Consider the following 57,671-nt stretch of genomic DNA (forward strand, 5'->3'; position numbering starts at 1 on the left):
ATTCTTTTTTCCCTATCCTTTCTCCCGCAAAAGATACAGCGGACAGCACGGCCCGTAGGGAAACGCCATAAGGATCTGCAGTCTTGAGCCTATAAGTGTTAAATTATAGTCAATTGTATAAGGTTAAATATTGATACCTTAGAGTTTTTGGATTTGAATGAGTATTTTTGTGTTTCAATTATTTTATTTAAACATGAAGAAAAATATTTTATTGTTAGCGCTTCTTGCTGTTACAGGTTTAAGTGCACAACAACGTCCAAAGTTAGTGGTGGGTATAGTTGTCGATCAAATGAAAATGGAGTATTTATATCGTTTTTCAGATGATTTTTCTCCAAACGGCTTTAAAAGATTAATGAATGATGGGTTTACTTTCCAGAATATGCATTACAATTATATGCCAACTTATACCGCTCCGGGACATGCTTCAATCTACACAGGTACAACTCCAGCTACTCACGGAATTGTAGGTAACGAATGGTTTAGTAGAACGCTTGGTAAAGAAACGTACTGTACTGATGATGCTGGTGTTAAAACAGTAGGAGACGGTACAGTAGAAGAAGGCGCTATGTCTCCAAAAAATCTTCAAAGTACTACCATTACTGACGAAGTAAGAATGGCTACCAATTTTACTGGAAAAGTTATTGGGATGAGTTTAAAGGATAGAGGCGCTATATTGCCAGCTGGTCATTTTGCTAACTGGGCATTTTGGTATAGTAAAACAGGTTCTTTTATTTCTAGTACTTTTTACGGTGAAAAATTACCTGAATGGGTTACAGAATTCAATAATGAAAAAAACTATTTAAAATATATTAATAAAGGTTGGGATTTGTATAAGCCTGCTTCAGTTTACAATGAAAGTCTTCCTGATAATAATCCTTATGAAGGGAAATTATACGGAAGTGCAGCTCCTGTTTTTCCATACGATTTGAAATCAATGTATGAGAAAAATGATGCTGGAGTTATAAGAGCTACTCCTTTTGGGAATGATCTTTTAGCTGAGTTTGCAAAAAGAGCTATTGAGAAAGAAGAATTGGGCAAAGATAATGTTACAGATTTCTTAACGGTTAGTTTTTCTTCTACAGACTATGTAGGTCATTTATTAGGGCCTAGATCGATGGAACTTCAAGATACTTATTTAAGATTGGATCAAACAATTGCTGATTTCTTGGCTTATTTGGATAAAACTGTTGGAAAAGGAAATTATTTACTTTTCTTAACTGCTGACCATGCTGGAGCTGAGAATGTAATTTATTTGAAAGATCGTAAGTATAATGTAGATAATTATCCTTCAAAAGAGGTTAAGAAAAGTCTACAAGATTTTTCATTTAAAACCTTTGGTGTAGATTTAGTTCAAAATTACTCTAACTTTAATGTTTTCTTCAATAAACAAATTATTAAAGACAAGAAATTAGACCTTGATAAAATTAAAGATGCTTTTAAAAAGTTTTTAATTACTCAACCGCAAGTTAAGAAGGTTTACACAGAAGAAGAAATTTTAGCTAATGCTGGAAATGATTATGCTCTTAATTTTGTAGCGAAAGGATATGATGTTACACAAAATGGTGATTTAGTTATTGTAGATAAGCCTGGAATGATAGAATATACACCTACAGGAACATCGCATGGTACAATTTATAGTTATGATACGCATGTTCCAGCTATTTTCTATGGTTGGCACATCAAAAAAGGGGAATCTTATGATAAAAAAGCGATTACAGAAATTGCTCCAACAATAGCTCAAAAAATTAAAGTTACTTTTCCAAATGGAACCGAAGCTAAAGTTATGACTGAAGTTCTAGACAATAAAAAATAAGAAAATATAATATTTAAAACCTGTCTTCATGACAGGTTTTTTTATGCCATAAAAAAAAGGCTTTTCAATTAAGAAAAGCCTTCTTGTAATAGTGACTTAGTAAGCACTTAATAAGTATTAGCACTATGCGTTTGCTAATACTATTTCTTCGTTAAAAGGTAAATTCCAAGCTTCTGCAACTCCTTTGTAAAGGATTTTTCCATTCGCTACGTTTAATCCTTTTTTCAATTCTTCATTTTCTGCACAAGCTTTTTCCCATCCTTTGTTTGCTAATTGTACAGCATATGGTAAAGTTGCATTTGTTAAAGCTAAAGTAGAAGTGTAAGGAACAGCCCCTGGCATATTAGCTACACAGTAATGAACGATATCGTCAATAATGAAAGTTGGATTTTCGTGAGTTGTTGGAGTACAAGTTTCAATACATCCTCCTTGGTCTACCGCTACGTCAACAACAACAGTTCCCGGACGCATTAATTTAAGCATATCGCGAGTGATTAAGTGAGGTGCTTTTGCTCCTGGAATTAAAACTGCTCCAACAATTAAGTCAGCATCTTTAATCGCTCTTGTGATATTGTAGTGGTTAGACATTTCTGTATTTACGTTTGCTGGCATAATATCATCCAATTGACGTAAACGTGGTAAGCTTAAGTCCATGATAGTAACTTGAGCACCTAAACCAGCAGCCATTTTAGCAGCTTGAGTTCCTACGATTCCTCCACCTAAAACCAATACTTTTGCAGGCGGAACACCTGGAACACCTCCTAAAAGAATTCCTCTTCCTTTTAATGGTTTTTCAAGGTATTTTGCCCCTTGTTGAATTGCCATACGACCTGCAACTTCAGACATTGGAACTAATAATGGTAAGCTTCTGTCAGTTTTCTCAACAGTTTCATAAGCTAAACATACAGCTCCTTTTTCTAACATTGCATGCGTTAATTCTTCAGAAGAAGCAAAGTGGAAGTATGTGAATAATAATTGATCTTTTTTGATCAATGGGTATTCAGAAGCAATTGGCTCTTTTACTTTGATAATCATTTCTGCAATAGCATAAACTTCTTCAATTGTTGGTAAAACAATTGCACCAGCTTCTGCATATTCTGCGTCAGAGAAACCACTTCCTAAACCAGCAGTAGATTGAACATAAACTGTATGTCCGTGCTTTTTCATTTCAGAAACACCTGCAGGAGTTAAAGCAACTCTGTTCTCGTTATTTTTTATTTCTTTAGGAACACCTATTATCATTTTGTTATATTTTTTTGTTTTTATTGAATTTGTTTTACAAATCTACAGATAGAGAATAAATTATGGTTTAAGGCTTAATAAATAAGAAAATATTATTTTATTTTTTAATTTTACAGAAAAATATTCTGTTTTGGAACAAAATTTATTCTTCAAAAAGAAAAAATGACTAAATCGAACTAATTTTAATAAAACGTTTTCGTTATGGCTTTAGATGAAATTGACAAAAAAATCTTACGTCTTTTGCAAGAAGACGCTCACTATACTTTAAAAGACATTGCAAACAAAATAAATTTGTCTTTGACACCTGTTCATGATCGTGTGAAACGTCTTGAAAAAGATGGGATTATAGAAAAATATGTGACACTTTTAGATAAGAAAAAACTTGGAAATAATTTGACAGTTTATTGCCAAGTTACACTGACAAAACAGACTTATGATACGTCGGAAGGGTTTAATCAATCGATTTTGAATTTGCCAGAAGTAGTAGAGTGTAATTACGTTTCAGGAAACTTCGATTATATGCTGAAAATCATAATTCCAGATATGGAAAGCTATCATCACTTTCATCAGAAAAAATTATCGGTTCTGCCTGAAGTTTCTTTAATAAATACCGTTTTTGTAATTTCAGAAGTAAAGAGTACTACTGTTCTTCCTATTTAAACTAAAACAAAAAACCATCAAGAAAATCCTGATGGCTTTAAGAAAAAAAGTTAGTTTGGTTGAATTAATAATAGGTATAACGTCTTACTTTGGCAATATATTTTGCTAAACGAATAACTTGATGGCTATATCCATATTCATTGTCATACCAAATATATAGCACTATATTTTTTCCATCCTTTGAAACAATGGTAGCATTGCTGTCATAAATAGATGGAGCAGAAGTTCCAACTATATCAGACGAAACCAATTCGTTGTTTAAAGAATATTTGATTTGCTCTACAAGTTCTCCTTCAAGAGCATATTTCTTCATAATTTTATTGATTGCAGTAATCGATGTCGCTTTCTTAACTTCTAAATTTAAAACAACAAGAGAGCCATTAGGAACAGGAACTCGAATAGCATTTGAAGTTAATTTTCCTTCCAATGATGGTAAAGCTTTTGCAACAGCACTTCCTGCGCCAGTTTCAGTAATTACCATATTTAAAGCAGCAGCTCTTCCGCGACGGTATTTTTTATGCATATTATCAACCAAATTTTGGTCGTTGGTATAGGCATGAATTGTTTCTAAATGACCTTTTACAACTCCAAGAGTTTCTTCAACAACCTTTAAAATTGGAGTAATGGCATTTGTTGTACAAGATGCGGCAGAGAAAATATTTACTTCATCAGGATTAAATTCATTGTGATTTACACCATGAACAATGTTTGGAACACCTTTTCCGGGAGCAGTCAGCAAAACTTTACTAGCTCCGTTTGAGGTTAAATGTCTTTTTAATGCTTCTTCGGTTGTAAAGGCTCCAGTGTTATCAATTACTAAGGCATCATTAATTCCGTATGCCGTATAATCAATTTCTTCAGGAGAATTTGCTGTAATGATATGAACAGTTGTTCCGTTAATAATTAAGGCATTATTTTTAGCATCGGCTATTACAGATCCTTGAAAATCTCCGTGAATGGAGTCATATCGCAATAGAGAAGCTCGTTTCTCTAAGATTGTTGCATCATTTTTATCACGAGTTACAATCGCTCTTAGACGCAATTGATCTCCTTTCCCAGTTTTAGACATTAGCTCTCTCGCCAATAAACGTCCAATTCTTCCAAAGCCATATAAAACGATATCCTTTGGTTTGATTTCTTTTGAAGATTTTGCTTTTTTCAATTTTTCAATAACAAAATATCTTGCATCAGGATATTTCTCATCTTCTAAACGGTATTCGTAAGTTAGTTTTCCTAAATCTATTTTTGCTGGCGGAAGATCTAAGGATAAAACTACTTTTGCAATTTCAACCGAATCAAAAATACTGATTGGTTTGCCTACGAATTCACCAGCATATTGATGAAGATTTATAATATCGCTAACGTTTTTATCCAATAATTGATTCTTGAATAAAACCATCTCGATAGACTTGTCATACCATAAATCGCTTATGACTTTAATTAATTCGACACCTGCTTTTCTTCGGTCGACTTGTAAGGATACCTCTTTTTGGTACAATGATTTGTTACTCATAATTGAAAAAATAAAATGCTCACTATTTTAAAATTTGGCGCAAAAGTATCTATTTCAATCGATTTCGTAAACTATTTTAGCATTTATTTTTGAAAATAAAAAAGCCACCTTAATTTTCTTAAGATGGCATTTTTTGAAGTTTTCAGTCACAGTCACAGTTTTCAGTTTTAGTAACTGAAAACTGTGACCGAAAACTGCGACTTAAATTATAATTCTGAAAATTTCTCCATTTCTGTTGATCATTTCAATTCGTACGCTTTGGCCTTCGTCTTTTTTACTTAAAAGTTTTGAAACCGTTTCAACATTTGTTGCTTTTATATTATCAATACTAAGGATAATATTTCCTAATAATTCGTTTTGATATTGCATTAAATTCTCGTTGGTGATGTTTTTAATTTTTACACCATAATCAATTCTGAATTTTTTCTTGTCGGCAGCATCGATGTTTTCCAATTCGATTCCTTTAAATTCAGCGCTGTAAAATTCGTTTTTACTTAAAGTTACAGGAACTGTTTTGGTTTTTCCGTCTTTAATGTAAGTTACTTTTACAACATCGTTCGGACGTTTTGTATTGATATAGCCAGATAAATCTGCATAAGTAGCAATGTTCTGATCATCCAATTTTACAATGATGTCTCCTTTAGTTAAACCAGCTTTTTCTGCACCTGAATTTTTAGAAACTCTATTAATATAGAATCCTTGTGTTTCTGTCACTCCCAATTCTTTAGAAGCTGTTGCATTCAATTCGCCTCCTTCAACTCCAAGAATACCTCTTTGAACATTTCCATATTCCATAATATCCTCAATAATTTTGCGGGCAATATTAGAAGGGACAGCAAAAGAATATCCAACATAAGAACCAGTCATAGAAGAAATCATGGTATTAATTCCGATTAATTCACCTCTCGCATTTACTAACGCTCCACCGCTATTACCTGGGTTTACTGCAGCATCAGTTTGTATGAAAGATTGGATTCCGCTTTGGTCTAAATTTCTCGCTTTCGCAGAAACAATTCCCGCAGTTACAGTAGAAGTCAAATTATATGGATTTCCAACTGCCAATACCCATTCACCAACTTTTACATTATCAGAATTTGCAAAAGCAGTGTAAGGAAGTTTCTCATCGGCATTAATTTTTAAAAGGGCAATGTCCATTTTAGAATCAGTACCAATTAACTTCGCTTTGTATGATTTTTTATTGTTTAAAGTAATTTCAATTTCTGTAGCGTCTTTAATTACGTGATTATTAGTCACAATGTATCCGTCTTCAGAAATAATTACGCCAGAACCAGTTCCTACTTGTTCTTGCTGCTGCTGTCCGCCATATCCGTAGAAAAACTCAAGCATCGGATTGCTTACAGTTCTTCTCGAAACATTTTTTACGTGAACAACAGTATGCACAGTTTTGTCTGCGGCTTCGGTAAAATCTAATGTTTCAGCACCTAATCCAACATTTTTTCCATAAGAATTAGGGGCAAGAGTTACAACAGAATTTCCTTTTCCAAAAAAAGAATTGTTGCTTTCAAATAATAACTTGTAAGCACCAAGAGTAATAGCACCACTTAATAATGACACTAAAAATAAGGCTGAAAATCTTTTCATATTAGAATTTGTAATTAAGTTATTAGAATTTAAGTTTCATGTTTTATTTAACGTAAAATTACTTCAAAAAATTATTTGTAAAAACGGTTTAACGCTCTTTAACAATGATTAACATTTCATTAATTAATAGTTCGTACTTTTGTATTTCTAACAACTAAAAAATGCAAATAGAATTTTATAAATATCAAGGTACCGGAAACGATTTTGTAATGATTGATAACCGTTCAAATTTTTTTCCGAAAGAGGATGTAAAACTTATTGAACGTCTGTGCGACAGACGTTTCGGAATTGGAGCAGACGGATTAATTTTACTTGAAAATGATTCTGAAACTGACTTCAGAATGGTTTATTACAACTCTGACGGAAACCAAAGTTCGATGTGCGGAAATGGTGGACGTTGTCTTGTCGCTTTCGCCAATCAATTGGGAGTTATCGATGATAAAACGACTTTTATCGCAACTGACGGATTGCATCATGCTTCTGTAAATGCCGATTCAATTGTTTCTTTGCAAATGATTGATGTAAACGAAATTCAGAAAAAAGATTCTTATACTTTCCTAAATACAGGTTCTCCGCATCATGTTCAGATTGTAGATGATTTGGAACATTATAATGTAAAAGAAAATGGAGCCGCAATTCGTTACGGTGAATTGTATGGAGAAAAAGGAAGCAATGTCAATTTTGTTAAAAAAGTAGACAACGACACTTTTTCTTTAAGAACATACGAAAGAGGTGTTGAAGATGAAACTTTGGCATGTGGAACTGGAGCGACAGCAGTTGCGATTGCGATGAATGCGATTGGAGAAACAGATAAAACTTCGATAAACTTAAATGTTGAAGGAGGAAAACTGGTAGTTTCTTTTGATAAAGATAATGATGGTTATACAAATGTTTTTTTGACAGGTCCTGCGAAATTTGTTTTTAAAGGAACAATCGAGATTTAAATCTAAAATCTGCAATCAAAAATCTAAAATATCCAGATGATTACATTAAAAGGCGATTCGATTTATTTGCGTGCACTTGAACCTCAAGATCTAGAGTTCATTTATTCTATAGAAAATGACGAAAATATTTGGGAAGTTAGTAATACGCAAACTCCTTATAGCCGTTTTTTGATTAAACAATATTTAGAAAATGCCCATCAAGATATTTATGAAGCAAAACAGCTTCGTTTGGCAATCTGTCAAGACGAAGATTTCCCTGCTATTGGATTAATTGATTTATTTGAATTTGATCCTAGAAATAATAGGGCAGGAATTGGCATTGTCATTCAGAAAGAAGAAAATCAAAGGAAAAACATTGGTTCTGAGGCTTTAGAACTTTTAATAAATTATTCTTTTACTAATTTAAATCTGCATCAATTATATGCAAATATTGGAGTGCAAAATGTAGCGAGTATTGCACTTTTTACTAAATTTGGTTTCAAGAAAATCGGAATAAAAAAAGACTGGATTTTGTATCACAACCGCTATCATGATGAAGCAATTTTTCAGCTAATTAATAAACAAATTTAAATTTTAAGCTTTGAGTCTAAAAAAAATAATCACAATAAGTGCCGTAGCCATAATTTCAGTTTTATTGATTTATGGTTTTATATTAATCAGTAAAATTTTTAGTTCTAATACTAAATTTGAGGAAAAAGAAGTGTACGTCTATGTGCCGACGGATGCAAATTATGCCGATGTAAAGAAGATTTTAGCGCCTTACATAAAGAATTTTGACAACTTTGAAATGGTTGCCGAAAAGAGAGATTATCCGCAAAATGTAAAATCGGGTCGTTTTCTTTTAAAGAAAGACATGAACAATATTGACTTAGTACGTGCAATGAGATCTAATATTCCGGTTAAATTGGTTTTTAATAATCAGGAAAGATTAGAAAATTTTGCTGGACGAATTGGAAAAGAAATTGAGGCTGACAGTTTATCATTATTGAAAGCTATAAAAGATTCTACTTTCTTAGCAGCAAATGGGTTTAATGAAGAAAACGTTTTTGCAATGTTTATTCCAAATACTTATGAAATTTATTGGAACACTTCGGCTGAGAAGTTCCGTGATAAAATGATTAAAGAATACCACAATTTCTGGACAGCTGACAGAATCGCTAAAGCAAAAGCGCAGGGTTTAACTCCAGTTCAAGCTACAATTTTAGCTTCGATTGTGCATAAAGAATCAGTTAAAAAAGATGAAAGACCTCGTATTGCGGGAGTTTATTTAAACCGTTTGCGTTTAGAAATGCCTTTGCAAGCAGATCCGACTGTTATTTATGCTTTAAAATTGAGAGACAACGATTTTGATCAAGTTATAAAAAGAGTTTTTTATAATGATTTGGTAATGAGATCTCCATACAATACTTATGTAAACAAAGGACTTCCTCCAGGACCAATTGCAATGCCTGATATTACAGCTTTAGAAGCAGTTTTAAACCCAGAGAAGAATGATTATATTTATTTCTGTGCAAGTGTAGATCGTTTCGGATACCATGAATTTGCTGCGACATTGGCAGAACACAACGTAAATGCAAAAAAATATTCAGACTGGATCGCAAGTCAAGGTGTGACAAGATAATCTGATTTGTCTAAATAATATTTTAAAACCGAAGTTAATTCTACTTCGGTTTTTTTATTTCTTTTTAATGCAAAATTGTTTTTGAAATCGAATAATTACGAATTTACTATTTGGGATATTTTTTAGATTGAAGTAATAAAAAAATAAACATTTTTTAATGTTGATTTTTATAAAATTAAAAAACTAGTTTTCAAGATTTGCATTAAAAAACAAGATTTTATTATAAGAAAATTCTTTCTTTTTGATGAAATTTGCTTAAAATTTATATAAAATACGATTTTTTTTGACTCTAATTTTCAATTTTTGGGAGTAAAAAGATAGAGCAAAAATCTCTCGGAATCCATTACTATACCTGGGATGAAAGCAGTTTACGTTTTTACGTAAAAAATGCTAAAGTGTTGGTTTTTAGTATATTTTGGAAATGACTTATCTTTGCACCGTAGAAATTTCAAGAGAGTGACAGTGTCTTGAAGAAAAACAATTTATGATAAAGAAATGGTATTTTTATGCGAGTTTAGTCGTTATTATTACATTTTTAAGTTTGGGATTTATTCCCTCAAATCACGAAACCAAACCTTGGTTTTTAATTGAAAAAACAGATGGATCAGAATACATTTTTCCATCAAAAGAAAAGGATGATTATCCAAACACCAACGTCCCATACACAGGAAATCATCTAATAGGATTTAAAGAAGCAGTCGCTTTTAAAGAATCGCAAGGGCAATACAGATTAGTAAATTCTCTTGGTTATATGGGTAAATATCAATTTGGTTCTAAAGCTTTAAGAGCAATCGGAATTAATGATAATAAAGCCTTTTTAAAAGATCCTGCTCTACAAGAAAAAGCTTTCATGGCTTTATTAGCCAAAAACAAATGGATTTTACGTAACGAAATCGAAAAGTACGAAGGCAAAATCATCAGTGGTATTGAAATTACCGAATCTGGAATTTTAGCTGCAGCGCATTTAGGTGGTGCAGGTTCTGTAAAGAATTTTTTCAAAAACAAAGGAAGCAGGCATTTTAGAGATGCTTTCGGAACTTCTTTGAAAAGCTACATGAGAGATTTTGCAGGTTATGATCTTTCTTTTATCGAAGCAGATAGTAACGCAACAGTAAACGACTAAATTAAAAGAGGTTGTTTCACATTTGTGAAACAACCTCTTTTTCTATTGATTTTCCCATATCGGTAATACTGAAAACCGAGACCGAGACTGTAAACTCTAATCTATTAAAGCTTCTAAGATTTTTATAGCCGCTTCACTTATTTTAGTTCCAGGTCCAAAAACGGCTGATGCACCCGCATCAAATAGGAATTGATAGTCCTGAGACGGAATAACACCGCCCACAATTACCATAATATCTTCTCGTCCGTGTTTTTTTAATTCTTCTATAACTTGCGGAACCAAAGTTTTGTGACCAGCAGCTAGAGATGAAACACCTAAAATATGAACATCATTTTCCACAGCTTGTTTTGCTGCTTCTGCTGGAGTTTGAAATAACGGACCTATATCAACATCAAAGCCTACATCTGCATAACCTGTAGCAACTACTTTTGCGCCTCGATCATGACCGTCTTGTCCCATTTTGGCAATCATAATTCTAGGACGTCTTCCTTCTTGTTTGGCAAAAACATCTGCTAGTTGTTTTGCCTTCTCAAAATTCTCGTCATTTTTTATTGCTGCACTATACACTCCGCTAAAAGATTTAATTTGTGCTTTAAAACGGCCAAAAACAGTTTCCAATGCATTACTGATTTCGCCTAATGTTGCTCTGTTTCTAGCGGCTTCAACTGCATTTTCTAACAAGTTTCCTTGTCCTGTCTGAGCACAATGGATTAATTTTTCTAGTGACTTATTTACTTTTTCAGAATCTCTGGTTCGTTTTATTTCTTCAAGACGCTCGACTTGCTGTTTACGTACCAATTGATTGTCGACATCCAAAATATCCAACGGATCTTCTTTTTCTAAACGATATTTGTTTACGCCGACAATAATATCTTGTCCGCTGTCAATTCTTGCTTGTTTTCTAGCCGCAGCTTCTTCGATTCGAAGTTTCGGAATTCCAGCTTCAATTGCTTTTGTCATTCCGCCCAATTCTTCCACTTCTTCAATTAGTTTCCAAGTTTTTTCAACAATTTCGTTAGTCAAACTTTCAACATAATAACTTCCTGCCCAAGGATCTACCGTTTTAGTGATTTTGGTCTCTTCTTGAAGAAAGATCTGAGTATTTCTAGCAATTCTTGCAGAGAAATCTGTTGGAAGCGCGATTGCCTCGTCTAAAGCATTGGTATGAAGCGATTGTGTTCCGCCAAAAGCGGCCGCTGCTGCTTCAATGCAAGTTCTTGCCACATTGTTAAACGGATCTTGTTCTGTTAAACTCCAACCGCTGGTTTGGCAGTGTGTTCTCAATGCCAAAGATTTATCGCTTTTAGGATTAAACTGCTGTAATAATTTCGCCCAAATCATTCGCCCAGCTCTCATTTTGGCAATTTCCATAAAATGATTCATGCCGATTGCCCAAAAGAAAGATAATCTTGGAGCAAAATCGTCAATGGTCATTCCTGTAGATAATCCAGTTCTGATGTATTCTAAACCATCTGCTAAAGTGTAAGCTAATTCAATATCGGCCGTCGCTCCAGCTTCTTGCATGTGATAACCGGAAATAGATATCGAATTAAATTTTGGCATTTTTTTGCTCGTAAATTCAAAAATATCAGCGATTATTTTCATTGAAGGAGTAGGCGGATAGATATAAGTATTTCTAACCATAAACTCCTTTAAAATATCATTTTGGATTGTTCCTGCTAATTTTTCTGGACTAACGCCTTGTTCTTCAGCTGCAACAATATAAAAAGCCATAATAGGTAAAACGGCTCCATTCATGGTCATAGAAACCGACATTTCATCTAGCGGAATCTGATCGAAAAGTACTTTCATGTCTTCGACAGAATCAATGGCAACTCCAGCTTTTCCAACATCACCAACCACTCTTTCGTGATCAGAATCGTAACCGCGATGTGTTGGAAGATCAAAAGCGATCGAAAGTCCTTTTTGGCCTGCAGCTAAATTTTTTCTATAAAAAGCATTGCTTTCTTCAGCAGTAGAAAATCCGGCATATTGGCGAATAGTCCACGGACGTCTCACATACATCGTTGCATATGGTCCGCGTAAATTTGGTGCAAAACCAGCTCCGAAATCAAGAAAATCTAATTCTTCGATATCTTTCTCAGAATAGTTTTTTTTAATTTCGATTCCTTCAGCAGTCGTAAAGTTATCTGCCAAGTTTTCTTGACTTTCAGCTTTCGGCTTTTGACTTTGAAGAGTAATATGTTTAAGGTCTTTTCTCAATGTAAATATTGTTGTTTAAAAGAATAACTACTTTATAGTTCATTTTCAATTTCTTTTAAAAAATCCTCTATGTCAGTAACAACGCTAGGATCTTTTAAATAGTTTTCTGTCCTCTTTCTAACTTCATCAATTTGCCATTGTTCAATCTCTGATTTGACATTTTGAAGTGATAAAATAGTTTTCATTATAAATTTAAGATCATTTATTTCTATTCTAATTCCAATCGTTCTTGCTCCATTTTCTCTGCCAATCTCTTTTCGATAATGGGGGTAATTAATGTCTTTCTTGGTTTTATTTTTACAAAAGGAAACAATTCTAAATCATGTTTCATTCTGTCTTCTTTGTTTGGATATTTATTTGTGCCTAATAAGATTTCTTTCTTAGAATCGAATAATTCCTGTTCTTTATTGGCACTTTCCTGAATTTTCTTTTTGATTGTGCCTTCATTTAGAAGTTTTAGAAAACCTCCGTTGGCTTCGATTTCCTTAAATAAATTCAAACTTTTTTCTGCCAATTGCATCGTTAAGCTTTCAATATAATAACTTCCGTCAGCTGGATTATCGACTTTATCAAAATAACTTTCGTGCTTTAAAATCAAAAGTTGGTTTCGAGAAATTCGATCTCCAAATTCATTGTCTTTATGATATAAAGCATCGTAAGACAAATTCGCAATTGCATCTGCGCCACCTAAAATTGCCGACATACATTCAGTCGTGGTACGAAGCATATTGACATTATAATCGTAAATTGTTTTGTTTCGTTTTGTTGGAGTTGCCAATAAATGGCATTTTATTTTAGAATTATATTCTGCAGTAATTAAATCAAAAAGCATTCTTAATGCGCGCAGTTTTGCAATTTCAAAAAAATAATTGGTTCCAACTGAAATTTGAAAAACAATAGATTTTGCAGTATCAGAGAAACGATTTAAATATTCGTTTGCATGCGCTAAACTATAAGCGATTTGCTGAGTGATGTTAGCTCCAGAATTTTGATACAATCCCAAATCTACGCTAAGCAGATTTAAATGGGTTGTATTTTTAAAAAGTAAATCTACGGTTTCAAAATTATTTTTCTCAGAAGTTGTAAACCAATTTCCTTCTCTTGCTAATTGTCCGATTGGATCAAAATTGCAGTAAAAATTAGCTTTTTTCTGAATTGAAATCGTATCTAATTTTTTAACGAAATCGATTGAAATGAAATTGAAATTAAAGTAAACAGTTTTGTTTTCTAAAGGAAGATTTTCCAATAGTTTTTGAACGTCAATTTTATCATTTTCGATTGTAAAACGAAGACTTTCTGCACCTCTTTCTAAAGTGTTTAAAGCGCGTTCGATAGATTTTTCTACATCAAAAACAAAGATATTTTGGCAGATTTTAAAATCTGATGCTTGAGTATTTACGGTTGCTGTTTTTGTAAATTCATCGCTATGATAAAAAGGTTTTACCTGAATATCTTCTGGAGAATTCCAAATAACAGTTTGATTGTAATCGGCTCCATCTAATTCAAACTGAATTTTTTGTTTCCATTGTTTGGATGAAATCGGATTAAAATCGTCGAATAGGTTAGTGGCCATTGTAGTTTTTTTGATTATTCTTTTTCTTGAATTGTGTCTCCTTCAAATTGAATGATATAAATATCTTCGCTGTCTTTCTTCATAAAATACTTTTCGCGAGCGTATTTTTCAATTTGTTCTGGATTTTTGAGCAACTTAATCTGCTCTTGGTCTTTTTTGATCTCGTCCTGATAATACTTTTTATTATCCTCAAGTTCATGTATCTGCTGATCTAGAAAGCGATGATCAAAATAGGAGTAATTGTCTAAAAATAACATCCAAACTATGAAAAATAGCAAAACCCAAACGTATTTGTTTCCAAGGTATTTAAACCATTTTTTGTCTTTGTATGGATTTTTAAATTTCATTTTAAACGAATATTTCTTTTGAATTTGTTATCTCTAGCCCCGATAGAGCCGGTATCTCCTGATTTAGAAAAACAAGGCCCTTTTGCCGTAGTTTTTCTTTATCGGGAATAAAGGCGAAAGCGGGAAATAGCTCCTAATTATTATGGTTTAAATTTACGATAAAAATTATGAAATACGCTGATTAATTACAGCCCGAACTACATCAATTGCTACCGTATTGTATTTGTCATTCGGAATAATAATATCGGCAAATGCTTTAGTTGGCTCTATAAATTGCTCATGCATAGGTTTTAAGGTAGTTTGATAACGGTTTAAAACCTCGTCAATATCACGTCCGCGTTCAGAAATATCTCTTTTTAAACGACGGATTAATCTTTCGTCAGAATCGGCATGAACATAGATTTTTATATCGAAAAGCTCTCTTAATTCTGGGTTTGTCAAAATTAAAATTCCTTCAACAATCATTACTTTTCTAGGATGAGTAGTAATTGTATCATCTGTTCTGTTATGCTGAATAAATGAATATACTGGCTGATCGATGGTTTCTCCAGCTTTTAAAGCTTTAAGGTGTTTTACCAATAATTCGAAATCGATGGCACGAGGGTGATCAAAATTGATTAATGCTCTCTCGTCAAAAGACAAGTTATGGTTTTCTTTATAATACGAATCTTGAGAAATTACGCCAACTTCAGTGTCTGGTAATTCGTTCATGATTTGGTGTACAACTGTTGTTTTTCCGCTTCCAGTTCCTCCTGCAATTCCAATAATGAGCATAAATTTGATGTTATAATTTGTTTCGCAAAAATAATAATTTAACTGAATCGCTAAACATTTAATATAATTTAACCATATAAGTAATGTAAGTAAATTTAAGCTAGAAAATATTTAAACAAAATGTTACTTAACTGAAATTATTGCTGTTATATTGATAAAAGACCGAATTATTTATTTTGAACCATATAAGTAAATATAAATAGTTCGATTTTTGTGCTTAAATGAACTAGTATTTACAAGAAAAGAAAAAATACCCAATCAGCTTATAATCTCTTACATGAGCTTATATGGTGAAAAAAATAAAAAAAATCCCGAAAGTAAACCTTCGGGATTTCGTGCAATCAGTATAGATTTAATAAAATATTCTGAATTTAGTAAGCACTTGTAATTATTTATTCTTTTTTGCTTTAATCATCATTTCAAGCTGATCCCAAAGCTCTTCTGGAATTGCTTCTAATAAATTGAATTGTCCAGCGCCTTTTAACCACTCGCCACCGTCAATTGTGATTACATCTCCATTAATGTATGAAGAGAAATCAGAAACCAGATAAGCAGCTAAATTGGCTAATTCTTGATGATCTCCAACTCTTTTTAATGGCACTTTTTTAGCCATGTCAAATTTCTCTGAAAGATCTCCAGGCAATAATCTGTCCCAAGCGCCTTTTGTAGGAAATGGACCAGGAGCAATTGCGTTAGAACGAATTCCGTATTTTGCCCATTCTACAGCAAGACTTCTTGTCATTGCCAAAACTCCCGCTTTTGCCGTAGCACTAGGAACAACATAAGCAGATCCTGTCCAAGCGTAAGTTGTTACTATATTTAAAATCGTTGCCGAAGTTTGTTTGGTGTCAATCCAGTGTTTTCCAAAAGCAAGCGTACAGTTTTTAGAACCTTTCAGTACGATATCGATCACAGTATCAAATGCATTGGCTGATAATCTTTCTGTTGGCGAAATGAAATTTCCTGCAGCATTATTTAAAAGAATATCTACTTTTCCGAAAACTTTTAAAGTTTCTTGGAGCATATTTTCTACTTCTTCGTAATGACGAACATCACATTGAAGGGGAAGACATTTGCCTCCAGTCTGACTTTCTAATTCGGTAGCTGTAGTTTTTAACTTTTCTAAATCTCTAGAAGTTATGGCTACTTGAGCTCCTAATTCGAGAAAATATTTGGTCATAGCTTTGCCTAAACCGCTTCCGCCGCCTGTAACGACAATGACTTTGCCTTTTAAAGCATCATCACGTAACATTTTATCTGTGTAGCTCATATTTTTTCTTTTTTTTACAATATTAATTAAATAAAATAGGATGCACGCATAATAATGTTATAAAATTTCAATAAATTTTATATATCACATAATTTTTTCGCTGCAGACTCAAGCGTGAAGTTGTCTTTGGCGAAGCAAAAACGAATTAATTTTTGATCTTTATGGTCTGAATAGAAGGTTGAAATTGGAATTGCAGCAACACCATGATCGATAATTAGATTTTTGCAGAAAGTAACATCGTCATCATTTGAAATATTGGCATAAGAAGCGACTTGAAAATAAGTTCCTTCACAAGGTTTTAGTTCGAAACGGCTATTTTGGAGTAGTTTCTGAAAATAATCTCGTTTTTCCTGATAAAATTTTCCAAGAATATTGACATCGACAACATCAAGATATTCGTTAATTGCAAACTGAGAAATACTGTTTACACTGAAAACCAAAAACTGATGCACTTTTTTGATTTCTTTCATTAAATGTTCTGGAGCACTGGTATAGCCAATTTTCCAGCCCGTTATGTGAAATGATTTTCCAAAAGAAGAAACCATTACACAGCGGTCTAAAAGAAAATCTTTTGTATGTGCCGAAATGTGCTTTTCTTCAAAAGTAATGTATTCGTATACTTCATCAGACAAAACGATAATGTCTGGATATTTTTCAAGAAGATTTTTTAACTGTACAAAATCATTTTCAGTTAAAATTTTTCCTGTCGGATTATGTGGATTATTGATAATCATCATTCTGGTTTTGGCAGAACAAGCTTTTTCAATTCTATCCCAATTTGGAGTATAATCGTCGTTCAGTGCTACTCGAACTGGTTTCGCTTTGCAAAGTAAAACTGGTGACTCATAAGAATCATAACTAGGATCAAGGATAATTACTTCGTCATTTTCTTTTACTAAAGCTAAAATTGTGGTGAAAATTCCTTGTGTCGCTCCAGCTGTAACCAAAAGTTCTGTATCTGGATTTATTGTTCTGTTATAAGAATCCTGAGTTAATTTCGCAATTTTATTCATCAACGGAGGATAACCTGCCATTGGTGTGTATTGATGCACATTTTCTTTAGCTAATCTCGCAACAATATCGGTCAATCTTTCATCTACAGAAAAATTTGGAAATCCTTGCGAAAGATTGATTGCATTATATTCAGCTGCCATTTTTGACATTACCGTAAAAATGCTTGTGATTACGTTTGGGAGTTTGCTCATGATAAAGTTTGGTTAGGGAAAAACTTATGAGTGTTGCACTTGCTAATTTATTGTTAGTGCTATTGAGTATAAAGCTCTAACTTTTTTGCCTTTAAGTTCTCCGGGAATCCATTTTGGACACTTTTTTAAAACTCGAATTGCTTCGGCTCCTGTGTTATAGCCAGCATCTTTAATGATTTTTATATCTGTTAATGCTCCATCTTGTTCAACCACAAACGTTGCGTAAATTTTTTTTCCTTTCAAAGAGGTATATTCTTCATCGGAATAATGAAAATTGTTGTAAAAAAATTTGTTGAATTTCTCTATTCCTCCAGGAAAATCTGGTTTTACATCTAAGCCTACGGTATTATAAATTGTTTTGTCGTCATTTTTTATATCCAATGAAGAGGGATTCGGTTCATCTACTATTAAATCTGCATCAGAGTAATTACTTGTATTAACTTTAACAATTGGTGTTTCTGAGTTTTTTGTTTGTGAAGTTTTTGTTGCAGAATTCTTTTTGGTGCTTTGTGAAAAAGTATTTTGTACAAAGCAAATCAAAACTAGAAGAATGAATTTTTTCATTATGACGGTTTTATGGTTAGCTTACATTTTATGAATAATAAAAATCGCAGGGCGTTTATCAATGTCAATTTTTAATTTTTTCCAATCAGAAACCTTCATCGTTTTTATGAATTCTGTTGGCAAAGTAATATCTGCCGCAATGCAAAGATGAGTTGCAGGACTTAAAATCTGCAAAAGATCTTCAATCAGTTTATTGTTTCTGTATGGCGTCTCAATGAAAAGTTGCGATTGATTTTTATCATAAGATAATTTTTCGAAATGACGAATTGCTGATTTTTTTTCGTCTTTGTCAATTGGCAAATATCCGTTGAAGGTAAAGCTTTGTCCGTTCATTCCAGAAGCCATCATGGCTAGTAGGATAGAAGAAGGACCGACTAAAGGTACAACTTGAATTCCTTTCTCGTGAGCTAACTTTACAATTGCAGCACCTGGATCTGCAACTCCGGGACAGCCCGCTTCGCTCATTAATCCCATATTTTTTCCTTCTAGTAAAGGTTTAATGAAATCATTGTGTTCGCTGGTTTCTGTTCTTTTGTTTAAAGTAAAAAGAACCAGTTCAGATTGTTTCTTTTCAGGATAAACTGCTTTTATAGATTTTCTTGCAGTTTTGTCGTTTTCAACAATATAATGGTCGATAACTTCTATCGTTCTTCTAACGGTTTGAGGTAAAACATCCATCGGATCGCTTTCGCCCATTGTGGTTGGAATTAAATATAATTTTCCGAAAGATTTCATAATGTGTTTTGTTTAAAATTAAAAAATTCAATTATCTCTTTTTTAGAAACAATTGAATCGAATTAGGAGTGTTTTTTAAGAAGCTGATCTGCAATTAGATCAGTTACTTCGTCCAGCATTTGGTAAACGTTGTCAAAACCGTTTGCAGAGCCATAATAAGGGTCAGGAACGTCTACGTTTTCGTCTGGGAATAAATCGTTTAAAATTAAACGGACTTTATTTTTATGTTCAGGAGTTTTAGCTAAATGGACAACATCGCGAAAATTCGAATTATCCATTACATAGATATAATCGAATTCATCAAAATCAGAAACTTGAATTTGTCTACCTTTTTGTGCGCTGATGTTAATTCCGTTTTTTCTAGCAACTTCAATAGAGCGTTTGTCAGGACAATGTCCAATATGCCAAGAACCTGTTCCGGCCGAATCGACCAAAAATTTATCTTCGGGTAGTTTAGAAGCTAAAATCCCTTCTGCTAAAGGAGATCTGCAAATATTTCCTAAACAAACCATTAAGATTTTTATAGGCATGGCACGTCTTAAAGCGTTAGTTTTTTATTGATGTCTTCGACAAATTTTTTAAATTGTTTGTCTGTAGAAACTAAATTATCGACTGTTTTACAAGCGTGAAGAACAGTTGCGTGATCACGATCTCCAATTTGTGAACCAATATTTGCCAAAGAAGCTTTAGTGAATTTTTTAGCAAAGAACATTGCTAGTTGTCTAGCTTGCACAACGTGCCTCTTTCTGGTTTTAGATTGAAGTGTTTCAATATCCAATTGGAAATAGTCTGAAACAATTTTTTGGATATAATCGATTGAGATTTCTCTCTTTACGTTTTTAACAAATTTCTCTACAACACTTTTTGCGAGTTCGATCGTAACTTCTTTTTTATTGAAAGAAGATTGAGCGATTAACGAAATAATAGCGCCTTCAAGTTCTCTTACATTAGATTTAATGTTTCTTGCAACATATTCTAAAATATCTTCTGGCATTTCTACACCATCACGGTATAAAATGTTTTTTAAGATTGAGATGCGAGTTTCGTAATCAGGCTGATGCAATTCTGCAGATAATCCCCATTTAAAACGAGATAATAATCTTTGCTCAATATCCTGCATATCAACAGGAGCTTTATCTGAAGTTAAGATTACTTGTTTTCCGTTTTGGTGCAAATAGTTGAAAATGTGGAAGAATACATCCTGTGTTCCTGATTTTCCAGATAAGAATTGAACATCGTCAATAATCAAAACATCGATTAACTGATAAAAATGAATAAAATCATTACGATTATTCTTTTTAACAGAATCAATGTATTGTTGCGTGAAAATCTCAGCAGAAATATATAAAACGGTCTTTTCTGGATATTTATCTTTTACTTCTACACCTATAGCATGCGCTAAGTGCGTTTTTCCTAAACCAACTCCTCCAAAAATCAATAACGGGTTAAATGAAGTTCCTCCTGGTTTGTTGGCAACTGCCATACCAGCAGAACGAGCTAATCTATTTGAATCTCCTTCTAAGAAATTGTCAAAACTGTAGTTCGGATTTAACTGAGACTCAATTTTTAAATTTCTAATCCCAGGAATTACAAAAGGATTTTTAAGTTCAGGATTTAAGTTTTTAAACGGAGCGTCAACCTCTTGCGGTTTCATTGGCACTCTGTTGGCACTTGGCAGCTGCTCGGTAAACGGCTGTTTATTGCCATAAGTGTTCTCCATTTTAATTTTATAGAGTAACTTTGCGTTTTTTCCCAGTTCTTTGGTAAGCGCAACTTTCAATAATTTTACGTAATGCTCTTCGAGCCATTCGTAGAAAAATTTACTTGGAACCTGAATGTATAATGCGTTATCGGTTAGCTCAACTGATTTGATTGGTTCGAACCAAGTTTTATATGCTTGGTCTTGAATATTATCCTTTATAAAGGACAAACAGTTTTCCCATACCGATTGAGCAGTTTTAGTCATAGATTCAGATAAATTTTTATTATTGTTATAAAGATTCTCCTAATAAAAATGGAGCAATTTTATTCCGTATTTCGGGATAACAAATATGTGAACAAATTTCTGTAAAAAAAAATATTTCGGCATCTAATTTTATAAAAAAAAGTTGTAAAGAGCCTTTTTAAATTCGAATTTTTTTAATATTTTATAAATGAAAAATCACCAGACTCAAGTACGAGTTCGTTACTCAGAAACTGACCAAATGGGAGTTGTTTATCACGGAAATTATGTGCCTTATTTTGAGATCGGACGCGTGGAATGGCTTAGAAATAAAGGGGTTTCGTATAAAAGTATGGAAGAAAGCGGTATTGGTCTTCCAATTGTCAATATGAATATCAACTACAAAAAATCGGCGCGATACGACGAACTTTTGACAATTCATACGACATTCAAAAGTCACTCTTCTGTGAAGATCGAATTTGACTGCGCAATCTATAATGAGGCAAATGAGTTATTAACAACTGCGACGTTTATTTTAGTATTTGTTGCGTTAAAAACGGGTCGTCCAACAGCTCCTCCAGAATACATTTTAGACATATTCAAATCACTTGATGAAAAGTGTTAAAACAACCCTCTTTTTGATGTTAAATTATATAATTTTAATATCAATTTCGAACATTAAATCAAAAATGCTGAACACCGTTTCGGCATTTTTTTTTCTCGTTTTTGTCACAATTTTGCCAATTGGCAGTCCAGAAACTTCATCCATTTCCATTTCCTGAGACACAATTTCTAATTTCTTTTCTTTGATCACTCGCATTACTTTATTCATGTTTTTGTAATCAAACGAAATTAAAAATTCGACATCAATAGTTTTTTCAACAATTTCGCAAATTTCCAAAGTCTGTTGTGCAGTTGTTCGATATGCCGAAATTAAACCGCCAACGCCTAATTTTACTCCGCCAAAAATACGAACGACTACAACTAGAACGTTAGTTAATCCAAAAGATTGTATCTGTCCGTAAATTGGTGCTCCGGCTGTGTTGCTTGGTTCACCATCATCATTAGCACGATACGAAATTTTATTTCCCACACCCAATTGGTACGCATAACAATAATGCACCGCGTGCGGATGCTGTTTTTTGAGGTCTTCAATAATCGGTTTTACTTCGTCTTCATGATCTATCGGAAATGCATAACCAAAGAATTTACTGCCTTTTTCCTTAAACAGTATTTCTTCAGATGCAGTTGCAATAGTTTGATAAGTATCGTTAATTTCCAAAAGTTAAGCTTTAAGTTTTTTAGCCACAGATTAAAAGGATTGAAAGGATTTTTCTTTTGCTTACATAAAAAATCTGTGAAAATCCTTTTAATCTGTGGCAAAATATTTTTTCGACGAGAAATAAATGTTTTATAATAATCCTTTGTTAAATAAATCTACAACATCTTCTTTTCCAACTTGAAGATTCCAGACTCTAATTCCTAAAGTTGCAGCGCTATCGGTATTTTCTGTCTTGTCGTCAATAAATAAGGTGTTTTCGGCAATTAGATTATTTTCTTCAAGAACAAACTGATAAATTTTCGGATCAGGTTTTCTCATTCCGATATCAAAAGAAAAATAAACTTTTTCAAAACAAGCATAAAAATCTTTGTAAAAAGAAACGCCACTTTTTGTTTCAAATGTATTAATGTGAATAGAATCGGTATTGCTTAGAAGAAACAAGCGGTATTTTTTTGATAATTCTTGAAGAAATTCCAAACGATAAAAAGGAAAATCTGCTAAAACGGCATTCCAAGCTTTTAAGATTTCTTCTTTCGAAGCATTGGGCAATTGTTTTTGAAAACCACCAACAAAATCTTCTGGAGAAATAGCACCTACTTCAAAAGAAAGATTTAATTGATCAAATTCGTTATTCCATTCCGTCATTCCTAATTTTTGTAAACCAGAAATCGTGGCAGGTTTGTCTAAATTGATAAAAATGTCTCCGAAGTCAAAAATTATCGCATTAATCATGATTTTTAATCTGTTTTAGTTCGTCGCTTAAAATGTTGGTTTTGATGCTGTTTTTTCTTGAAATCTCTGGAGCTTTCGTTCCTTTTTCAAAACTTGTTTTTCCAATAAAAATTCGTGCTTCGTCCCAAAGATTTTCATCAATAAAAGATTGAAGAGTTTGTCTTCCCCCTTCAATAATTACAGATTGAATTTGATTTTGGTATAAAACATCTAAAATCTGAGGGACAATATTTTTGCTAAAATCAATTGCCTCAAACTGCGTATTTTCTTTTGATGACTTTTCTTTTTCACTAGAAAAAATAATAGTTTTCACAGTATCATCAAAAACAAAACTATTTGGATCAATTCTATTATTTCGATCTATAACAATTCTTGTCGGATTGTTTCCGTCCCAATCTCGGGCATTTAATTTCGGATTATCATCAACTACAGTTTGTGTTCCAACTAAAATTGCCTGTTCTTCTGTTCTCCATTTGTGCACCAATTGTCTCGAATATTGATTTGTAATCCAAATTGGCTTGCGTTCTTGATCGATTTCTTTTTCTGGAGCCAGAAAACCATCCTGACTTTCTGCCCATTTTAAAATTATGTAAGGTCTTTTTTTCTGATGAAAAGTAAAAAAGCGCTTATTCAATTCGTTGCATTCATCTTCTAAAACACCAACCGTAACATTGGCTCCAGCTTCAATTAATTTTAAAATGCCTTTTCCAGCTACTTTTTCGTTAGGGTCAACCGTGCCGACAACCACATTCGGAATTTCATTTGCAATTATTAAATCACAGCAAGGAGGAGTTTTTCCAAAATGACTGCAAGGCTCCAAGCTTACATAAATTGTAGCCTTTTTCAACAGCGTTTTATCTTTTACAGAATTTACGGCATTTACCTCTGCATGAGGCTCACCAGCCTTCTTATGCCAGCCTTCACCGATAATCTGACCTTCATAAACAATAACGCTACCAACCATTGGATTCGGATAGGTTGTTCCAAGTCCATTTTGTGCCAGTTCGATGCAACGTTTTATATATTTTTCATGTATATTCACAGTGCAAAAGTAGTTAATTTTAAGATTATCATTAACTGAAAAGAGTTAAGTTGTGAAACAATCCCGATAGTAATAATAGTATTCAAAACTATCTTTACTTTTGTGTTTATAATGATTTAGAATAGAAAAAATGGTAAATTGGCTTATACGGGCAATTAAAAAAGAAGACAATCAGGCAGTTGCAGGTTTGATACGATCTGTTTTTGATGAAATGGAAATTCCAAAAGTAGGAACCGCATACGAAGATCCTTATCTCGATTTGATGTTTGAAGAATATAATAAGCCTAAATCGATATATTTCGTTGTTGAAAGTGATGGGGAAATTGTGGGTTGTGCTGGAATCGCGCCTTTAGAAAATGGAGACCCTGAAATTTGCGAATTACAGAAAATGTATTTCCTCCCAAAAACAAGAGGTTTAGGGATTGGAACGCAAATGATGGGAAAATGTCTGGAACAAGCTAGAGCTTTTGGTTTTAAAAAATGTTACATAGAAACCATGCCATTTATGCACGCCGCACAAAAGCTTTATAAAAAATCTGGTTTTGAATATTTAGATGCTCCAATGGGTTGCACTGGTCACAATTCTTGTCCTGTATGGATGCTGAAAGTTTTGTAGTTTTAATGTAACAAATTTAAATCGGTAAGACTTATTGAGATTTAAAATGTCAGTTTTTGACTGATGAAATGCCAAAAAATAAAAATGAAAATTAAACAATATCGTACTCATTTTATTCAAGAATTATCTCCTTTTTACGATGCGTACGAAGCGGAAAGCTTTTTTTATTTGATTCTAGAAGATAAGCATCAGCTTCGCCAGATTGATTTGGCTCTAAATCATGAACTTGTATTTGATGAGAATGACTTTATAATATGGGACGAATTGCTGCAACACCTTAAAAAAGAAGTTCCCATTCAGTATTTGCTTGGGAAAACTAATTTTTACGGTTTGGATTTTGAAGTAAATGAAAATGTTTTAATTCCAAGGCCTGAAACGGAAGAATTGGTAGAATGGATTATTAATGAAAATATAAGTACAGAAAAGTCAAAAAAAATACGAATTCTGGATATAGGAACGGGCAGTGGCTGTATTGCTATTTCTTTGGCGAAAAACATTCCAAATGCAGAAGTTGTGGCGATTGATGTTTCTAAAAAAGCAATTGAAACGGCTAAAAGAAACGCTGTGAGAAATAATGTCGAAGTGACTTTTGCATTATTGGATATTTTAAAAGAAGAAGAATTAAGATGCCAGTTTGATATCATTGTTTCTAATCCGCCGTATGTTCGAAATTTAGAAAAAGAAGAAATCAAAAAAAATGTTTTGGACTATGAGCCGCATTTAGCTCTTTTTGTGGAAGACAACGACGCTTTGATTTTTTATAGAAAAATTGCTTCATTGGCAAAAAATGCTCTTCTAGAAAAAGGAAAATTATATTTTGAAATCAACCAATACCTTGGGAAAGAAATGATTGATTTGCTCGAAAGTATGAGTTTCGAAAACGTCGAGCTTAGAAAAGATATTTATGACAATGATCGCATGATTTCCTGCAAGGTTTCAAAAACCTTGTAGGTCTTTTTTTTAGAATATTTATAGTTTAAACCTACAAGGTTTTTGAAACCTTGCAGGAAAGTGAGTATGAAGTTATTCGTAACGCAACGCCTCAATAGGATCTAATTTTGAGGCTTTAATGGCAGGATACAAGCCTGAAACTAGAGCAACACAGAAACTGGTTGCAAATGCGGCAAAAATCGCCATCCACGGAATCACAAAAACGAAACTCATGGCGGTTGCAATAGCGAAACCAAGCAGAATTCCCAAAACGATTCCAACCAAACCTCCAATTTGTCCGATCAATAAAGTTTCGATAAAAAACTGAAAAGCAACGGTCGATCTTTTTGCTCCCAATGCTTTACGTACGCCAATTTCGCGCGTACGCTCTGTAACCGAAACAATCATAATATTCATTAAAGCTATAGAAGATCCTAAAATGGTAATAACGGATATAATCCAAGCGGCCCAGCCCAGATATTTGGTAATTCCTAAAATTCGGTTTATTAAATCGTCACTGCGTCCAATTGCGAAATTATTGTCTCTTACAGGGCTCAGTTTACGAACCCTTCTCATGGTGCTTGTAGCATTGTCGACAGCTTCGTCTAAAAGTTCTTTTTTAGAAACCATCACACTGATTGTATAGTTGATGTTTGGCGCGGAAAACAAAGACCTCGCAACTTGAATCGGAATCAAAACACGTAAATCTTGACTATTTCCAAAAGTAGAACCTTTTTCTTTTAGAACACCAATAACTTTAAATCGTGCTCCGCGAATCGAGATGATTTTATCTATCGGATTTACATCCTTTAAAAGCCCTTTTTCAAAATCAGAACCAACAATACACGAATAGGTATTATTGTCAATGTCAAATTGGTTAAAAGAACGACCTAAAGTAGTTTCTAAACCTGAATTGGAAATGAAATGTTCGTCAACACCAACCACTGTAATTTCAGGATCTGTTTTGGTGTCTAAATATTTTACTTCAGCTTTTGAGGTTGCGGTAAAAGAAAGAGATGTTTCTGTAAAAGGATATTTGTATTTATTTTTAAAAGCAACAGCTTCAGGATAAGAAATAATTGGATTGATGATTTCGCGCTCCTTTCCGCCACGATTTCGAACCGTATTTTCGTATTGGTTAATGTTGAAAGTATTAGCTCCCATTGATGCAAAATTGGTAGAAATTGTATTTTCTAATGCAGAAACTACAGTAAGGATGCCTACCAGAGCGGTAATACCGATAGCAATAATTAAAACGGTAAGAATAGTACGCAGAATTTGGGTTTTGATGGAACCAAAAGCAATTCGGATATTTTCTTTAAATAATTTTAGCATCATGACCAATTTGTCACGAAAATACGGTTTTTGTTACAAGTTTGTTTTCGAAGTGTTATTATTTATTTTAAAAAGTAAGATATTTGCATTCGCTTAAAAATTAAAAGAAATAATGTCAAAGAATTTTAGGCTTTTAGTTTTCAAAGGAAATCTAAAATCTAAAATCAATAATCTAAAATAAAGAAGATGGCTTCAAAACCAAGTATACCAAAAGGGACAAGAGATTTTTCACCAGCAGAGGTGTCAAAACGTCAATATATTATTCAAACCATAAAAGCTAATTTCGAGAAATTTGGTTTTCAGCCAATCGAAACGCCTTCGTTTGAAAATTCAGATACCTTAATGGGGAAATATGGAGAAGAAGGAGACCGTCTGATTTTTAAAATTTTAAATTCTGGGAACTTTTTCTACAATAAAAGTAAAATCGAATTGCCAGAATCTATTGAAGAATTACAATTAAATTCTGCTGAAAAAATAAGTCTTGAACAAAGAATCGAACTGAATAAATTCACAGGAAAAATTTCTGAAAAAGCGTTGCGCTATGATTTGACAGTTCCTTTTGCAAGATACGTTGTTCAACACCAAAGTGAAATTGAATTTCCTTTTAAAAGATACCAAATCCAACCAGTTTGGAGAGCTGATAATCCGCAGAAAGGCCGTTTTAGAGAATTTTTTCAGTGTGACGCCGATGTTGTTGGTTCAAAATCACTTTGGCAGGAAGTGGAATTAGTTCAATTGTACGATACGGTTTTTACTTCTTTAGGTTTAGAAGGTGTTACAATTAAAATCAATAACAGAAAAATTTTATCCGGAATCGCTGAGGTTATTGGTGCTTCTGATAAATTAATTGATTTTACAGTTGCTCTTGATAAATTGGATAAAATTGGAGAAGACGGCGTTAAAAAAGAAATGATCGAAAAAGGTATTTCTAAAGAAGCGTTGGTAAAAGTGCAGCCGCTTTTTAGTTTCTCAGGAACTTTTGCAGACAAAATTGCACAACTTTCGGACTTATTGTCTTCTTCTGAAGAAGGAATGAAAGGTGTTGAAGAGCTTAAATTTATTTGTGATAATGTTGCCGATTTAGGTTTGTCAACAGCAACTTTAGATTTAGATGTGACTTTGGCACGTGGTTTAAATTATTACACCGGAGCAATTTTTGAAGTTGCAGCACCAAAAACAGTTGCAATGGGCTCTATTGGCGGTGGTGGAAGATACGACGATTTGACGGGTATTTTCGGATTGAAAAATATGAGCGGTGTTGGAATCTCTTTTGGATTGGATAGAATCTATCTAGTTTTAGAAGAATTGCAATTGTTTCCAGAAACCGTTGCAGCGACTTCAAAAGCAATATTCTTAAATTTTGGAGACAAAGAAGCTTTATATGCTTCAAAAGCGATTCAGAAATTGAGACAAGAAAATATAAAAGTAGAATTATATCCAGACAATGTAAAAGTTGGAAAACAATTTCAATATGCGGATAAACGTTTGATTCCATTTGCAGTATTGGTTGGTGATCAGGAAATTAATTCAAATTCATATACGCTTAAAAATTTAGTGACAGGAGAACAGGTTTCTGTAGATTTCGAAGGATTGAAAAAAACTTTGTTAGGCTAACTGTCTGGGATAAAAGTTTTTGCTTTATATCCCGCAGATTTAAAGGGTTTTCTTTTAAAATCTCTTCTTAAAATAGTTGCTGGTGAAGAAAAAAAGCTCTTAATTTGCCAACCTTAAGTTACGGGCGTAGTTCAAGGGTAGAATAGCGGTCTCCAAAACCGTTGATGGGGGTTCGAATCCCTCCGCCCGTGCAATAAAATATTTTTACCGCAAAGAACGCTAAGTTTTTTATCTAAGAATACTTTAAAAAAATAAAGTTCGCAAAGCTAAATCAAGACAAAGCTTTGCGAACTTTTGTCTTTTTTATAAGGTTTAAGAGTGAAAAAAACCTTGCGTTCTTTGCGATAATTTTTTAGATCTCAGGTATTGCCATTAAGACATTAAAGATGAAGAAAGCATAAAAAAAAGCTTCGTCTCTATAGGCGAAGCTTTTTTTAATATAAGGTAAACTTGAATTAATAATTATTTAGAGGCCGAAGCCAACCCTTAAATTCAATTTTTGGTGGTAATAATTTGTTTTTTATTGGTCTCAAAGATAAGATAAACTAAAACGTAATAGTCTTAAAATTATAATAAATTTTTTCTGGGCAAATGCGTTTTTTAAATGGCTCATAATTAATAAAGTGACAATTTGACATTTTATAAGATTTGGCAGTACTTTTGCAATCCAACAGAAAGAAATAAAAATGAAGTTTAAAAATATTTTTAAAAATAAAAGTAATATGACTACGGAAAATACAGAATTCGATCAGGAATTAGACGATGTAACGTTAGAGAACAATGCCAACGGAGAGCAGTTAATTGTTGAAGAATTAAGTGTTGAGGAGCAATTAGCTAAAGACTTGGCTCACGAAAAAGATAAGTTTTTGCGATTATTTGCTGAATTTGAAAATTACAAAAAAAGAACTTCAAAAGAGCGTCTTGAATTGTTTAAAACAGCAAACCAAGAAGTTTTATTGGCTATGCTTCCAGTTTTAGATGATTTTGACAGAGCGACAGTAGAGATCAACAAATCTGAGGATGAGAATTTGAAAAAAGGTGTTGAGTTGATTCACGAAAAATTGAAAAGCACTTTAGTTTCTAAAGGATTAGAGCAAGTTGAAATTCAAGTAGGAGATGCTTTCAATGCTGATATCGCTGAAGCAATTACCCAAATTCCAGCTCCGTCTGACAAATTAAAAGGGAAAATTGTTGATGTTATTGAAAAAGGATACAAATTAGGAGACAAAATTATTCGTTACCCTAAAGTTGTAGTTGGAAACTAAAAGCAATTAAGATTCTGAAATTCAGTTTTTAAACATTGAAGTTTGGAATTTTAGATTTAGAATTTAACCTAAATTATGAAAAAAGATTTTTACGAAATACTAGGCATTTCAAAAAATGCTGATGCTGCCGAAATAAAAAAAGCGTACAGAAAAAGTGCTTTAAAATACCATCCTGATAAAAACCCAGGCGACAAAGAGGCAGAAGAAAACTTCAAATTGGCGGCAGAAGCTTATGAAGTTTTAAGTGATCCGCAGAAAAAAGCGAAATACGATCAATACGGACATCAAGCATTTGATGGTTCTGGCGGATTTGGCGGTCATGGAGGCATGAATATGGATGACATTTTCAGCCAGTTTGGTGATATTTTTGGTGGTGGATTTGGCGGTTTCGGAGGCGGAGGCGGAGGCCCTCGTCGTGCGAAAGGAAGCAATCTTCGAATTAAAGTAAAACTGACTTTGGAAGAAATTGCAAATGGAGTTGAGAAAAAAGTAAAAGTAAAACGTAAAGTTCAGGCAAAAGGTGTAACGTATAAAACTTGTACGACTTGTAACGGTCAAGGACAAGTAATGCGTGTAACCAATACCATTTTAGGAAGAATGCAATCTGCATCAACTTGTCCTACTTGTGGTGGTTCTGGTCAGATTTTAGATAAAAAACCTTCTGAGGCAGATGCTCAAGGAATGGTTCAAGAAGACGAAACAGTATCAATCAAAATTCCTGCGGGAGTTGTTGACGGAATGCAGTTAAAAGTTGCTAACAAAGGTAACGATGCGCCAGGAAACAGTATTCCAGGAGATTTAATTGTTGCTATTGAAGAAATTGAGCACGAATTCTTGAAGCGTGAAGGTGAAAACGTTCACTTCGATTTGTATATCAGTTTCCCAGAAGCAGTTTTAGGAGCTTCAAAAGATATTGAAGCAATCAACGGAAAAGTGCGTATTAAACTGGAAGAAGGAATTCAATCTGGAAAAATCTTAAGATTGAAAGGAAAAGGAATTCCAAGTTTAAATGGTTACGGAAGCGGAGATTTATTGGTTCACGTAAATGTTTGGACTCCAAAAACTTTAAATAAAGAACAAAAACAATTCTTTGAAAATGCTTTAACAGACGAGCACTTTGCTCCAAGTCCAGAGAAATCAGAGAAATCATTCTTTGAAAAAGTAAAAGATATGTTCTCATAATCTGAACTTTTTTAAAATACTATAAATATCAAAAACCCATTCTAGCATAAAATAGAATGGGTTTTTTGCGTAATATGGCGCAGATTCGCTAGTAATTATTTACTTTTACAGTCGCTGAACCGTAATGGCAGAAGCAACGCAGTAAATCCTTAAAAACAACATGAGTAACTTACTAGAAGTACATAAAGTCATAAAAAAATATGGCGATTATGTAGCACTTAACGAAGTTTCATTAAATGTGCCAAAAGGCAGTATATATGGACTATTAGGTCCGAATGGAGCAGGAAAAACTTCCCTTATCAGAATCATAAACCAGATTACAATGCCAGATAGTGGAAAAGTAATTTTGGATGGAGAAAAATTACAGCCAAAGCATGTGCAGACAATTGGTTATCTTCCGGAAGAAAGAGGTTTGTACAGTTCAATGAAAGTAGGGGAACAATGTCTATATTTGGCGCAAATGAAAGGGCTTTCTAAAGCCGAAGCCAAAAAACAACTGGATTATTGGTTTGACCGCTTAGGAATTCAAGGATGGTGGAACAAGAAAATCCAAGAGCTTTCTAAAGGAATGGCACAAAAAATTCAGTTTGTAGTTTGTGTGTTGCATAAACCAAAATTGCTGATTTTAGATGAGCCATTTTCAGGATTTGATCCAGTAAATGCAAATATTATTAAAGACGAAATTTTAGCTTTAAAAGAACAAGGTTCTACGATTATTTTTTCTACTCACAGAATGGAAAGCGTAGAGGAACTTTGTGAAAATATTGCTTTAATTCATAAGTCTAATAAACTGATAGAAGGAAAAGTGGTCGATGTAAAGCGTCAGTTTAGAACCAACAGTTTCGAAGTTGGAATTCTGACCAATAATGTTGAAGGATTAATGTATGATATCACTCAGAAGTTTACTGTTTCGCCTGCTAGTTTTAAATCTTTAAATGATGATTTAAAATTAAATATTCAGATCGGAAATGCTTCTCCAAACGAATTGTTGAATGTCTTAACGCAACGTGGACAAGTAACGCACTTTGTTGAGAAAATTCCGAGTATAAACGATATTTTTATCCAAACGGTTACTGAAAACAAAATTTAAAAATTCCAATATAGAAATTCCAGATTCCAAGCTTATAAATGGAATGTGGGATTTAAAATTTGAAAATTAATTATTTATGAGTATCATCTCGTTGATTATAAAAAGAGAATTTATTGCTAAAGTCCGCAATAAATCTTTTGTTGTCATGACATTTTTGAGTCCGCTTTTGTTTGTGGCTATTGCTGTTTTTATTGGGTATTTGAGTACTATGAAAGCAGAAACGAAAAGAATTGCAATTCATGATGAAACTGGAATTTTTGTTTCAGATTTTTTAAAAGAAAACAAAAAAGGAGCTGAATTTAAATATCTCAATTTATCTGAAATTGATGTAAATGCTTTAAAAGACAGTATTACAAAAGAAAATTTCAGCGGATTAATTGTTATTCCGAAAACAGAAAACAGAAAAGATTTAGAAAGTAAAATTGAATTTATTTCCAATAACAGCCCTAGTATTTCTTTTATTGAAAACACTCAGGATATTATCGGAAATAAAATCACAAAACTAAATCTGGAAGAAGCAAAATTGGATACACTTGCTATTCAAAAAGCGCAGTCAGATGTAAATATTCATTTGGTTAAAGCTTCTGGAGAAGAAAGTTTAAAAGGTTTAAACGAAATTAAAATTGGAATCGGAGGTGCGTTTGGCTATTTGATTATGATGTTCATTATCATTTACGGAAATATGGTAATGCGAAGCGTAATCGAAGAAAAAACAAATCGTATTATCGAAATCATTATTTCATCAGTAAAACCATTTCAGTTAATGATTGGTAAAATTGTAGGGACTTCTTTAGCAGGAATTCTGCAATTTATAATTTGGGCAATTATTGGTTTAGGATTAATGTTTGCCGCTTCGGCATTCTTCGGCGTAAATGTTGGCCCAACAGCTAGAATTTCTCCAGAAATGATGCAAACGGCTCAGCATGAGTTTTCAGGTTCAGCGCAAATGTATATTGCCGAATTATGGAATCTGCCCATCGCAAGTATTATAATCGGATTTGTGATTTATTTTATTGGTGGATATTTTTTATATAGCTCATTTTACGCAGCAATTGGTGCAGCAGTTGACAATCAGACCGATTCTCAGCAGTTTTTGCTTCCCATTTTAATGCCTCTGATTTTGAGTGTTTATATTGGGTTTTTTACTGTAGTAAATGATCCTCACGGAAGTGTTGCGGTTATCTTTTCAATGATTCCGTTAACGTCGCCAATTGTAATGTTAATGCGTATTCCGTTTGGCGTTCCGTGGTGGCAAATCGCAATTTCGGTATCATTATTGTTTGCTACATTTTTCCTTGTTGTCTGGTTCGCTGCCAAAATCTACCGAATCGGTATTTTAATGTACGGCAAAAAACCGACTTGGAAGGAATTGTATAAGTGGCTGAAATATTAATTTTTTAAGGGACAAAGGTTCAGAGTGACAAAGTGACAAAGGGACAAAGGTTTTTACTTTGTAACTAGTAACCTCTGATATTTAAACCCTAAAAAAAGATTGTATAACAGTTGTAAGGTGTGAAATGGTGACAAAGATTTTTTAAACTTTGTACCTCTGCCTCTTTGCAACTTTGAACCTTAAAAAAAAAATGAGTAAAATACTAATTGTCGAAGACGAAGCAGCAATCAGAAGAGTTTTGGTAAAAATATTATCAGAAGAAAATGATTCGTATCAAGTTGATGAAGCTGAAGATGGTGTTGCGGGACTTGAAAAAATAAAAAACAACGATTACGATTTGGTTTTGTGCGATATCAAAATGCCAAAAATGGACGGTGTTGAGGTTTTAGAAGAAGTAAAAAAGATAAAACCAGAAATTCCGATGGTCATGATTTCGGGACACGGAGACATGGAAACTGCGATTCAGACCATGCGTTTAGGAGCTTTTGATTATATCTCGAAACCGCCAGATTTGAACCGTTTGCTGAATACAGTTCGTAATGCTTTGGATAAAAAACAATTAGTAGTTGAAAATAAGATTCTAAAGAAAAAAGTCAGCAAAAACTACGAAATGATTGGTGACAGCGAATCGATTAATCATATTAAAGTGATGATTGATAAAGTTGCTCCAACAGAAGCCAGAGTTTTAATTACAGGTCCAAACGGAACTGGAAAAGAATTAGTGGCGCATCAATTGCACGAAAAAAGTGAGCGTTCTGGATTTCCTTTAATCGAAGTAAACTGTGCGGCGATTCCGAGCGAATTAATCGAAAGCGAATTGTTCGGACACGTAAAAGGCGCTTTTACATCGGCAGTTAAAGATCGCGCAGGAAAATTTGAAGCGGCAGACAAAGGAACTATTTTCTTAGATGAAATTGGCGATATGAGTCTTTCGGCGCAAGCCAAAGTTTTGCGTGCTCTTCAGGAAAATATGATTACGAGAGTTGGTGCTGATAAAGATATTAAAGTTGATGTTCGCGTCGTTGCGGCAACCAATAAAGATTTAAAAACAGAAATTGCAGAAGGACGTTTCCGTGAAGATTTATACCATCGTTTGGCTGTAATTTTAATTAAAGTTCCGCCATTGAATGAAAGACGTGATGATATCCCAGCTTTAATTTCTCATTTTACAGAGAAAATAGCTTCAGAACAAGGAAATGCAGTGAAGTCATTTTCAGCGCAAGCCATAAAATTGTTGCAGGAATATGATTGGACAGGTAACATTCGCGAGCTTCGAAATGTGGTGGAAAGATTAATCATTTTGGGAGGAAGCGAAATTTCTGAAACAGATGTAAAAATGTTCGCAAGCAAGTAAGATGCTTCGCGCAATAAGCTATAAGCTTTATGCTTTAAGCTAAAAAACACACAATAATTTTGGCCTAAAGCTTATTGCCAAATGCCTAAAGCTTAAAAAAAAATGAAACTAAAAAAGATAAACGAGAAATTACAAGATGGTCTAATTGAAAATGGTTTAACAGAAGCCAATGCTTTGCAGATGGAAACCTTTTCGACCATAAAAAGTGGCGCTGATTGTGTGATTATTTCTCCAAAAGGAAGTGGAAAAACAACGACAATTGTTTTAAATGTAATTCAGCAATTGGCAGGAAAAAACGAAGAATCGCCACGCGCTTTGATTATTGTTGAAGATAAAGCTAAGGTTTTAGAAATGGTTGCTCTTTTTGAGAAATATGGGAAATATACCAATCTAGAAGTTTATGGTGTAAATGAAAAAGGCGATATGGATTACGATAAAAACTATGTTTCTACAGGAATTGATGTTTTAATTGGTACTCCAACCAAATTAAACGACATGTTTAGTACGGCGGGTTACAACGTAAATCGCTTAAAAATGTTTATTCTAGATGATGCAGATGAAATTTTGAAATTGCGTCATGAACCAAAAATAACCCGTATTTCAAATAGTATTGCTAAAGTACAGCGAATTATTTTTGGTGAAGCTTTGACAGAAAGAATCGAGTTTTTGGCAGATAAAATTATGGTTGAGCCTTATTTGTTTGATATGGATGAAGAAGGAGAGGAGCTTGATGAAGAGGAAGAGGATATTGAAGAGGAATAATTTACGATAAAGTTTTCAGTCCCGGTTTTCAGTCTAAGTAATTGAAAAACGGGATTTTTTATAAGTCACAGTTTTCGGTCGCAGTTTACAGTTGTAATACTGAAAACTAAATTAAAAATATAATTAGAATAAATTATAAGTCTCAGTTGCTGTTTACAGTTTAGATACTGAAAACTGCGACTGAGACTGAGAACTTAACAAAATGGATTATCATGGGATTAATGAAAGTATTTTCGGGAAGTGAAGTTTTAGCAATTGCTTTGCAAGAAAGATTAGAAGAAGCAGGTGTAGAAACCGTAAAAAAAGATAATATTCAATCAGCTCGTTTAGGAGGTTTTGGTCAGACAGATTTGGCAGTTGAGGTTTTTATTCAGGAAACCGATTTTGCAAAAGCAAATCCAGTTATTGAAAATTTCAGAATGAGTCTTTAAGAGTTTTCAGTCTCAGTTTTCAGTCACAATATAAACTGAAAACTGAGACTGAGACTGCAAACTATAAAAAAATGCAATACAAAATGTTAGTGCTCGACATGGATGATACCTTGTTGACAGACGATCACAGAATTTCAGATTTAAATAAAAAAGTAATATTAGAAGCTCAGGCAAAAGGTGTTTATGTGGTTTTGGCTTCTGGAAGACCGACTACTGCAATGACGGCTTATGCAAAAGAGTTGGAATTAGATAAAAACGATTCTTATATCATTTCTTTTAATGGAGCAATAATTAGCCGTGTTAAAGACGATTTAGTTTTGTTTGAACAGAAATTGACTGTAGAACAAATTCACGCGCTTTACGATTATAGCGTAAAGAAAAATGCACATATTATCACGTATTTGGATGACGAAATTATCAGCGAAACGGATTCGGAATTTATCGAAGTCGAAAAAGAAATTACAGGAATGGCGCATCATAAAGTTTCAAGCTTTAAAGATTATGTAGACAGACCAGCGGTTAAATGTATCTTGCTTCAAGATCCAGCGTATTTAAAAACGTTAGAAAACGATTTAAAAGATGCTATGCCGCATTTAAGTGTTTCGATGTCAAAGCCATTTTTCTTAGAAGCTGCGCAGCAAGGAATTGATAAAGCGGCTAGCTTAAAGTATTTGGCTGATAAATTAGGAATTCATCAAAGTGAAATTATCGCGGTTGGAAATGCAGGAAATGATTTAACGATGATCGAATATGCGGGTTTAGGAGTTTGGGTTGATAATGTGACTCCCGAGCTACGTGACAAAGCCGATTTAATCGTAGCTTCAAATAATAATGATGGTGTTGCTGAAGTAGTAACACGTTATATTTTAAACTAAACTAAAATGAAAAATCAAATAGAAACGGAACGTCTTATTTTACGGCCACTTGAGCTTTCAGACGCTGAAGGAATGTTCGAATTAGATTCTAATCCGAATGTGCATCTGTATGTTGGAAATAGACCTGTAAAACATATTGACGAAAGCATTGAGTACATCAAGTTTGTTCATAAACAATACAAAGATCTTGGAACAGGCCGATGGGCAGTTGTTCTCAAAGATACAAACGAATTTATTGGCTGGTCTGGAATAAAGTTTATTACAGACGAAATCAATAATCACAAAAACTTTTACGAGCTAGGATACCGATTTATTGAAAAACATTGGGGAAAAGGCTACGCAACCGAAGCGGGAAGAGCTTTTATTGATCGTGCTTTTAACGAAATGAAAGTAGAAATGCTTTATGCTTACGCAGATGCAGGAAACGAAAACTCAAGAAAAATTTTAGAAAAACTAGGTTTCCATTTTGTGAATTCTTTCGAATATCAAGAAGAATTAGAAGTTTGGTACGAACTTAAAAATCCAAACTCAAACTAAGAAATGTGTTCCAAATCTTTACATACTTAAAAGTCAGTAAAGATTTGGAAACAAATCAGAGTTATAATTATTTTTTAGCTACAGAAACAAAGTATTTATTTCCGTCACCCATAGTTAATTTTACACGTTCGTCGCAAAGATCGATTGCAAAATTAGCACTTTCGTAACAGCTGCAAGTTGTGTTTTTGTCTTTAGACATTTCAGTTTTACAGTTGTTGTTTTTAAAACTTGCTAATTGCGGTGTGTATAAACTAACCAAATCAGTAGAAGCAGTTACTAAAGAAATGATACTTGCAGAATTATTATTGGTAATTCTGTATACAATTCTATCCGTATAGTTTACATCATTAACAGTTACTTTACGAATGTAGGTATAAGCTGTAGATCCTTCACCTGGTTCTTTAACTTCAAACTTAAACCCAACTGCACGAATAGCAACATCAAATTGCTGTTGTGAGTTAAAGCTTGCCCAAGTCGTCAATGTGCTAATAGTAGGAAATGGATTTGCATTTGCGGCTGGTGCATTAGTTTGCGCTTGCGAACTAAATAGGGTTAAGAACATCAAGCAGATCGTGGGTAAAAATGCTTTCATAAAGCGTGGTATTTGTTATTATAATTTTGCCTACTCTCTTTGGTTTTCGGCTTTCCCATTTCATTTTGTAACACAAAACAACAACATAACGAGTAAAATTCAAAATTGTTATGACTGAATTATTATTAAATTAATTAGAGGGTATTAAAATTCTCTAATATGAATTTATTGGCAACTTGATTCATAACAATGGTAAATGTAAGAAATTTTGAATTTAAAACCGAAAAAAATGTATTTAATCGATAAAAATTGCATTTAGTCGATTATTTTGTCATTTTATTCTTATCCGAATGTTAAAATTTGAAAAATTGAATGCTTTACTTTTTTTCAATTAAAGATAAAAAAGATTAGCTTTTGAATGTTTCTAAATTAACATTACCGCAAATTATTGACTGGAAGTGTATTAATCGCTTTCTTTTGATGAATATTGTTTGTAAATTTGCAGCCTTAAATTTTTTGACAACGATTTCATTAATTTAAGACAAATTATGGAAAATAGAAAGAAAGTTGCCTTTTATACGCTGGGTTGTAAACTGAATTTTTCAGAAACCTCTACAATTGCCAGAAGTTTTAATGACGAAGGTTTTGACCGCGTCGATTTTGAAGATGTTGCAGATATCTATGTAATCAATACCTGCTCTGTAACAGAAAATGCCGATAAACAATTTAAGCAAGTCGTAAAGAAAGCAATGAAGCTGAATGAGAAAGCTTTTGTTGCTGCTGTTGGCTGTTATGCTCAATTGAAGCCGGAAGAATTGGCTGCAGTTGATGGAGTTGATTTGGTTTTGGGCGCTACAGAAAAATTCAAAATCACAGACTATATCCATGATTTGAGCAAAAATGATATGGGTGAAGTGCACTCGTGCGAAATTGCAGAAGCTGATTTCTACGTAGGAAGTTATTCTATTGGTGATCGTACAAGAGCATTTTTGAAAGTTCAAGACGGTTGCGATTATAAATGTACGTATTGTACAATTCCGTTGGCAAGAGGAATTTCTAGAAGTGATGCTTTAGAAAATGTTCTTAAAAATGCTAAAGAAATTTCAGCTCAAAATATTCGTGAAATTGTTTTAACTGGTGTTAACATAGGTGATTACGGAAAAGGCGAGTTCGGAAATAAAAAACACGAACATACTTTTCTAGATTTAGTTCAAGCTTTGGATAAAGTAGAAGGAATTGAGCGTTTACGAATTTCGTCAATCGAACCAAATCTTTTGAAAAACGAAACAATTGAATTCGTATCAAAAAGCCGAACTTTTGTACCGCACTTTCATATTCCGCTGCAATCAGGAAGCAATGATATTTTGAAATTAATGAAACGACGTTATTTGCGAGAAGTATACACAGAGCGTGTTGCTAAAATTCGTGAAGTAATGCCTCATGCTTGTATTGGTGTTGATGTAATTGTTGGTTTTCCAGGAGAAACAGATGAACATTTCTTAGAAACGTATCATTTCTTAAATGATTTAGATATTTCGTATTTACACGTTTTTACTTATTCAGAAAGAGATAATACAGAAGCGGCAGATATGGAAGGCGTAGTTCCTTCAAATGTTCGTGCTAAACGCAGTAAAATGCTTCGTGGTTTATCAGTTAAAAAGCGCCGTGCTTTTTACGAAAGTCAGTTAGGTACAAACAGGACAGTTCTTTTTGAAAGTGAAAATAAAGAAGGATACATTCACGGATTTACTGAAAATTACGTAAAAGTAAAAACGCCTTGGAATCCAGAATTGGTAAATACTTTACAAGAAATCAATTTAACTAAAATTGATGAAGATGGAAGTGTGCGAATTGAGTTTTTGAATAAACTGGCAGAAGCTTAATTAATGGTTTTAAGAACTTTGTCAAAGTTTCAAACTTTGACAAAGTTTACACATAACAAATAAAAAAGCCCTTTTGATTAAAAGGGCTTTTCTGTTTTATATATTATTCATTATCCTGAACAACCAATTTCAAAGAATTAATATAATCTGTATCAAACTCTATAACCCGAATTTTTTCTGGATTAAAGTCTAATTCTCCGCCAAATTGACCTCTTGTATCTAAGAAATCTATGGTTAGCTCTTCATCAGTTAATGCTATTAGTTTTCCTAAATAAGCAGATTTTGATGATTTTTTGGCGATTTGAAAAATGCCGTATTTCTCTGAAACGTAATTAATAATTGAAGCCAAATCCTTGATAGGAATAATATCATCAGAATTGATTTTTAATCCTTTCAAGCGAATTACTTTTTCTGTAAAAGCTAAATCATGATCTCTATTTACGGTTTCAATATTTTTGTTTCTTAGGATAACAAAACCATCCAAAACAAAATCGACTGGATTATTTCGAAGCAAAATCCAATCATCAGAATAATCAATAAGAAATCCAGAGTAAATCTGTTTTTTATCTTGAAATTCTATTTCAACCAATTGTCTTAAATATTGTTCCATCGTATTTGTTTAAAATTCCAATACTTAAATTCCAAATTCCAATTGCAGTTGAAATTTAAATTTTAAGTTTAGGATTGGTTAGAACTTTGTCAAAGTTTTAAACTTTGACAAAGTTGGTCAGAATTTTTTTGAAGGCTTTAATATTTTAAATACCAATACTTAAATTCCAAATTCCAATCTCAAAGCAATTGGAATTTAGTTTTAAGGATTAGTAGACCAAATACTGCTGTTTTTGATAAACACTCTTCGGTTTAGTTTTAGTTGAGCAATAATTAAATCTGCCATATCTTCAGACTGCATTACTTTTTCTGGGTTACCGTCAGTTAAATTTAAATCTTTTGCCATGTCAGTTGCAACTGTACTTGGCGTTAGCGCAGTAACACGAATATTGTGTTTTCTCATTTCCTGCATTAAAGAATCAGTTAAACCTAAAACAGCAAATTTAGAAGCGCTATAAGCACTTGTCAATGCGTTTCCGTTTAATCCCGCAGTTGACGAAATATTGATGATATCTCCAGTTTGTCTTTCGATCATGTTTGGGATAATCGCACGAGTTGTATAATACGTTCCCATTAAATTCACCTGAATAATTCTTTCCCAAGCTTCAGGCTCCAATTCTAAGAATTTTCCAAAAGAAGCAATTCCGGCGCTGTTGATTAAAATATCGATGTGTTTAAATTCAGCAATAGCTTTTTCAACGGCAGAATTGATAGAATTGATATCAGAAACATCAGCAGATAAAGCCAAAGTTTTTACGCCCAATTTCGAAGTTTCTTCTGCCAATTGATCAATATCACTTTTGGTTCTAGAAACCAAAATCAGGTTTACACCCTCTTTTGCCAAAGCAATTGCTACAGCTTTTCCTATTCCTTTTCCTGCGCCAGTAATAAAGGCGTTTTTATTTTTTAAGTCGGTCATGATTGTGTTTTTAGAAATGCAGAAAGCATCATTTTAAGTCTTACAAAAATAAGGTTTTGAAAACTAAAATGATGCTTTAAAAGGTATTCTTAATCTAAGTTTAACAACTTTTTGCTATTCTTTTAGAACCATGTCAATACACATGACAGCTCCTAAAATCAATTGTCTCAACGGACTATCAGCTGCAACTGTGTCTTCAATTTGAAGAACATAATTATCGGCACTTGTAAAAAACTCTTTTCCTAATCCTGCCCATTTTTTACTTACTTGAGCCAATTGTTTATTTTCATGTGAGAATTTAAAATCCCAGCCAGTCCATTTTCCTTGAAGCGTTGCAACAGGTTTTTCGTTTTTATCTAAAATTTCAAATCGTCCTCCGATGGAGAAAAATTTTTGTTTGAAAGTTCCAACCAAACGATCTTTTTCATCCAATACTTCAACAGTTGATCTGAATATCGCAACACCTCTTCTTACTGTAATTAACTTTTCTCCAGAAGCGGTTGTAATTTCAACATTAAATGGAGTTGCTCTTTTATAATCTGTAAAACGAAATACTTTTGTGAAGAAACCAAGATTGTTTTCTCGGCAGTTCATAATGATTTGATTGGTTTCTGGATGATAGATATCGTAATTGTTTGCGGCTTTGAACATTCCAATATGTTCTTTTACTAAAAATAGATTTTGGCTTAAAATAGGATTCATACGTGTGTAAAATAAGTTTGAAAAATAAAGCCGCAAATGTAATAAAATATGGACTAATTATATGTTTTGTGAAAGATTGGCTTAAAATCTTATTTTTTGCGAGTTATAATAATTGCGCCATTTGCTCCCTGATCTCCATAAAGTAATTTAGCTTCTGGTCCGTGCAATAGTTTTAAAGACTCAATGTCATTAGGATTGATTTTAGAAACTTTTAAGCTATCGGCTATTTTCCCGTCTAAAACATAAAGAGGTTTAATGAAAGCAGATTTAGACGGGGCACATATTCTGATTTTAGAAGATTGAACTTGTGGCGCAAGAACAGTGTCTTTTGTTTTTCTTGAAACTGTTTTCTCTTGCGCCATTGCTCCATAACTAATTAGCATTAAAAAAGTGAATGAAAGAAATTTTATGGTTTTCATACTTACTTTCTAATTGTACTGCTTAGAAGTTTCTACCAAACGAATAAACTCAGCTTTATAACCTTCGCCATCGTTTGAATTTCCTTGCTTCGCTAGTTTTACAATTTCTTCAGAAGACTTGACAGCGATTAATTTTGAATCTCTCAATTTCAAACCGAACCAAGCTACAGCAGAACTAAATTTCATATCATCGCTCGCTTTATCCAAAGCAACTGATTTGTTTTCGATTACCTGAATCATTTCAATGCTTTTATTTCCATCAGGTTTTTTGTAACGGAATTTGATTGTAGCCAATTCGTTGCTATAATTGTTTGAACTGGTTTCGGTTTTAGTATATTTTAAAGGATCTGGCTGTTCAGCTAAATAATCACTTTTTACACCAGCTGGAATAATTTCATACAAAGCCGTAACGGTATGATTACTTCCTAATTCTCCAGCATCGATCGCGTCATTTTTGAAATCTTCTGGACGCAATTTTCTGTTTTCATAACCTATCAAACGATACGCCTGAACTTGTTTCGGGTTGAATTCGATTTGAATTTTTACATCTTTCGCGATTGCAAACATTGAACCTTTGAATTCTTTTCCTAAGAAACGATTTGCTTCTTGAATGTTATCGATGTAAGCATAATTCCCGTTTCCTTTATCGGCCAAGATTTCCATTTTGCTGTCTTTGTAATTTCCCATTCCGTATCCCAAACAAGTCAAGAAAACGCCTGTTTTTCTTTTTTCTTCGATTAGTTTTTCCATATCAGAATTAGAAGAACTTCCGACATTAAAATCACCGTCGGTTGCTAGAATTACACGATTGTTTCCGCCTTTAATGAAATTTTCAGTTGCTGTTTTATAAGCCAACTCAATTCCTGCGCCACCTGCTGTGCTTCCTCCAGATTGTAATTTATCCAAAGCATCTATAATCGTTTTTTTCTCGTCTCCAGAAGTTGGAGGTAAAACCATTCCTGCAGCGCCTGCGTAAACCACGATCGCAACTTTGTCTTTTGCACGTAATTCGTTTACCAATATTTTTAAAGATTGTTTCAATAAAGGCAATTTATTCATGTCGCTCATGGAACCCGAAACATCAATTAGGAAAACAAGGTTTGACGCTGGTAAATCATTGGTTGGAATGTTTTTTCCTTGTAAACCAATTTTCAAAATTTTATTATTCTTATTCCAAGGCGAATCGCTCACTTCTGTGTTGATAGAAAACGGATGTTCATTTTTTGGTTGCGGATAAGTGTATTTAAAGAAATTAACCATTTCTTCTACACGAACTGCATCTTTAGGAACTTCCTGTCCGTTGTTTAAAAAACGTCTGATATTGGTATAAGAAGCATTATCAACATCTATAGAAAATGTAGAAAGCGGAGCTGTTTTTGGACTTTCGAAAGCATTTTCAACAAAAGCGTCATAATCTTCCTGAGTTGGTTCAGTCGGAATTGGTATAATATTTAATTTTTTATCCAATTCTTTTTCTGAAAGGTTTTTATAGATTTCATTTTTAGTTGAAATAACTACAACGCCGTTTAAAGCTTTGCTTCCATAAATTGAAGTCGCATCTTTATCTTTTAAAACAGAAACATTATCAATATCATTCGGATTTATTTTTGCCATTTGATTGGCTTTTGCTGGAACTCCGTCAATAATATACATTGGTTCATTTTTAGGAGAAACTGATGCAGTGCCACGAATAGCAACAGTTGGGCTTGGCATAGCAGAATAACCCATAGAATTTTGAACTTGAATTCCTGCAACTTTTCCTTTAAGAGCCTGTGCATCTTTTTTCTCTCTTCTTCTTTCAGCACGAGCATAGCTTCGGTCTTCATATTCTGAACTGCTTACGCCATAACCAACCACTACAACTTCGTTTAATGTCTGATTATCTGCAAGGAGTTTTATATTAATTATATTTGAATTTTGAACCTTTTGGCTTTGACTTTTGTATCCAATGAAGCTGATAACCAACATGTCACCTGTTTTTGCTTGAATACTGTATTGGCCATCAAAATTTGTATAAACACTGGTTTTTGTGTTCTGATTTAAAACGGTTACACCTGGAAGTGGCTGTTTCGTTTCATCTGAAATAATTCCAGAAATCGTTCTTTCTTGTGCCAAGCTTACGAAACATATAAGCATAGCAATGGCTGATGAAATAAGTTTTAGACTTTTCATGATAATAAGTTTTAGAATTAATGTTGAGATTTAACTTTGTCAAAGTTTCAAACTTTGACAAAGTTTTGTTGTGGCCTGATTATTTTTTCGAAGCCGGTTTTCCGTTTTTTGTAGTAATTATAACAACTCCTTTTTTGCCTCTTTCGCCATATTTTTCGGTTGCTTCAAGGTCTTGTAAAATCGTTATGGTTTTAATGTCTTGTTTGTCCAAAGGCGCATAAGGACTTGTTGGATTTTTACCGAATAAATCATTTTCTGAATAATAAATTCCGTCAATGATATATAAAGGTTCGTCAAGAACTACAAGCGAATCTAAATTTTCTGGTTGTAGATTCGGAAGTTCGTTTTGAATCATTTTATCTTTTTTTGCATCATCACTGTGTGCTAACGCATTTCCGTTAAGAACTACCAAAGGACTACTTTTTTTAGCTTTTTGTGTTGGCGCTGCTGAATAAGCCACTTTTGCAGACTCTCTTTGAGGATAACTCGAATAGCCCATTTCTGGTATTACTTCTTTTTTTGAAAGGATGTTATTCTCTTCCTCATAAGATTCACCTTTAATAGGTGCATTTGCAGAAACAACTGCTTCTGCAGCAATACTTGGCGCTGGCGCAGATTGAACAGGTCCTGCTTGAGGAGCCGTTATTTCTTGAACCGTAACTCGTTCTTTATTTTTAGTTTGATTGTCTAAAATTTTAACAGCCTCTTCACTTGAAACTATTCCAGAAGAAGTGGCATCATTTTGATTTAAAATAGGTTCTTCGGTTTGTGGCTGTTTGATTTGTTTTTCTTCCAAAACTACTTTTGGAGTTTCTGTTACAATTTCTTCATTAGAATGCAAAAACTGAAAACCTAAAGAAAGCAATAATAGAAGAGAAGCGGCAACCGCGATTTTTTTCCATAATGCAATTGTTTTTTTATCTTCTTTTTTGTCCAGTTTTTCTTCTACGCGCGCCCAGACTTTTTCCATTCCTGGAAAGTCTTGAAACTCGGCTTTTTGCGAAGCTTCTTTTATTTTATCGAATAATTTATCTTGATTGTCCATGACTATTTTGCTTTTTGATAATACAGTTTATTAACCAGTTCTTTCAGTTTGGTCTTAGCGGCATTCAATTGTGATTTTGAGGTACCTTCAGAAATCTTCAGCATTTCGGCTATTTCTTTGTGTGAGAAACCTTCAATGACAAAAAGGTTAAACACAGTTTTACAGCCGTCAGGAATATGGTTTAATAAATTAAGTAAATCTTCTTCTTCCAATGTATTCAGTTCGTCGACAGAAGGCTGCGAAAGCAGTTTCACATCATCTAAATACATATTAAAGTTGGTTTCTTTACGAATCGTCGCCAAACAATGATTTACAGTTATACGTCTTGCCCAAGCTTCAAAAGCATAAGCTTCTTTTAACTGTTCTAGTTTGGTGAAAATTGTAAAGAAAGAATCGGCCAAAGCTTCTTCGATTTCCTCTTCCTTTTTTAAATATCTTTTGCAAAGGCGGTACAACTTTGGCGCCATGTATTCGTACACCTGACGCTGGGCATCGCGGTGCATTTTTTTACAGTTTGCTATTTGAGTCTCGTTTATCACAATTGTTGTCTTTCTTGTATAGAGAGTAAAAGAGATAAAAAGGTTGGGACAGGGGTGAAAAAAATATTAAAATATTTTTTTTAGGTTCAGAGTTGCAAAGGTTCAAAGGTACAAAGGTTTTTGTAGAGACGTACTGCAGTGCGTCTTATCGTAATTATTCTCCTAAGCAAACATCATTGTAAAATTCTACGATTTCTTTAATGTCTTCGAAAATCCATTTGTCGCCTTTTAGTTTTTTGACGATAAAATCGCAGTCAGCAAAAACTTTTGAAGTGTTTTTTCTCCATGAGTTTACAACACCGCAGTTTATACAAGTGGGATATTTGTCTTTTGCTTTTTTTATATAATAAAATTCAGAAGGTTCAGTTGGTTGAGAAAAAGAATTGGTTTGAGGATTGTAAGTTGCTGGTCGTTCCTCATGAGGATTATAAATTTGATCGAGAAGACTAAAATCTGAACCAAATTTTTTATATAAGGTAGCTTCTCCTTCAATAATGATCTCGACCAGTTTTGGCTTGTCTAATGAATTTAATTTCACATATTCAAAAGTCCGTCTAGCATTAAAATTAAGAAACGTGATTTTTTTAACAAACTCTTCATTCCAAGTATCAGGCTTGTCTTCGGGCGCAACCTTAAATTTTATTTTGTTGAAATTTAAAGAAGCAAATCCTTCAATAGAATCTCCATCTTTAAAGTAAATTATTGCTTCTTCTGTTTGAGAATAAATTTTAAGGCTGATAAAAAATAGAATGAATATGATTTTGTAGAGTTGTTTCATTAACAAGAATATGTTTTTTTATGATTTAGAGAATCTATATAAAAAACTTTGCGAATCTTTGTGTTGTAGTTTTATCACAAAGATTCGCAAATATTATTATTTCGCAATTTGAAATTTAGTATTTCCAACCTGCCATAATGCAAAAGCAAACATGTCGGCTTCGTCTCCAAATGTAACATCTAAATCATTGGAATGGTGGCCGCTTGCATAGTTAACATGTAACAAAATTGGATTTTCTGAGCTGTTATAGTTTTGTAAAATAGCGGCAAATTTTCCTGGTTCCCAAGGAGTAACTCTAGGGTCGTTTATACCTGTTCTAATAAAAACTGCTGGATATTTTTCGCCTTTCTTTACTTTACTCTGCGAATCCATTTCTATTATATGTTTTACATCTTCGTCATTTTTTAATGAACCAACTTCAGGTATTTGGTTTGGACCATTTGGAGTCGTTTCCATTCTTAAGGTGTTTGTGCAACCTACTTCTACAAGTGCAACTTTGTAAAGATCAGGACGTTCTGTGATTGCTCGTCCAATCAATACACCTCCCATACTAACTCCATTTCCAATAAGTTTCTCTTTAGACGTATATTTTTCTTTTATTAGATATTCTGAACAGGCAATAAAGTCCTTCCATGTATTTGGTTTTTTAGCTTTCATTCCGTCTACATGCCATTGGTTGCCTTTTTCACCTCCTCCTCTTACGTGGGCAAAAGCTACGATAGTGTTCTGTTCTAATAAAGTCATTAAACTAGGCCCGACAAAATACGGATATTCGCTAATTCCGTAGCCACCGTATCCTGTAATATAACAAGGTGTCGAACCAGCCATTTTAATACTTTTAGGATAAATTATAGATAAAGGTACCATTACACCGTCATGACTTGGAACCTCTATCTCTTTTACAACGTAATCTTTGCTAAAGTCAGGAAAAGCGCCATTTGAAGTTAATTCCTTGCTTTTTTCTAGTTTACCTGTTAAGCTATTATAATCATAATCTGTCGAAGGTGTAACCCAACCATTGTTAAATAATAACATATCGTCGTTTTCATGTGCACTTAATGGATAACCGCCATTAGAACCGACTGGTAATGGAATCTTTTTGGTTTTTAAAGTTTTGGCGTTAACTTGAAAAATTTCCTGATTGATTCCGTCGCTCAAATTATAATAGATGAAGTTTTTAGACTTTCTTAATCTACGTATTACTTTGTCGTTTTCTGGAACAAGGACTGTGGCATTATTAAAATTTGGGTTTTTTATACTTGTATAGGCAAGTTTATAATTTGGCGCATTTTTGTGAGTAAGAAAAAATAGTTTGTCACCAATAATGTGACTTCCTGTTATTTCATCCTCATATTTAATTAATGGTTTCCAATTAATTTTTGATTTTCCAAGTTCTGAAAATGGCACGTAAAAAGAGAATTCTTCATTTTTTGTAGACCCAATATTTAAAATTATATACGCATAATCATTAGAAAACGTAACATAAGGGAATTGTTCAGACAGAATGCCTAATTCAGGATTGTTTTCTTTTGAAGCCAGTATTTTATCTGTTTTAGAATCAGTGCCAATAATGTGAAGGAAAGATTTCATATTCTTCAAAAAATCTTCACTTGTATTATCTCGGGTAACCATTTGTGTATATGTTATGGCTTTACTATCTGGAGTAAATTCAAAAGGGAATTCGCTCCAAACAGGTGTAAGTTTATCCGAAAGGAACTTTTTCGATTCAAGATCCATAATTTGGAGATCACAAACTTCTGCACCGTCTTGAGATATAGTTACCGCTAATTTTTTATTGTCAGGACTAATAATAAAACTTGTAATAGTTGCCCCTTTTTTGATCGTACTAGGATCTATCAATAAAATGTCGGCTCCGTTTTTACCTTTACGGAGATACAATTTATCGATATTTTCATTTTTTTTATTTTTAGTATAATAATAAACATCTCCAACCTTTCTAATGTAACCGTATTGATCTCCACCCAAAGCTTGGATTTCTTTCATTCTCTTAAAAAGATCATCACGTCCAGAAATAGTTTTTACAATAGAGTTAGTGAAATTTGATTCATCTTTGAACCATTTTTGTACCTCAGGACTATTCATGTCTTCCATCCATCGATAAGAATCTGTGATTTTTGTTCCAAAATAATCATCTACAACAGGACGCTCAGGAGTTGTAGGATATTTGTACTGAGCTTGTGTGACTTGATTTGTAATAAAAAGTAAAAGAGCGAAAGTGGTTTTTCTGATCATTATTAAAATTGGTTTATCTTAGTTTGTTTGGTGTAAAAGACGCTATTTTAAGAAAAATGTTACATTTTTATCTTATAGGCAAAGTCAATTTATAAATCTTCGTTTCTAAAACTTCTGTATCATTATCTTCGCAAAGCAAAAATTCAATTTTATTGTTTTCTTTTTTATAGAAAGTTAGACCTTCAAATTTGTTGGTTGAGGTAATTTTTTGAGTGAAATCGATTTTCATGGTTTTTACATCAATTCTTCCGATGAAACTTCCTAGGATTTCTCCGTCGTCGTAAGTTGATTTTGTATCTTCGGCGGTTGAGAGGAAATAGATTTTATCGTCGACTAAAATAGCATCGGTAAAACTGGAACGAACGCCTTTTATTTTTGGAAGTTTATAATTCACCGAAATCAAGGCAAATTCTTCTCCTAGATTTTTGGCGTGAATGGTAAAAATGGTGTTTTTGTTAGAAATGCCATTTCCGCGATTGAATAAATACCAGTTTTCACCATCAAAAATAGCGCCTTCTAGATTAAAATCTTCTGGTTTTATTTCTCCGAAATTCTGCATTACGGCATACAAATCGACTAAATTATTTTTCTGTAAAACAGTTTTCGACTTCAAATCAAACTCAATCATTTTGTTTCGTTTTTCGGTCGAACCAGAACCAAAAACATAAAGTGTATCGTTATGATGTGTAAGTGATTCAAAATCGGGTTTTAAGTTTTTCGGAATATTCTGTGTCGGATTGTCAATCAAAGCATGCTGATTCAGTTGCTGATTTTGCATATTGTATTCATATAAGAATCCGCTGTTGTCGCCAATTACATAAAGCGCATCGTTATTGTAAAATAATCCTGATGCTGAACCGATTCCGATTATTTGAAATAATATTTCTAATGTAAATTTTTCCATGAATTTTTGTAACTAGGTATTTAAATAAATAAGGATGTTTTCAACTTCACTGGATATATTTTGATCTAATGAGTTGTTTTTTTCTAATAAAATCTTTTCGGGGTGATGGAAATGATATGGAAATGCTTCTACATGATATGGGCCATCGTCATCAGATAACTTGTCATAATTATTTCTTATCTCTAATAAATCTTGAAGTAATTTTTCTGAATTGTTATTCTCAAAATAAGATTTATAATGATCCATTATATAATGTGATCTTTTTTCTTTATTAAGGAGAAATGCTTCTGCTGCTATTTTTTTTAACATTTCGGCACCAGCACTATTATCAAAGATTTTAGCTAATAAATATTGATTTAAAATAGTTACACATGTACTTATTTGAACACTCTTGTTCCAAGCTGGTTGAGTGTAACTAATTCGATTTAATTTAATTATTTCTAAATTAAGAACGTAGCCTTCATATAATGTTATTTGATTTTCTCGAAGTGCATCAGAAATAAAATAAGATAATTTATTTGCTTTCACTAATATATGATCTGTTGATTTAATTTTATTAATAAGATCATCCATATCTTCTTGTCTTAACTTTCTCATTTTAGTAATATTTTATAAATCGAATAGAAAGAATTTCCTTCGTAAAAGTAGTATATTTATGATATAAAATTTGAAAATATGAAATCAATAAACCCGAATGATTTTAAAGTTGTCGAAAAAATTAAACTAAAAGAAATTCCAACTTTATTAGATGTAAAAGCCGATGATGATGAAAAAGAAGAAAAATTAGATAAAGTTCAAGCCAAATTGAGCGATTTGCAAGATGTAATGTATGCGCACAATAAATACAGCGTTTTGATTTGCCTTCAGGGAATGGATACTTCGGGAAAAGATAGTTTGATTCGCGAAGTTTTTAAAGAGTTTAATCCGCGTGGAGTAGTGGTGCATAGTTTTAAAACGCCAACTTCGGCAGAACTGGAACATGATTATTTGTGGCGCCATTATATTGCTCTTCCAGAAAAAGGGAAATTTGCTATTTTTAATAGGACACATTACGAAAATGTTTTGGTTACACGTGTTCATCCTGAATATGTGCTGTCTGAAAACTTGCCAGGGATTGAATCTGTTGATGATATTACGCCTGATTTTTGGAAAAATAGGATTGAACAGATTAATAATTTTGAAAAGCATATTTGCCAAAACGGGACAATCGTAATGAAATTCTATCTGCATTTGAGCAAAGAAGAACAGCGCCAACGTTTGTTGCGCCGTTTGGAAGAAGAAAAGCACAATTGGAAATTTTCGCCAGGCGATTTGAAAGAGCGTGGCTATTGGGATGAATACATGAAATATTATGAAGAAGCTATCAATAAAACTTCTACAGCTCATGCGCCATGGTATATTGTTCCTGCCGATGATAAAGAAATGTCACGATATATTGTAGCGAAAATTATCTGGGAAGAAATGAAAAAACACACCGATATTAAAGAACCAGAGCTGGACGAAAAAACAGCAATTAATATTGAGTTGTACAAGAAAGAATTAGGAGAGAAGTAATTGGACAATTGAGATAATTTGTCAATTAGATAATTTTTTGAACCCCGATAAGTTTTAAAAAACTGTCGGGGTTATTTTATATTGCTTTTAAATTCCATTTGTCAAAATAAAAACGCAGTTCGTCAAACTAATTTGAATAACGCTTGTGGTTTATGCTACTTTGCTGTTTGTTTAAAAAATATAGAACTACTTTTGAAGTTAAATTTTCTCAAGAAATTATTTATAGATGATTGCAATCAATAAAAATAGGCATTGGATGTTTTTAGTCTTTTTCTGGTGTCTGTTAGGTTTTACAATTTGGGGACAGCTAATAGAAGATTACAGTTTTTGGTCTGCTTTTTCCCAGTCCGTTTTAATTTTATTTTGTTCAACCGCTTTAGCGCATTTTTTAAGTGATGTATTATTGCCTCGTGCTTTGCGAAAAAATAAAATGGCTTTGTTTGCCATGCAAGGTATTGTGGTGGTTCTTATTTTGTCATTTTGCCTCGCAACCATATATGCTGTTTTTTCAAATCCAGAATCAAGAAGCAGGTTATATCCCGATCAAGCTGATTTGAGTACACTTCAGTTTTTGTGGACACAATTTTATGGCAGCATTCCAGCGGCAATTTTAATAAGTAGCACAGCCTGCGGACTTCGGTTTTATCAGGAACATAATGTTATCGAAAGAAGTCATGCGCAATTGCAGCAAGTTCATTTAGAAGCGCAAATCAAGATTTTGCAAGATCAGATCAATCCGCATTTGATGTTTAATGTGTTAAATCATATCCATATTCTAATGCAAAGCGATGTAAAATTAGCTTCAGATTTATTGGTTCAGTTTTCGGATATTTTGCGTTATCAATTGTACGAATGCAATAAGGAGTATGTGCCTTTGCATCTTGAAATTAAATATTTAAAAGATTTAATTGCCGTTGAAGAAACCCGTTGGGGAAATGAATTGGAGGTAAAAAGCAAATGGAATATCGAAGATGGACAGCTTCAAATTGCACCACTGCTTTTGGTTCCTTTAATAGAAAATGCTTTTAAACATGTTTCCAGACTTCCAAATCAAAAAGGATTTGTGCATTTGTCTTGCGAGCAAATAAATCATCAGCTGAATTTTAAAATAGAAAATTCATATACAGAACAATATAAAATACCTTCAAAAAATCAAGGATTAGGTTTAGAGAATGTAAAAAAAAGACTGGAAATACAATATCCAGAAAAACACAAATTAGATATCCAGAAAACCGATTCTGATTTTACAGTTACAGTGACTTTAGATTTGAAATGATTTTTTAGCCACAAATTGCACGAATTAGCACAAATTTTTTAATCCGAAACGCTTAGTGATCTTTGTATCCTTTTAAAAATTAAGACTTTGCGAACTTTGCGTATATCTTTGCGAACTTTGCGGTTATTTTTTTGCCACAGATTAAAAGGATTAAAATGATTTTGAAAATTTTTAAAGAAAAAATCTACCAGAAACAAAAAAACTATGAAAATGAAATGTCTCATAATCGACGATGAACCTATAGCAAGAAACGGAATAGCAGATTTTGTTTCTAAAATTGATTTCCTCGAAACTGTCGGCACTTGTGCTTCGGCTCTTGAAGCGACCTCGTTTCTTCAGGAAAAGCAAATCGATTTGATGTTTCTGGATATCAATATGCCTTATCTTACGGGATTGGAGTTTTTAGAATCTTTAGAAAATCCGCCTTTGGTAATTTTTACAACTGCCTATTCAGAACATGCTTTAGACGGATACCGTCTTCAGGTTGTAGATTATTTGTTAAAACCCATTACTTTTCAGCGTTTTTATCAGGCTTCCTTAAAAGCAAAACAATGGCATCAAATGCTGAGTTCACCAAAACAAAATCAATTAGATCCTTTTTTATATGTGCGTCAGGAAGAAGGGTTTCAGAAAATTTCGTGGATTGATATTTTATATATTGAAGGAATGCAAAATTATGCTAAACTTCATTTTAAAGATAAAGTGCTGATTATTCATCAAACCATGATTTCATTAGAAGAAACACTTCCCAAAGAAATTTTCTTTAGAGTCCATAAATCATTTTTGGTAAATGTTACGCATATAGATTCTATTTCTGGCGGACGTCTATTTATAAAAGGACAAGAACTACCTATTTCAAGAACACGCCGTGAGGAATTATTGAAAGAGGTAGTCTATAAAAACTTACTAAGCAGATAGCTCTAGAATTTCCATTTTAGAGCTAGTGCTCCATAAAAAGTAGTAGTGAATCTTGGATCTGCAATATCTTTTTCCTTAAAGATTTCTTTAATTTTTCGGTTTGTTGTCGAAAAACTTCGAACAAGAGTAGTTCCTCCCGTTGGTTCTAAAATCCAATGTTTTCCAAATTTCAGCTGTGGTCGTAAGCCTGCAATTATCTGCTGATATCCTAGTAATGTAGATTTATTTCCAATTTTGGTTTCAGCTGTCATTCCGCTTATTTCGGCTACTGCTTTTAAGTCAAAACTATCAGACATTCGATAGCCAATTTCTAGACCTTCTGGAAAAGCAACTTTAAAATGTAAAGCTCCCGTAGTTTCCCAGTTAAAATAAATTCCAGGAAGAACCATCGGCACACCAAAACTATTAGTCAAAACAGGACCAGCACCCAAAGCCAATTTAGGATTAAATTGTTTGATAAAAAGAATTCCACCTTGAAGCAGTACATCGTCTTTATTAATTTCAACCATATCTGTATAAACACCTACAGAAGCCATTATCAATAAAGACCAAGAAGAAGAAATGGAACGCAAATGCTTGACTCCAATTTGTGTATTGAGCAATTCATCTGGAAATCCGCCTTGAAATGCTACAGGAAGATCTTGAATATTGTAATTTCTGTTTTCCATTTTGGCATAACTGCCACTAAAAAATACCGACCACAGTTTAGGATGATCGTATTTATCCATTTGTAAAGAGAGTGGTACTTCAAAAGCTAGTTGCGCTCTTTTAAAATTGCTTTCGGCATTTGTTTTTGTGCTGTCGATTGGTCTTACATATTTAGAAAAAGGGACATAATCGACTTTGAATTCGCCTGAAATTCCCGATTGCGAGCGTGCAGCAAGGCTAGCCAATAAAAAAAGAAAAAGCTGCGATAGATAAAAGACTGTTTTGTTCATGATTTGATTAATTTTTCTGCGAATTACAGCGTTCCAAACCAATCCAGAAAAATCATTTGACTACTAGCACTTTTCTTTTGACCAACGGCATAAAATAAAAAACCCGACAGACTCCTCAGACTGTCGGGTTTTTACCAAAAACAAAATAATAAATTAAACCTATTTTTTAGAGTTGAAAACCATAAGCAACACGCAATGCTACTTGGTTGGTTCTAAAATCATGATAATCTTCGTAGCGAACACTTAAGTCGATGTATTTATTGGCATAACCAATTCCTGGAGCCCATAAAAATGTGGTTTGATTGTAACCATTTGTTACTGCAAAACCGGCACCCAGTTCTCCTAAGACATAAAATTGATCTTTTAAGACAAAAGCTTTAAAACCAGCTTTGGCTGGAATAAAACCAAGATCTTTAATGTCATTTCCTGCAGCATCTTTTTTACCGTTAAATAAATTTGTAAATCCTGTAGTTAAGGTCAAAGATGTTTTTTTAGAAAGATCGTACTGTAATCGAACATCTCCCCCAAGAGACCAGTCGTAATCATTGTCGGTTGGCAATCCCCCATTTAAGCCAAAACCTAATCTAAAACCTTGATCGTAATTTGTTGCTTCTGTTTCTTGAGCAAATGTGGTATTGGCAAATAAAAATGTGAAAGCAGCTAGGCATAACATCTGTAATTTTTTCATGGCTTATATTTTTGAAATTTCTATAATGTAAAATTATATGGAAGCCGTTTGGAGTTTGTTATACAATTTTTAAAAATCGTTACATAATATTGAGTTCGTCTTATTTTTGTCTTAAAATTGGGATATATTTTTATAGATAGGATAGAATTCGAAGCTTCTGACTATCTTTGCGCACAAAATTGAATACAAGTGAATTTAAAGCAGTACACCAAAGAGTTTTCGTATAATTTAAGACTGGCATATCCTGTTATTTTAGGAATGGTCGGGCATACCTTGATTGGTATTGTCGATAATATAATGGTTGGTAAAATAGGAAGTACAGAACTGGCGGCGGTTTCACTTGGAAACAGTATGATTTTTATCGCCATGTCTTTAGGAATTGGTTTTTCTACAGCTATTACGCCAATCGTTGCAGAAGGTGATGCAGAGAAGAATGACACTAAAATTCGTTCGGCTTTTCATCATGGTTTATTTCTATGTACGATTTTAGGATTAGTGCTTTTTACGGTAATCATGTTTGCCAAGCCTATTATGGAATTGCTGAAACAGCCAGCAGATGTAATTGTATTGGCAAAACCCTATTTAGGATGGGTGGCTTTTTCTCTAATTCCGTTAGTCATGTATCAAGGCTATAAACAGTTTGCAGACGGAATGTCATTGACCAAATATTCTATGTATGCCATGGTAATGGCCAATGTACTTCACGTTGGTATAAACTATGTTTTAATTTACGGAATTTGGATTTTTCCTAAAATGGGAATTATCGGAGCTGCTTTAGGAACTGTAATTTCAAGAATATTTTTAGTAATGTTCATGCATATTATGCTTTCGCGAAGAGACGATTTAAAACGCTTTTTCAAAGGTTTTAGTTTTAATGAGATAAAAAAAACAACTATAAAAAAGATTATCAGTATCGGATTTCCTTCTGCAATGCAGATGCTTTTTGAAGTGGTTCTGTTTACAGCTTCAATCTGGCTTTGCGGAAATATCGGAAAAACAAGTCAGGCAGCAAATCAAATTGCTTTGAGTTTAGCATCGATGACTTTTATGTTTGCAATGGGATTAAGTGTAACTTCTATGGTTCGTGTAAGTAATCAAAGAGGATTGATGGATTATAAAAAGCTGATTATTGTAGCCCGTTCTATCTTTTTGCTTGCTATAATTTTAGAAACCGTTTTTGCCATTTTCTTTATCGTTTTCCACGATTATTTGCCTTACATTTTCTTGAACATGGAAAACACAGGACAGGTTTTGGATAATGAAGAAGTAATTGCCATTGCTTCAAAACTGCTTTTAATTGCTGCTATTTTTCAGATTTCTGACGGAATTCAGGTTGTGGTTCTTGGAGCATTACGCGGATTGCAAGATGTAAAAGTTCCTATGTACATTACCTTTGTAGCCTATTGGGTTATTGGTTTTCCGATTTCATATTATTTAGGAGAACACACCGAATTGAAAGCACAAGGAGTTTGGGTTGGACTTTTGGCAGGATTAACTGCGGCGGCAATCTGTTTGTATGTTCGTTTTCATTACTTAACCAAAAGATTAGTTAAGAATCAGGTGCAGAATAATTAAATTTGAAAAAATATAGGCGCAGATTTCAAATATTAAATCTGTAGCAAAATAATAATCAATTACTAAAAAATAAATATATGGAATTACCTAAATTTTTACTTGGAGATAATACTGACTTTCCAGATGATATTTTTATCATTCACCTAGATTATCCAAGATTCATTATCAATTTGAAAGATGATGAGGTTGAATTTTTAGAAGAAGCGGAAGATCTAGACGAAGCTGAATTAAACGCCGAAATGGAAGGTTTAATCGAAAAGGCTAATGAGTTTTATGATAGAGAAATTAACCGCTACGAAGAATAATTTGTTTTTCTAATCTTACGTTCTTATACTATATTTGATGAAAAATTTACGTTTCTTAAAACCTATTTTCA

Annotated in this window: 58 protein-coding genes and 1 tRNA gene (1 of these 59 running past the window's edge); 27 read left to right on the forward strand and 32 right to left on the reverse strand. The window is 33.2% G+C overall.

The window, feature by feature from the left end; genetic code table 11:
• Positions 1-193 precede the first annotated feature (193 nt).
• Positions 194-1,813: an alkaline phosphatase PafA gene (pafA, locus tag DMB71_RS03885; protein WP_111363869.1), complete on the forward strand. Its 1,620-nt coding sequence runs from the start codon at positions 194-196 to the stop codon at positions 1,811-1,813.
• A 123-nt stretch (positions 1,814-1,936) separates the two neighbouring features.
• Here the strand turns inward: pafA and ald are convergent, their stop codons facing one another.
• On the reverse strand, positions 1,937-3,055 hold the full coding sequence (ald, locus tag DMB71_RS03890) for an alanine dehydrogenase (RefSeq protein ID WP_111363870.1): 1,119 nt from the start codon (positions 3,053-3,055) through the stop codon (positions 1,937-1,939).
• A 201-nt stretch (positions 3,056-3,256) separates the two neighbouring features.
• Here ald and DMB71_RS03895 point away from each other — a divergent pair, with 201 nt between their 5' ends.
• On the forward strand, positions 3,257-3,715 hold the full coding sequence (locus DMB71_RS03895; protein WP_008467950.1) for an Lrp/AsnC family transcriptional regulator: 459 nt from the start codon (positions 3,257-3,259) through the stop codon (positions 3,713-3,715).
• A gap of 64 nt (positions 3,716-3,779) precedes the next feature.
• Here DMB71_RS03895 and DMB71_RS03900 read toward each other — a convergent pair whose 3' ends face one another.
• Both DMB71_RS03900 and DMB71_RS03905 read right to left on the reverse strand, forming a co-directional pair.
• Complete coding sequence (locus DMB71_RS03900; protein ID WP_111363872.1) at positions 3,780-5,228, reverse strand: glyceraldehyde-3-phosphate dehydrogenase; 1,449 nt, start codon at positions 5,226-5,228, stop codon at positions 3,780-3,782.
• A 201-nt stretch (positions 5,229-5,429) separates the two neighbouring features.
• Positions 5,430-6,830 (reverse strand): trypsin-like peptidase domain-containing protein, encoded by a 1,401-nt coding sequence (locus DMB71_RS03905; protein ID WP_111363873.1) that lies wholly within the window; start codon positions 6,828-6,830, stop codon positions 5,430-5,432.
• Positions 6,831-6,991: 161 nt separating this feature from the next.
• Between DMB71_RS03905 and dapF the strand changes: the two genes are divergently transcribed.
• The 4 genes from dapF (at position 6,992) to DMB71_RS03925 (ending at position 10,518) form a co-directional block, all read left to right on the forward strand.
• Entirely contained in the window at positions 6,992-7,774 is a 783-nt protein-coding gene (gene dapF, locus DMB71_RS03910) for a diaminopimelate epimerase (RefSeq protein ID WP_111363875.1), read from the forward strand.
• 36 nt (positions 7,775-7,810) lie between these two features.
• Positions 7,811-8,344, forward strand: a complete 534-nt coding sequence (locus DMB71_RS03915) for a GNAT family N-acetyltransferase (protein WP_111363876.1) — start codon at positions 7,811-7,813, stop codon at positions 8,342-8,344.
• A gap of 10 nt (positions 8,345-8,354) precedes the next feature.
• Complete coding sequence (mltG, locus tag DMB71_RS03920; protein ID WP_111363878.1) at positions 8,355-9,395, forward strand: endolytic transglycosylase MltG; 1,041 nt, start codon at positions 8,355-8,357, stop codon at positions 9,393-9,395.
• 484 nt (positions 9,396-9,879) lie between these two features.
• Positions 9,880-10,518, forward strand: coding sequence for a peptidoglycan-binding protein LysM (locus tag DMB71_RS03925; protein WP_111363880.1), 639 nt, complete (start codon positions 9,880-9,882; stop codon positions 10,516-10,518).
• A 96-nt stretch (positions 10,519-10,614) separates the two neighbouring features.
• Here the strand turns inward: DMB71_RS03925 and scpA are convergent, their stop codons facing one another.
• From scpA to dnaA, 11 genes are all read right to left on the reverse strand, one after another.
• Positions 10,615-12,741 (reverse strand): methylmalonyl-CoA mutase, encoded by a 2,127-nt coding sequence (gene scpA, locus DMB71_RS03930; RefSeq protein ID WP_111363882.1) that lies wholly within the window; start codon positions 12,739-12,741, stop codon positions 10,615-10,617.
• Positions 12,742-12,773: 32 nt separating this feature from the next.
• Positions 12,774-12,926, reverse strand: coding sequence for a hypothetical protein (locus tag DMB71_RS21940; protein WP_162614776.1), 153 nt, complete (start codon positions 12,924-12,926; stop codon positions 12,774-12,776).
• 23 nt (positions 12,927-12,949) lie between these two features.
• Positions 12,950-14,314, reverse strand: a complete 1,365-nt coding sequence (locus tag DMB71_RS03935; RefSeq protein ID WP_111363883.1) for a methylmalonyl-CoA mutase subunit beta — start codon at positions 14,312-14,314, stop codon at positions 12,950-12,952.
• A gap of 14 nt (positions 14,315-14,328) precedes the next feature.
• Positions 14,329-14,661, reverse strand: a complete 333-nt coding sequence (locus DMB71_RS03940; RefSeq protein ID WP_111363885.1) for an FtsB family cell division protein — start codon at positions 14,659-14,661, stop codon at positions 14,329-14,331.
• Positions 14,662-14,826: 165 nt separating this feature from the next.
• Complete coding sequence (gene udk, locus DMB71_RS03945; RefSeq protein ID WP_111363887.1) at positions 14,827-15,435, reverse strand: uridine kinase; 609 nt, start codon at positions 15,433-15,435, stop codon at positions 14,827-14,829.
• A gap of 388 nt (positions 15,436-15,823) precedes the next feature.
• The gene (locus DMB71_RS03950) at positions 15,824-16,705 is read right to left on the reverse strand and encodes an SDR family oxidoreductase (RefSeq protein WP_162614777.1); all 882 of its coding nucleotides are present in this window, start codon (positions 16,703-16,705) and stop codon (positions 15,824-15,826) included.
• A 77-nt stretch (positions 16,706-16,782) separates the two neighbouring features.
• Positions 16,783-17,910 (reverse strand): methionine aminotransferase, encoded by a 1,128-nt coding sequence (locus DMB71_RS03955; RefSeq protein ID WP_111363888.1) that lies wholly within the window; start codon positions 17,908-17,910, stop codon positions 16,783-16,785.
• Positions 17,911-17,952: 42 nt separating this feature from the next.
• Positions 17,953-18,474, reverse strand: coding sequence for an energy transducer TonB (locus DMB71_RS03960; protein ID WP_111363890.1), 522 nt, complete (start codon positions 18,472-18,474; stop codon positions 17,953-17,955).
• 21 nt (positions 18,475-18,495) lie between these two features.
• Positions 18,496-19,209, reverse strand: coding sequence for an SAM-dependent methyltransferase (locus DMB71_RS03965; RefSeq protein ID WP_111363892.1), 714 nt, complete (start codon positions 19,207-19,209; stop codon positions 18,496-18,498).
• Positions 19,210-19,271: 62 nt separating this feature from the next.
• Positions 19,272-19,739 carry a low molecular weight protein-tyrosine-phosphatase gene (locus DMB71_RS03970; protein ID WP_111363894.1) on the reverse strand — a complete coding sequence of 156 codons (468 nt, stop codon included), beginning with the start codon at positions 19,737-19,739 and terminating at the stop codon, positions 19,272-19,274.
• 8 nt (positions 19,740-19,747) lie between these two features.
• Positions 19,748-21,175, reverse strand: a complete 1,428-nt coding sequence (dnaA, locus tag DMB71_RS03975; RefSeq protein WP_095931847.1) for a chromosomal replication initiator protein DnaA — start codon at positions 21,173-21,175, stop codon at positions 19,748-19,750.
• Positions 21,176-21,362: 187 nt separating this feature from the next.
• On the opposite strand from dnaA, the gene DMB71_RS03980 reads away from it, so the two are divergent.
• Positions 21,363-21,776 (forward strand): acyl-CoA thioesterase, encoded by a 414-nt coding sequence (locus DMB71_RS03980; RefSeq protein WP_008467980.1) that lies wholly within the window; start codon positions 21,363-21,365, stop codon positions 21,774-21,776.
• A gap of 24 nt (positions 21,777-21,800) precedes the next feature.
• On the opposite strand, the gene DMB71_RS03985 is transcribed toward DMB71_RS03980, so the two are convergent.
• The 3 genes from DMB71_RS03985 to ribD form a co-directional block, all read right to left on the reverse strand.
• Positions 21,801-22,433: an IMPACT family protein gene (locus DMB71_RS03985; protein WP_111363896.1), complete on the reverse strand. Its 633-nt coding sequence runs from the start codon at positions 22,431-22,433 to the stop codon at positions 21,801-21,803.
• Positions 22,434-22,562: 129 nt separating this feature from the next.
• Positions 22,563-23,165, reverse strand: a complete 603-nt coding sequence (locus tag DMB71_RS03990) for an HAD family hydrolase (protein ID WP_111363898.1) — start codon at positions 23,163-23,165, stop codon at positions 22,563-22,565.
• Positions 23,158-24,207, reverse strand: a complete 1,050-nt coding sequence (gene ribD / locus DMB71_RS03995; protein ID WP_111363899.1) for a bifunctional diaminohydroxyphosphoribosylaminopyrimidine deaminase/5-amino-6-(5-phosphoribosylamino)uracil reductase RibD — start codon at positions 24,205-24,207, stop codon at positions 23,158-23,160. The genes DMB71_RS03990 and ribD overlap by 8 nt, the downstream gene beginning before the upstream one ends.
• Positions 24,208-24,337: 130 nt before the next feature.
• Between ribD and DMB71_RS04000 the strand changes: the two genes are divergently transcribed.
• Both DMB71_RS04000 and prmC read left to right on the forward strand, forming a co-directional pair.
• The gene (locus DMB71_RS04000; RefSeq protein WP_111363901.1) at positions 24,338-24,823 is read left to right on the forward strand and encodes a GNAT family N-acetyltransferase; all 486 of its coding nucleotides are present in this window, start codon (positions 24,338-24,340) and stop codon (positions 24,821-24,823) included.
• Between the two features lie 84 nt (positions 24,824-24,907).
• Complete coding sequence (gene prmC / locus DMB71_RS04005; RefSeq protein WP_111363903.1) at positions 24,908-25,774, forward strand: peptide chain release factor N(5)-glutamine methyltransferase; 867 nt, start codon at positions 24,908-24,910, stop codon at positions 25,772-25,774.
• A gap of 72 nt (positions 25,775-25,846) precedes the next feature.
• Here prmC and DMB71_RS04010 read toward each other — a convergent pair whose 3' ends face one another.
• Positions 25,847-27,091 (reverse strand): ABC transporter permease, encoded by a 1,245-nt coding sequence (locus DMB71_RS04010; RefSeq protein ID WP_162614778.1) that lies wholly within the window; start codon positions 27,089-27,091, stop codon positions 25,847-25,849.
• Between the two features lie 183 nt (positions 27,092-27,274).
• Here DMB71_RS04010 and hisS point away from each other — a divergent pair, with 183 nt between their 5' ends.
• The 11 genes from hisS (at position 27,275) to DMB71_RS04065 (ending at position 37,591) form a co-directional block, all read left to right on the forward strand.
• The gene (hisS, locus tag DMB71_RS04015) at positions 27,275-28,702 is read left to right on the forward strand and encodes a histidine--tRNA ligase (RefSeq protein ID WP_111363905.1); all 1,428 of its coding nucleotides are present in this window, start codon (positions 27,275-27,277) and stop codon (positions 28,700-28,702) included.
• 120 nt (positions 28,703-28,822) lie between these two features.
• Positions 28,823-28,893 (forward strand) — tRNA-Trp (locus DMB71_RS04020).
• A 495-nt stretch (positions 28,894-29,388) separates the two neighbouring features.
• Complete coding sequence (locus DMB71_RS04025; RefSeq protein ID WP_111363906.1) at positions 29,389-29,967, forward strand: nucleotide exchange factor GrpE; 579 nt, start codon at positions 29,389-29,391, stop codon at positions 29,965-29,967.
• Positions 29,968-30,042: 75 nt separating this feature from the next.
• Positions 30,043-31,149 (forward strand): molecular chaperone DnaJ, encoded by a 1,107-nt coding sequence (gene dnaJ / locus DMB71_RS04030; protein ID WP_111363908.1) that lies wholly within the window; start codon positions 30,043-30,045, stop codon positions 31,147-31,149.
• A 160-nt stretch (positions 31,150-31,309) separates the two neighbouring features.
• Positions 31,310-32,239, forward strand: a complete 930-nt coding sequence (locus DMB71_RS04035) for an ABC transporter ATP-binding protein (protein WP_111363910.1) — start codon at positions 31,310-31,312, stop codon at positions 32,237-32,239.
• Between the two features lie 76 nt (positions 32,240-32,315).
• Positions 32,316-33,632, forward strand: a complete 1,317-nt coding sequence (locus DMB71_RS04040) for an ABC transporter permease (RefSeq protein ID WP_111363911.1) — start codon at positions 32,316-32,318, stop codon at positions 33,630-33,632.
• A 190-nt stretch (positions 33,633-33,822) separates the two neighbouring features.
• Complete coding sequence (locus DMB71_RS04045; protein ID WP_111363913.1) at positions 33,823-34,986, forward strand: sigma-54-dependent transcriptional regulator; 1,164 nt, start codon at positions 33,823-33,825, stop codon at positions 34,984-34,986.
• 102 nt (positions 34,987-35,088) lie between these two features.
• Positions 35,089-35,748, forward strand: a complete 660-nt coding sequence (locus DMB71_RS04050; protein ID WP_111363914.1) for a DEAD/DEAH box helicase — start codon at positions 35,089-35,091, stop codon at positions 35,746-35,748.
• Between the two features lie 212 nt (positions 35,749-35,960).
• Entirely contained in the window at positions 35,961-36,179 is a 219-nt protein-coding gene (locus DMB71_RS04055) for a putative signal transducing protein (protein WP_111363916.1), read from the forward strand.
• Between the two features lie 71 nt (positions 36,180-36,250).
• Complete coding sequence (locus DMB71_RS04060; RefSeq protein ID WP_111363917.1) at positions 36,251-37,054, forward strand: Cof-type HAD-IIB family hydrolase; 804 nt, start codon at positions 36,251-36,253, stop codon at positions 37,052-37,054.
• Between the two features lie 6 nt (positions 37,055-37,060).
• The gene (locus DMB71_RS04065) at positions 37,061-37,591 is read left to right on the forward strand and encodes a GNAT family N-acetyltransferase (protein WP_111363919.1); all 531 of its coding nucleotides are present in this window, start codon (positions 37,061-37,063) and stop codon (positions 37,589-37,591) included.
• A gap of 67 nt (positions 37,592-37,658) precedes the next feature.
• Here the strand turns inward: DMB71_RS04065 and DMB71_RS04070 are convergent, their stop codons facing one another.
• Positions 37,659-38,183, reverse strand: coding sequence for a hypothetical protein (locus DMB71_RS04070; RefSeq protein ID WP_008468013.1), 525 nt, complete (start codon positions 38,181-38,183; stop codon positions 37,659-37,661).
• Positions 38,184-38,671: 488 nt separating this feature from the next.
• On the opposite strand from DMB71_RS04070, the gene mtaB reads away from it, so the two are divergent.
• Complete coding sequence (mtaB, locus tag DMB71_RS04075; RefSeq protein ID WP_111363920.1) at positions 38,672-40,006, forward strand: tRNA (N(6)-L-threonylcarbamoyladenosine(37)-C(2))-methylthiotransferase MtaB; 1,335 nt, start codon at positions 38,672-38,674, stop codon at positions 40,004-40,006.
• Positions 40,007-40,109: 103 nt separating this feature from the next.
• Here the strand turns inward: mtaB and DMB71_RS04080 are convergent, their stop codons facing one another.
• From DMB71_RS04080 to DMB71_RS04130, 11 genes are all read right to left on the reverse strand, one after another.
• Positions 40,110-40,616 (reverse strand): hypothetical protein, encoded by a 507-nt coding sequence (locus tag DMB71_RS04080; protein WP_111363922.1) that lies wholly within the window; start codon positions 40,614-40,616, stop codon positions 40,110-40,112.
• A 201-nt stretch (positions 40,617-40,817) separates the two neighbouring features.
• Positions 40,818-41,534, reverse strand: coding sequence for a 3-ketoacyl-ACP reductase (locus tag DMB71_RS04085; protein ID WP_111363924.1), 717 nt, complete (start codon positions 41,532-41,534; stop codon positions 40,818-40,820).
• A 114-nt stretch (positions 41,535-41,648) separates the two neighbouring features.
• A complete protein-coding gene (locus DMB71_RS04090; protein ID WP_111363925.1) occupies positions 41,649-42,236 on the reverse strand; it encodes a phospholipid scramblase-related protein in 588 nt (195 codons plus the stop codon).
• Between the two features lie 89 nt (positions 42,237-42,325).
• The gene (locus DMB71_RS04095; protein ID WP_111363927.1) at positions 42,326-42,655 is read right to left on the reverse strand and encodes a hypothetical protein; all 330 of its coding nucleotides are present in this window, start codon (positions 42,653-42,655) and stop codon (positions 42,326-42,328) included.
• Positions 42,656-42,664: 9 nt separating this feature from the next.
• Positions 42,665-44,827 carry a vWA domain-containing protein gene (locus DMB71_RS04100; protein ID WP_111363929.1) on the reverse strand — a complete coding sequence of 721 codons (2,163 nt, stop codon included), beginning with the start codon at positions 44,825-44,827 and terminating at the stop codon, positions 42,665-42,667.
• Between the two features lie 79 nt (positions 44,828-44,906).
• Entirely contained in the window at positions 44,907-45,872 is a 966-nt protein-coding gene (locus DMB71_RS04105; RefSeq protein ID WP_111363930.1) for a hypothetical protein, read from the reverse strand.
• Between the two features lie 2 nt (positions 45,873-45,874).
• Positions 45,875-46,375, reverse strand: a complete 501-nt coding sequence (locus DMB71_RS04110) for an RNA polymerase sigma factor (RefSeq protein WP_008468024.1) — start codon at positions 46,373-46,375, stop codon at positions 45,875-45,877.
• A gap of 190 nt (positions 46,376-46,565) precedes the next feature.
• A complete protein-coding gene (locus DMB71_RS04115; protein ID WP_111363932.1) occupies positions 46,566-47,189 on the reverse strand; it encodes a hypothetical protein in 624 nt (207 codons plus the stop codon).
• 96 nt (positions 47,190-47,285) lie between these two features.
• Positions 47,286-49,442, reverse strand: a complete 2,157-nt coding sequence (locus tag DMB71_RS04120) for a prolyl oligopeptidase family serine peptidase (RefSeq protein ID WP_111363933.1) — start codon at positions 49,440-49,442, stop codon at positions 47,286-47,288.
• 67 nt (positions 49,443-49,509) lie between these two features.
• Entirely contained in the window at positions 49,510-50,346 is an 837-nt protein-coding gene (locus DMB71_RS04125) for a DUF6929 family protein (RefSeq protein ID WP_111363935.1), read from the reverse strand.
• Positions 50,347-50,358: 12 nt separating this feature from the next.
• A complete protein-coding gene (locus DMB71_RS04130; RefSeq protein ID WP_111363936.1) occupies positions 50,359-50,943 on the reverse strand; it encodes a hypothetical protein in 585 nt (194 codons plus the stop codon).
• Positions 50,944-51,021: 78 nt separating this feature from the next.
• On the opposite strand from DMB71_RS04130, the gene DMB71_RS04135 reads away from it, so the two are divergent.
• From DMB71_RS04135 to DMB71_RS04145, 3 genes are all read left to right on the forward strand, one after another.
• A complete protein-coding gene (locus DMB71_RS04135) occupies positions 51,022-51,900 on the forward strand; it encodes a PPK2 family polyphosphate kinase (RefSeq protein WP_111363938.1) in 879 nt (292 codons plus the stop codon).
• 226 nt (positions 51,901-52,126) lie between these two features.
• Positions 52,127-53,176 (forward strand): sensor histidine kinase, encoded by a 1,050-nt coding sequence (locus tag DMB71_RS04140; protein WP_111363939.1) that lies wholly within the window; start codon positions 52,127-52,129, stop codon positions 53,174-53,176.
• A gap of 204 nt (positions 53,177-53,380) precedes the next feature.
• Complete coding sequence (locus tag DMB71_RS04145) at positions 53,381-54,094, forward strand: LytR/AlgR family response regulator transcription factor (protein ID WP_111363941.1); 714 nt, start codon at positions 53,381-53,383, stop codon at positions 54,092-54,094.
• A gap of 2 nt (positions 54,095-54,096) precedes the next feature.
• Here DMB71_RS04145 and DMB71_RS04150 read toward each other — a convergent pair whose 3' ends face one another.
• Together DMB71_RS04150 and DMB71_RS04155 are read right to left on the reverse strand one after the other, a co-directional pair.
• Positions 54,097-55,032 carry a DUF6268 family outer membrane beta-barrel protein gene (locus DMB71_RS04150; RefSeq protein WP_111364059.1) on the reverse strand — a complete coding sequence of 312 codons (936 nt, stop codon included), beginning with the start codon at positions 55,030-55,032 and terminating at the stop codon, positions 54,097-54,099.
• Between the two features lie 166 nt (positions 55,033-55,198).
• Complete coding sequence (locus DMB71_RS04155) at positions 55,199-55,720, reverse strand: hypothetical protein (protein WP_111363942.1); 522 nt, start codon at positions 55,718-55,720, stop codon at positions 55,199-55,201.
• A gap of 189 nt (positions 55,721-55,909) precedes the next feature.
• Between DMB71_RS04155 and DMB71_RS04160 the strand changes: the two genes are divergently transcribed.
• The 3 genes from DMB71_RS04160 to DMB71_RS04170 all read left to right on the forward strand — a co-directional run.
• A complete protein-coding gene (locus DMB71_RS04160) occupies positions 55,910-57,295 on the forward strand; it encodes an MATE family efflux transporter (protein WP_111363944.1) in 1,386 nt (461 codons plus the stop codon).
• A gap of 77 nt (positions 57,296-57,372) precedes the next feature.
• A complete protein-coding gene (locus DMB71_RS04165) occupies positions 57,373-57,600 on the forward strand; it encodes a hypothetical protein (protein WP_072973177.1) in 228 nt (75 codons plus the stop codon).
• A gap of 37 nt (positions 57,601-57,637) precedes the next feature.
• Positions 57,638-57,671: the 5' portion of an LTA synthase family protein gene (locus DMB71_RS04170; RefSeq protein WP_111363945.1), read on the forward strand. It continues 1,907 nt past the right edge of the window; 34 of the gene's 1,941 nt are visible here — the first part of the coding sequence; it begins with the start codon at positions 57,638-57,640; the stop codon falls past the right edge of the window.

This window comes from Flavobacterium tistrianum (genome assembly GCF_003254545.1).
GTDB classification, from domain to species: Bacteria; Bacteroidota; Bacteroidia; order Flavobacteriales; family Flavobacteriaceae; genus Flavobacterium; species Flavobacterium tistrianum.

Coding starts and splice junctions, on each gene's coding strand:
- DMB71_RS04165 (WP_072973177.1), top strand. CDS start 57,373: ATGGAATTACCTAAATTTTTACTTGGAGATAATACTGACTTTCCAGAT.
- DMB71_RS04055 (WP_111363916.1), top strand. CDS start 35,961: ATGGGATTAATGAAAGTATTTTCGGGAAGTGAAGTTTTAGCAATTGCT.
- DMB71_RS04085 (WP_111363924.1), bottom strand. CDS start 41,534: ATGACCGACTTAAAAAATAAAAACGCCTTTATTACTGGCGCAGGAAAA.
- DMB71_RS03925 (WP_111363880.1), top strand. CDS start 9,880: ATGATAAAGAAATGGTATTTTTATGCGAGTTTAGTCGTTATTATTACA.
- DMB71_RS03950 (WP_162614777.1), bottom strand. CDS start 16,705: ATGAGCTACACAGATAAAATGTTACGTGATGATGCTTTAAAAGGCAAA.
- DMB71_RS04090 (WP_111363925.1), bottom strand. CDS start 42,236: ATGAATCCTATTTTAAGCCAAAATCTATTTTTAGTAAAAGAACATATT.
- DMB71_RS04070 (WP_008468013.1), bottom strand. CDS start 38,183: ATGAAAGCATTTTTACCCACGATCTGCTTGATGTTCTTAACCCTATTT.
- DMB71_RS04045 (WP_111363913.1), top strand. CDS start 33,823: ATGAGTAAAATACTAATTGTCGAAGACGAAGCAGCAATCAGAAGAGTT.
- prmC (WP_111363903.1), top strand. CDS start 24,908: ATGAAAATTAAACAATATCGTACTCATTTTATTCAAGAATTATCTCCT.
- hisS (WP_111363905.1), top strand. CDS start 27,275: ATGGCTTCAAAACCAAGTATACCAAAAGGGACAAGAGATTTTTCACCA.
- DMB71_RS03905 (WP_111363873.1), bottom strand. CDS start 6,830: ATGAAAAGATTTTCAGCCTTATTTTTAGTGTCATTATTAAGTGGTGCT.
- dnaJ (WP_111363908.1), top strand. CDS start 30,043: ATGAAAAAAGATTTTTACGAAATACTAGGCATTTCAAAAAATGCTGAT.
- DMB71_RS03895 (WP_008467950.1), top strand. CDS start 3,257: ATGGCTTTAGATGAAATTGACAAAAAAATCTTACGTCTTTTGCAAGAA.
- pafA (WP_111363869.1), top strand. CDS start 194: ATGAAGAAAAATATTTTATTGTTAGCGCTTCTTGCTGTTACAGGTTTA.
- DMB71_RS04080 (WP_111363922.1), bottom strand. CDS start 40,616: ATGGAACAATATTTAAGACAATTGGTTGAAATAGAATTTCAAGATAAA.
- DMB71_RS04105 (WP_111363930.1), bottom strand. CDS start 45,872: ATGGACAATCAAGATAAATTATTCGATAAAATAAAAGAAGCTTCGCAA.
- DMB71_RS03955 (WP_111363888.1), bottom strand. CDS start 17,910: ATGAGCAAACTCCCAAACGTAATCACAAGCATTTTTACGGTAATGTCA.
- DMB71_RS03980 (WP_008467980.1), top strand. CDS start 21,363: ATGAAAAATCACCAGACTCAAGTACGAGTTCGTTACTCAGAAACTGAC.
- DMB71_RS04125 (WP_111363935.1), bottom strand. CDS start 50,346: ATGGAAAAATTTACATTAGAAATATTATTTCAAATAATCGGAATCGGT.
- DMB71_RS03965 (WP_111363892.1), bottom strand. CDS start 19,209: ATGAAATCTTTCGGAAAATTATATTTAATTCCAACCACAATGGGCGAA.
- DMB71_RS04140 (WP_111363939.1), top strand. CDS start 52,127: ATGATTGCAATCAATAAAAATAGGCATTGGATGTTTTTAGTCTTTTTC.
- DMB71_RS04150 (WP_111364059.1), bottom strand. CDS start 55,032: ATGAACAAAACAGTCTTTTATCTATCGCAGCTTTTTCTTTTTTTATTG.
- DMB71_RS03990 (WP_111363898.1), bottom strand. CDS start 23,165: ATGATTAATGCGATAATTTTTGACTTCGGAGACATTTTTATCAATTTA.
- ald (WP_111363870.1), bottom strand. CDS start 3,055: ATGATAATAGGTGTTCCTAAAGAAATAAAAAATAACGAGAACAGAGTT.
- DMB71_RS03935 (WP_111363883.1), bottom strand. CDS start 14,314: ATGGCCACTAACCTATTCGACGATTTTAATCCGATTTCATCCAAACAA.
- DMB71_RS04050 (WP_111363914.1), top strand. CDS start 35,089: ATGAAACTAAAAAAGATAAACGAGAAATTACAAGATGGTCTAATTGAA.
- DMB71_RS04095 (WP_111363927.1), bottom strand. CDS start 42,655: ATGAAAACCATAAAATTTCTTTCATTCACTTTTTTAATGCTAATTAGT.
- DMB71_RS04000 (WP_111363901.1), top strand. CDS start 24,338: ATGGTAAATTGGCTTATACGGGCAATTAAAAAAGAAGACAATCAGGCA.
- DMB71_RS04115 (WP_111363932.1), bottom strand. CDS start 47,189: ATGAAACAACTCTACAAAATCATATTCATTCTATTTTTTATCAGCCTT.
- DMB71_RS21940 (WP_162614776.1), bottom strand. CDS start 12,926: ATGAAAACTATTTTATCACTTCAAAATGTCAAATCAGAGATTGAACAA.
- udk (WP_111363887.1), bottom strand. CDS start 15,435: ATGCTCATTATTGGAATTGCAGGAGGAACTGGAAGCGGAAAAACAACA.
- dapF (WP_111363875.1), top strand. CDS start 6,992: ATGCAAATAGAATTTTATAAATATCAAGGTACCGGAAACGATTTTGTA.
- DMB71_RS04155 (WP_111363942.1), bottom strand. CDS start 55,720: ATGAAAAAATTACAGATGTTATGCCTAGCTGCTTTCACATTTTTATTT.
- DMB71_RS04145 (WP_111363941.1), top strand. CDS start 53,381: ATGAAAATGAAATGTCTCATAATCGACGATGAACCTATAGCAAGAAAC.
- DMB71_RS04135 (WP_111363938.1), top strand. CDS start 51,022: ATGAAATCAATAAACCCGAATGATTTTAAAGTTGTCGAAAAAATTAAA.
- DMB71_RS04130 (WP_111363936.1), bottom strand. CDS start 50,943: ATGAGAAAGTTAAGACAAGAAGATATGGATGATCTTATTAATAAAATT.
- DMB71_RS04120 (WP_111363933.1), bottom strand. CDS start 49,442: ATGATCAGAAAAACCACTTTCGCTCTTTTACTTTTTATTACAAATCAA.
- dnaA (WP_095931847.1), bottom strand. CDS start 21,175: ATGACTAAAACTGCTCAATCGGTATGGGAAAACTGTTTGTCCTTTATA.
- DMB71_RS04065 (WP_111363919.1), top strand. CDS start 37,061: ATGAAAAATCAAATAGAAACGGAACGTCTTATTTTACGGCCACTTGAG.
- DMB71_RS03915 (WP_111363876.1), top strand. CDS start 7,811: ATGATTACATTAAAAGGCGATTCGATTTATTTGCGTGCACTTGAACCT.
- DMB71_RS04060 (WP_111363917.1), top strand. CDS start 36,251: ATGCAATACAAAATGTTAGTGCTCGACATGGATGATACCTTGTTGACA.
- DMB71_RS04025 (WP_111363906.1), top strand. CDS start 29,389: ATGAAGTTTAAAAATATTTTTAAAAATAAAAGTAATATGACTACGGAA.
- DMB71_RS03900 (WP_111363872.1), bottom strand. CDS start 5,228: ATGAGTAACAAATCATTGTACCAAAAAGAGGTATCCTTACAAGTCGAC.
- DMB71_RS04010 (WP_162614778.1), bottom strand. CDS start 27,091: ATGATGCTAAAATTATTTAAAGAAAATATCCGAATTGCTTTTGGTTCC.
- mtaB (WP_111363920.1), top strand. CDS start 38,672: ATGGAAAATAGAAAGAAAGTTGCCTTTTATACGCTGGGTTGTAAACTG.
- DMB71_RS03940 (WP_111363885.1), bottom strand. CDS start 14,661: ATGAAATTTAAAAATCCATACAAAGACAAAAAATGGTTTAAATACCTT.
- DMB71_RS03960 (WP_111363890.1), bottom strand. CDS start 18,474: ATGAAAAAATTCATTCTTCTAGTTTTGATTTGCTTTGTACAAAATACT.
- DMB71_RS04040 (WP_111363911.1), top strand. CDS start 32,316: ATGAGTATCATCTCGTTGATTATAAAAAGAGAATTTATTGCTAAAGTC.
- DMB71_RS04100 (WP_111363929.1), bottom strand. CDS start 44,827: ATGAAAAGTCTAAAACTTATTTCATCAGCCATTGCTATGCTTATATGT.
- DMB71_RS04035 (WP_111363910.1), top strand. CDS start 31,310: ATGAGTAACTTACTAGAAGTACATAAAGTCATAAAAAAATATGGCGAT.
- DMB71_RS04110 (WP_008468024.1), bottom strand. CDS start 46,375: ATGCACCGCGATGCCCAGCGTCAGGTGTACGAATACATGGCGCCAAAG.
- DMB71_RS03970 (WP_111363894.1), bottom strand. CDS start 19,739: ATGCCTATAAAAATCTTAATGGTTTGTTTAGGAAATATTTGCAGATCT.